Origin of the sequence: Brevundimonas sp., assembly GCF_013912065.1 — a bacterium.
Taxonomy (GTDB): Bacteria; Pseudomonadota; Alphaproteobacteria; order Caulobacterales; family Caulobacteraceae; genus Brevundimonas.
This window is the reverse complement of record NZ_JACESA010000003.1, coordinates 1-56,225: the sequence shown is the minus strand read 5'-3', so window position 1 is coordinate 56,225 and position 56,225 is coordinate 1. Positions and strand designations below refer to the sequence as shown.

55 protein-coding genes (1 of these 55 running past the window's edge) are annotated in these 56,225 nt (G+C 67.6%); 24 read left to right on the top strand and 31 right to left on the bottom strand.

Annotated features, from left to right (window positions below):
* Positions 1-232: the 5' portion of a DUF2282 domain-containing protein gene (locus tag H2037_RS03550; protein WP_292117792.1), read on the bottom strand. The gene continues 62 nt to the left of window position 1, outside the view; 232 of the gene's 294 nt are visible here — the first part of the coding sequence; it begins with the start codon at positions 230-232; the stop codon falls past the left edge of the window.
* A 164-nt stretch (positions 233-396) separates the two neighbouring features.
* Here H2037_RS03550 and H2037_RS03545 point away from each other — a divergent pair, with 164 nt between their 5' ends.
* Together H2037_RS03545 and H2037_RS03540 are read left to right on the top strand one after the other, a co-directional pair.
* Entirely contained in the window at positions 397-939 is a 543-nt protein-coding gene (locus H2037_RS03545; protein WP_292117791.1) for a sigma-70 family RNA polymerase sigma factor, read from the top strand.
* On the top strand, positions 929-1,564 hold the full coding sequence (locus H2037_RS03540) for a DUF1109 domain-containing protein (RefSeq protein ID WP_292117790.1): 636 nt from the start codon (positions 929-931) through the stop codon (positions 1,562-1,564). Before H2037_RS03545 ends, H2037_RS03540 begins: the two co-directional genes overlap by 11 nt.
* 4 nt (positions 1,565-1,568) lie before the next feature.
* On the opposite strand, the gene H2037_RS03535 is transcribed toward H2037_RS03540, so the two are convergent.
* Positions 1,569-2,447: a branched-chain amino acid aminotransferase gene (locus tag H2037_RS03535; protein WP_292117789.1), complete on the bottom strand. Its 879-nt coding sequence runs from the start codon at positions 2,445-2,447 to the stop codon at positions 1,569-1,571.
* An 82-nt stretch (positions 2,448-2,529) separates the two neighbouring features.
* Between H2037_RS03535 and H2037_RS03530 the strand changes: the two genes are divergently transcribed.
* The 3 genes from H2037_RS03530 to H2037_RS03520 are packed head-to-tail and all read left to right on the top strand — an operon-like array spanning position 2,530 to position 5,183.
* On the top strand, positions 2,530-3,267 hold the full coding sequence (locus H2037_RS03530) for a response regulator transcription factor (RefSeq protein WP_292117786.1): 738 nt from the start codon (positions 2,530-2,532) through the stop codon (positions 3,265-3,267).
* Between the two features lie 16 nt (positions 3,268-3,283).
* Positions 3,284-4,666, top strand: coding sequence for an ATP-binding protein (locus H2037_RS03525; RefSeq protein WP_292117785.1), 1,383 nt, complete (start codon positions 3,284-3,286; stop codon positions 4,664-4,666).
* Positions 4,667-4,703: 37 nt separating this feature from the next.
* Entirely contained in the window at positions 4,704-5,183 is a 480-nt protein-coding gene (locus tag H2037_RS03520) for a hypothetical protein (protein ID WP_292117784.1), read from the top strand.
* Positions 5,184-5,204: 21 nt separating this feature from the next.
* Here the strand turns inward: H2037_RS03520 and H2037_RS03515 are convergent, their stop codons facing one another.
* From H2037_RS03515 to H2037_RS03505, 3 genes are all read right to left on the bottom strand, one after another.
* The gene (locus H2037_RS03515) at positions 5,205-6,011 is read right to left on the bottom strand and encodes a pyrroline-5-carboxylate reductase dimerization domain-containing protein (RefSeq protein WP_292117779.1); all 807 of its coding nucleotides are present in this window, start codon (positions 6,009-6,011) and stop codon (positions 5,205-5,207) included.
* Complete coding sequence (locus tag H2037_RS03510; RefSeq protein WP_292117777.1) at positions 6,011-6,514, bottom strand: YbjN domain-containing protein; 504 nt, start codon at positions 6,512-6,514, stop codon at positions 6,011-6,013. The genes H2037_RS03515 and H2037_RS03510 overlap by 1 nt, the downstream gene beginning before the upstream one ends.
* Before the next feature lie 76 nt (positions 6,515-6,590).
* A complete protein-coding gene (locus H2037_RS03505) occupies positions 6,591-6,902 on the bottom strand; it encodes an accessory factor UbiK family protein (protein WP_292117774.1) in 312 nt (103 codons plus the stop codon).
* A gap of 185 nt (positions 6,903-7,087) precedes the next feature.
* Between H2037_RS03505 and lgt the strand changes: the two genes are divergently transcribed.
* Genes lgt through pgeF form a run of 3 tightly spaced genes read left to right on the top strand, consistent with a single transcriptional unit; the run spans position 7,088 to position 9,806 of the window.
* On the top strand, positions 7,088-7,957 hold the full coding sequence (gene lgt, locus H2037_RS03500) for a prolipoprotein diacylglyceryl transferase (protein ID WP_292117771.1): 870 nt from the start codon (positions 7,088-7,090) through the stop codon (positions 7,955-7,957).
* Positions 7,954-9,039, top strand: coding sequence for an SAM-dependent methyltransferase (locus tag H2037_RS03495; protein WP_292117768.1), 1,086 nt, complete (start codon positions 7,954-7,956; stop codon positions 9,037-9,039). Before lgt ends, H2037_RS03495 begins: the two co-directional genes overlap by 4 nt.
* A complete protein-coding gene (pgeF, locus tag H2037_RS03490) occupies positions 9,036-9,806 on the top strand; it encodes a peptidoglycan editing factor PgeF (RefSeq protein WP_292117765.1) in 771 nt (256 codons plus the stop codon). The genes H2037_RS03495 and pgeF overlap by 4 nt, the downstream gene beginning before the upstream one ends.
* A gap of 189 nt (positions 9,807-9,995) precedes the next feature.
* Here the strand turns inward: pgeF and lpxC are convergent, their stop codons facing one another.
* Together lpxC and ftsZ are read right to left on the bottom strand one after the other, a co-directional pair.
* Positions 9,996-10,895, bottom strand: coding sequence for a UDP-3-O-acyl-N-acetylglucosamine deacetylase (gene lpxC / locus H2037_RS03485; protein WP_292117761.1), 900 nt, complete (start codon positions 10,893-10,895; stop codon positions 9,996-9,998).
* A gap of 185 nt (positions 10,896-11,080) precedes the next feature.
* The gene (gene ftsZ / locus H2037_RS03480; RefSeq protein ID WP_292117758.1) at positions 11,081-12,694 is read right to left on the bottom strand and encodes a cell division protein FtsZ; all 1,614 of its coding nucleotides are present in this window, start codon (positions 12,692-12,694) and stop codon (positions 11,081-11,083) included.
* A 309-nt stretch (positions 12,695-13,003) separates the two neighbouring features.
* Here ftsZ and H2037_RS03475 point away from each other — a divergent pair, with 309 nt between their 5' ends.
* Entirely contained in the window at positions 13,004-15,037 is a 2,034-nt protein-coding gene (locus H2037_RS03475; RefSeq protein WP_292117755.1) for a prolyl oligopeptidase family serine peptidase, read from the top strand.
* A 67-nt stretch (positions 15,038-15,104) separates the two neighbouring features.
* Here H2037_RS03475 and ftsA read toward each other — a convergent pair whose 3' ends face one another.
* From ftsA to murC, 6 genes are all read right to left on the bottom strand, one after another.
* A complete protein-coding gene (ftsA, locus tag H2037_RS03470; RefSeq protein WP_292118194.1) occupies positions 15,105-16,397 on the bottom strand; it encodes a cell division protein FtsA in 1,293 nt (430 codons plus the stop codon).
* 60 nt (positions 16,398-16,457) lie between these two features.
* Positions 16,458-17,339 (bottom strand): cell division protein FtsQ/DivIB, encoded by an 882-nt coding sequence (locus H2037_RS03465; RefSeq protein WP_292117751.1) that lies wholly within the window; start codon positions 17,337-17,339, stop codon positions 16,458-16,460.
* Positions 17,327-18,268 carry a D-alanine--D-alanine ligase gene (locus H2037_RS03460; protein WP_292117749.1) on the bottom strand — a complete coding sequence of 314 codons (942 nt, stop codon included), beginning with the start codon at positions 18,266-18,268 and terminating at the stop codon, positions 17,327-17,329. The genes H2037_RS03465 and H2037_RS03460 overlap by 13 nt, the downstream gene beginning before the upstream one ends.
* 87 nt (positions 18,269-18,355) lie before the next feature.
* Positions 18,356-19,267: a UDP-N-acetylmuramate dehydrogenase gene (gene murB / locus H2037_RS03455; protein ID WP_292117746.1), complete on the bottom strand. Its 912-nt coding sequence runs from the start codon at positions 19,265-19,267 to the stop codon at positions 18,356-18,358.
* A complete protein-coding gene (locus H2037_RS03450; RefSeq protein WP_292117743.1) occupies positions 19,264-19,680 on the bottom strand; it encodes a DUF4375 domain-containing protein in 417 nt (138 codons plus the stop codon). Before H2037_RS03450 ends, murB begins: the two co-directional genes overlap by 4 nt.
* Positions 19,677-21,089: a UDP-N-acetylmuramate--L-alanine ligase gene (gene murC / locus H2037_RS03445; RefSeq protein WP_292117740.1), complete on the bottom strand. Its 1,413-nt coding sequence runs from the start codon at positions 21,087-21,089 to the stop codon at positions 19,677-19,679. The genes H2037_RS03450 and murC overlap by 4 nt, the downstream gene beginning before the upstream one ends.
* Before the next feature lie 190 nt (positions 21,090-21,279).
* Between murC and H2037_RS03440 the strand changes: the two genes are divergently transcribed.
* Positions 21,280-23,367, top strand: a complete 2,088-nt coding sequence (locus tag H2037_RS03440) for a carbon starvation CstA family protein (RefSeq protein ID WP_292117738.1) — start codon at positions 21,280-21,282, stop codon at positions 23,365-23,367.
* A 64-nt stretch (positions 23,368-23,431) separates the two neighbouring features.
* Positions 23,432-23,614 carry a YbdD/YjiX family protein gene (locus H2037_RS03435; RefSeq protein WP_292118191.1) on the top strand — a complete coding sequence of 61 codons (183 nt, stop codon included), beginning with the start codon at positions 23,432-23,434 and terminating at the stop codon, positions 23,612-23,614.
* 7 nt (positions 23,615-23,621) lie between these two features.
* On the opposite strand, the gene H2037_RS03430 is transcribed toward H2037_RS03435, so the two are convergent.
* On the bottom strand, positions 23,622-24,899 hold the full coding sequence (locus tag H2037_RS03430) for a S41 family peptidase (protein ID WP_292117735.1): 1,278 nt from the start codon (positions 24,897-24,899) through the stop codon (positions 23,622-23,624).
* 176 nt (positions 24,900-25,075) lie between these two features.
* Between H2037_RS03430 and H2037_RS03425 the strand changes: the two genes are divergently transcribed.
* The 5 genes from H2037_RS03425 (at position 25,076) to H2037_RS03405 (ending at position 31,570) form a co-directional block, all read left to right on the top strand.
* Positions 25,076-25,777: an HAD family hydrolase gene (locus H2037_RS03425; RefSeq protein ID WP_292117732.1), complete on the top strand. Its 702-nt coding sequence runs from the start codon at positions 25,076-25,078 to the stop codon at positions 25,775-25,777.
* 126 nt (positions 25,778-25,903) lie between these two features.
* On the top strand, positions 25,904-26,218 hold the full coding sequence (locus H2037_RS03420) for a hypothetical protein (protein WP_292117730.1): 315 nt from the start codon (positions 25,904-25,906) through the stop codon (positions 26,216-26,218).
* Between the two features lie 25 nt (positions 26,219-26,243).
* Positions 26,244-29,543, top strand: coding sequence for a carbamoyl-phosphate synthase large subunit (gene carB / locus H2037_RS03415; RefSeq protein WP_292117727.1), 3,300 nt, complete (start codon positions 26,244-26,246; stop codon positions 29,541-29,543).
* A 94-nt stretch (positions 29,544-29,637) separates the two neighbouring features.
* Positions 29,638-30,177, top strand: coding sequence for a hypothetical protein (locus H2037_RS03410; RefSeq protein WP_292117724.1), 540 nt, complete (start codon positions 29,638-29,640; stop codon positions 30,175-30,177).
* 61 nt (positions 30,178-30,238) lie between these two features.
* On the top strand, positions 30,239-31,570 hold the full coding sequence (locus H2037_RS03405; RefSeq protein ID WP_292117723.1) for an amidohydrolase: 1,332 nt from the start codon (positions 30,239-30,241) through the stop codon (positions 31,568-31,570).
* Here the strand turns inward: H2037_RS03405 and H2037_RS03400 are convergent.
* Positions 31,567-32,859, bottom strand: a complete 1,293-nt coding sequence (locus H2037_RS03400; protein ID WP_292117722.1) for a cation:dicarboxylase symporter family transporter — start codon at positions 32,857-32,859, stop codon at positions 31,567-31,569. The genes H2037_RS03405 and H2037_RS03400 overlap by 4 nt on opposite strands.
* 158 nt (positions 32,860-33,017) lie before the next feature.
* Between H2037_RS03400 and H2037_RS03395 the strand changes: the two genes are divergently transcribed.
* The 4 genes from H2037_RS03395 (at position 33,018) to H2037_RS03380 (ending at position 35,555) form a co-directional block, all read left to right on the top strand.
* A complete protein-coding gene (locus tag H2037_RS03395; RefSeq protein WP_292117720.1) occupies positions 33,018-33,683 on the top strand; it encodes a glutathione S-transferase in 666 nt (221 codons plus the stop codon).
* Between the two features lie 53 nt (positions 33,684-33,736).
* A complete protein-coding gene (locus H2037_RS03390; protein ID WP_292117718.1) occupies positions 33,737-33,937 on the top strand; it encodes a hypothetical protein in 201 nt (66 codons plus the stop codon).
* Between the two features lie 146 nt (positions 33,938-34,083).
* Positions 34,084-34,557 carry a transcription elongation factor GreA gene (gene greA / locus H2037_RS03385; protein WP_292117715.1) on the top strand — a complete coding sequence of 158 codons (474 nt, stop codon included), beginning with the start codon at positions 34,084-34,086 and terminating at the stop codon, positions 34,555-34,557.
* 5 nt (positions 34,558-34,562) lie between these two features.
* Positions 34,563-35,555 carry a mitochondrial fission ELM1 family protein gene (locus H2037_RS03380; RefSeq protein ID WP_292117713.1) on the top strand — a complete coding sequence of 331 codons (993 nt, stop codon included), beginning with the start codon at positions 34,563-34,565 and terminating at the stop codon, positions 35,553-35,555.
* Here H2037_RS03380 and H2037_RS03375 read toward each other — a convergent pair.
* Positions 35,552-35,830, bottom strand: a complete 279-nt coding sequence (locus H2037_RS03375) for a hypothetical protein (RefSeq protein ID WP_292117710.1) — start codon at positions 35,828-35,830, stop codon at positions 35,552-35,554. The genes H2037_RS03380 and H2037_RS03375 overlap by 4 nt on opposite strands.
* A 69-nt stretch (positions 35,831-35,899) precedes the next feature.
* Between H2037_RS03375 and trxB the strand changes: the two genes are divergently transcribed.
* Complete coding sequence (gene trxB / locus H2037_RS03370) at positions 35,900-36,907, top strand: thioredoxin-disulfide reductase (RefSeq protein ID WP_292117707.1); 1,008 nt, start codon at positions 35,900-35,902, stop codon at positions 36,905-36,907.
* A 43-nt stretch (positions 36,908-36,950) separates the two neighbouring features.
* On the opposite strand, the gene H2037_RS03365 is transcribed toward trxB, so the two are convergent.
* The 4 genes from H2037_RS03365 to H2037_RS03350 form a co-directional block, all read right to left on the bottom strand.
* Entirely contained in the window at positions 36,951-37,358 is a 408-nt protein-coding gene (locus H2037_RS03365) for a response regulator (RefSeq protein WP_292117704.1), read from the bottom strand.
* 70 nt (positions 37,359-37,428) lie between these two features.
* Positions 37,429-39,366, bottom strand: coding sequence for a PAS domain-containing protein (locus H2037_RS03360; protein ID WP_292117701.1), 1,938 nt, complete (start codon positions 39,364-39,366; stop codon positions 37,429-37,431).
* Between the two features lie 89 nt (positions 39,367-39,455).
* Positions 39,456-40,562: a cell wall hydrolase gene (locus H2037_RS03355; protein ID WP_292117698.1), complete on the bottom strand. Its 1,107-nt coding sequence runs from the start codon at positions 40,560-40,562 to the stop codon at positions 39,456-39,458.
* A 96-nt stretch (positions 40,563-40,658) separates the two neighbouring features.
* Positions 40,659-41,138: a DNA starvation/stationary phase protection protein gene (locus H2037_RS03350; protein ID WP_292117694.1), complete on the bottom strand. Its 480-nt coding sequence runs from the start codon at positions 41,136-41,138 to the stop codon at positions 40,659-40,661.
* A gap of 133 nt (positions 41,139-41,271) precedes the next feature.
* Here H2037_RS03350 and H2037_RS03345 point away from each other — a divergent pair, with 133 nt between their 5' ends.
* The gene (locus H2037_RS03345) at positions 41,272-44,988 is read left to right on the top strand and encodes a PAS domain S-box protein (protein ID WP_292117691.1); all 3,717 of its coding nucleotides are present in this window, start codon (positions 41,272-41,274) and stop codon (positions 44,986-44,988) included.
* An 84-nt stretch (positions 44,989-45,072) separates the two neighbouring features.
* On the opposite strand, the gene H2037_RS03340 is transcribed toward H2037_RS03345, so the two are convergent.
* Positions 45,073-45,429 (bottom strand): DUF6481 family protein, encoded by a 357-nt coding sequence (locus tag H2037_RS03340; protein ID WP_292117690.1) that lies wholly within the window; start codon positions 45,427-45,429, stop codon positions 45,073-45,075.
* Between the two features lie 241 nt (positions 45,430-45,670).
* Complete coding sequence (locus H2037_RS03335; RefSeq protein ID WP_292117688.1) at positions 45,671-45,856, bottom strand: hypothetical protein; 186 nt, start codon at positions 45,854-45,856, stop codon at positions 45,671-45,673.
* Positions 45,857-46,363: 507 nt separating this feature from the next.
* Here H2037_RS03335 and H2037_RS03330 point away from each other — a divergent pair.
* Positions 46,364-47,479, top strand: coding sequence for a cell wall hydrolase (locus H2037_RS03330; protein WP_292117686.1), 1,116 nt, complete (start codon positions 46,364-46,366; stop codon positions 47,477-47,479).
* A gap of 26 nt (positions 47,480-47,505) precedes the next feature.
* Here H2037_RS03330 and nadC read toward each other — a convergent pair whose 3' ends face one another.
* The 6 genes from nadC to H2037_RS03300 all read right to left on the bottom strand — a co-directional run bounded on the left by nadC (position 47,506) and on the right by H2037_RS03300 (position 52,908).
* A complete protein-coding gene (nadC, locus tag H2037_RS03325) occupies positions 47,506-48,366 on the bottom strand; it encodes a carboxylating nicotinate-nucleotide diphosphorylase (protein WP_292117684.1) in 861 nt (286 codons plus the stop codon).
* On the bottom strand, positions 48,363-49,877 hold the full coding sequence (locus tag H2037_RS03320; protein WP_292117682.1) for an L-aspartate oxidase: 1,515 nt from the start codon (positions 49,875-49,877) through the stop codon (positions 48,363-48,365). The genes nadC and H2037_RS03320 overlap by 4 nt, the downstream gene beginning before the upstream one ends.
* A complete protein-coding gene (locus H2037_RS03315; protein ID WP_292117680.1) occupies positions 49,874-50,740 on the bottom strand; it encodes a site-2 protease family protein in 867 nt (288 codons plus the stop codon). The genes H2037_RS03320 and H2037_RS03315 overlap by 4 nt, the downstream gene beginning before the upstream one ends.
* A gap of 58 nt (positions 50,741-50,798) precedes the next feature.
* Positions 50,799-51,878 carry a quinolinate synthase NadA gene (gene nadA, locus H2037_RS03310; protein WP_292117678.1) on the bottom strand — a complete coding sequence of 360 codons (1,080 nt, stop codon included), beginning with the start codon at positions 51,876-51,878 and terminating at the stop codon, positions 50,799-50,801.
* An 84-nt stretch (positions 51,879-51,962) separates the two neighbouring features.
* Positions 51,963-52,172, bottom strand: a complete 210-nt coding sequence (locus tag H2037_RS03305) for a helix-turn-helix domain-containing protein (RefSeq protein WP_292117676.1) — start codon at positions 52,170-52,172, stop codon at positions 51,963-51,965.
* Positions 52,165-52,908 carry a hypothetical protein gene (locus H2037_RS03300; protein ID WP_292117674.1) on the bottom strand — a complete coding sequence of 248 codons (744 nt, stop codon included), beginning with the start codon at positions 52,906-52,908 and terminating at the stop codon, positions 52,165-52,167. The genes H2037_RS03305 and H2037_RS03300 overlap by 8 nt, the downstream gene beginning before the upstream one ends.
* 432 nt (positions 52,909-53,340) lie before the next feature.
* Here H2037_RS03300 and ilvA point away from each other — a divergent pair, with 432 nt between their 5' ends.
* Positions 53,341-54,855: a threonine ammonia-lyase, biosynthetic gene (gene ilvA / locus H2037_RS03295; protein ID WP_292117672.1), complete on the top strand. Its 1,515-nt coding sequence runs from the start codon at positions 53,341-53,343 to the stop codon at positions 54,853-54,855.
* A 2-nt stretch (positions 54,856-54,857) separates the two neighbouring features.
* Here ilvA and H2037_RS03290 read toward each other — a convergent pair whose 3' ends face one another.
* The 3 genes from H2037_RS03290 to H2037_RS03280 all read right to left on the bottom strand — a co-directional run.
* Positions 54,858-55,256, bottom strand: coding sequence for a host attachment protein (locus tag H2037_RS03290; RefSeq protein WP_292117669.1), 399 nt, complete (start codon positions 55,254-55,256; stop codon positions 54,858-54,860).
* Between the two features lie 92 nt (positions 55,257-55,348).
* The gene (locus tag H2037_RS03285; protein ID WP_292117667.1) at positions 55,349-55,888 is read right to left on the bottom strand and encodes a methylated-DNA--[protein]-cysteine S-methyltransferase; all 540 of its coding nucleotides are present in this window, start codon (positions 55,886-55,888) and stop codon (positions 55,349-55,351) included.
* A partial coding sequence (locus tag H2037_RS03280) for an AlkA N-terminal domain-containing protein (RefSeq protein ID WP_292117665.1) occupies positions 55,885-56,225 on the bottom strand: 341 nt, incomplete at its 5' end. The genes H2037_RS03285 and H2037_RS03280, both read right to left, overlap by 4 nt.

Genomic DNA, 56,225 nt, shown 5'->3' with positions numbered 1-56,225 from the left:
TGCCCTTGGCGACCAGTTTCCAGGCATTGCCCTGATAGTCGCGCACCGAGGTGCCGGCGCAGGTGGTGCCGGGGCCGGCGGCGCAGTCGTTCTTACCGGCCTTGGCCACGCCATAGCATTTCTCCATGGCGTTTTCCTGCTGGGCCGTGGGATGGTTCTGCGCGGCGGCGGCGTTGGCGCCCAGGGCCAGCAGGGCGCCGGCGCCGATCATGATCTTGGCGGAGGTGTTCATGGGATCGTTTCCTGTGTGACAGCCGTCCGGGACGGACCAGCTAGACAGGAAAGGGTTCGGCCTCGGCCCCTCGAAGGTTACGCCGCCGGCTCGGAAAAAGAATTCGTCGCCGCGCGCCGCCGATCCTGTAACCTTCGCCCTGTCCGACGCGAATGGGATGGGGCGTGGTCGACAAGGAAGCCGAGCTCAAACGTCTGATGTTGCGGGGTCTCGACGGCGACCCCGTGGCCTGGCGCGCCCTGCTGTCCGAAATGCGCGGCGCCCTGACCCCTTTCTTCAAACGTCGCCTGATCGGCTGCGAGGCCGATGCGGAGGATCTCGTGCAGGACTGTCTGATCGCCATTCACGCCAAGCGCGCGACCTATGACCGGTCGCTGCCCTTCACTGCGTGGGCCTATGCGATCGCGCGCTACAAGCTGATCGATCATTTCCGCCGCCAGGGCCGCCGCCCCGACGTGCCACTGGAGGAGGCGTCGGTCCTGCTGGCCGAACATACGGTCGAGGACGGCGCCGTCCGCCGCGACCTGAAGAAGGTTCTGTCCATCCTGCCGCTGCGCCAGCGCAGGCTGATCGAGGACGTCCGCATAGGCGGCTACAGCCTGGCCGAGGCCGGCGCCCGCAATGGTTTCACCGAAGGCGCGGCCAAGGTCAGCGTCCACCGCAGCATGAAGACGCTGACCGCCAGCGTATCGCCCGATGAAGACTGACGACCTGATCGACGCCCTGTCCGCCGGGATCGAGCCCGTCCGCCCCGCGCGGCTGGATCCGGCGCTGCTGGCCTGGGCCGGCGCGGCGGCCGCAGCGGCGGTCGCCCTTCTGCTGGGGGTTCGCCCCGACCTGACCCAGGCCCTGCAGGCGCCCATACCATGGCTGAAGGGGGTCTATACCGCCGCCCTGGCCGGGACGGCGATCTGGCTGGCGACGCGGCTAGGCCGGCCCGGCGTGAATCCGCGCCCGGCGCTGTTCGCCCTGCTGGCGGTGGTCGGGATCGCCGTGGCTTGGGGCGGAATCGAGACGGCCATGACGCCCCCGGACCAACGGATGGCCGGCTGGCTGGGCCGGACCTGGGACATCTGCGGCCGCAATATCCTGCTGGTTTCGGCCTTCGCCGGGCCCCTGGTCTTCCTGTCGGCGCGCCGCCTGGCGCCGACGCGGCCGTCGGCGGCCGGCCTGGCGCTGGGCGTGGCGGCGGGCGGCGTCGCCGCCACCGCCTATGGCCTGCTGCATTGCGGCGAAGCGACCGCCGCCTTCGTCGCCACCTGGTATACGCTGGGCGTCGCGGCCGCGGGCCTGATCGGCGCCGTGATCGGCCGCTTCGCCCTGCGTTGGTGACGGCTTACAGCTGGCCGCGCACCAGCTTGCCGTAGGTTTCCATCATGTCCAACGACAGGGCGCCGGGGGTGAAGCGATAATCGCCCACCTCGGCCACCGGCGTCACCTCGACAGCGGTGCCGGTCAGGAAGCATTCGCTGAAATCGGACAGTTCTTCCGGCAGGATTTCGCGCACCACGACCTCGATCCCCTTGGAATGGGCGATCTCGATCACCGTCTGGCGGGTGATGCCGTCCAGGATATGGTCGACCTTGGGGGTGTGCAGCACGCCGTCCTTGACGAAGAAGACGTTGGCGCCGGTCGCCTCGGCCACATAGCCGCGCCAGTCCAGCATCAGGGCGTCGGCGAAGCCGTTCCGCTCGGCCGTGTTCTTGGACATGGTGCAGATCATGTACAGGCCGGCCGCCTTCGCCGTGGTCGGAGCGGTCGCGGGATCAGGCCGGCGCCACTTGGACCATTCCAGCTTAAGGCCGCGCGCCTTGACCTCGGGGTCGAAATAGCTGGGCCAGTCCCAGACGGCCACCGCCAGATGAACCTTGTTGTGCAGGGCCGAGACGCTGGTCTGTTCCGGGCCGAGATAGGCGACCGGACGCACATAACAGTCCGTCAGACCGTTCTTGGCGCAGGTTTCGTTACAGATGGCGTCGATTTCAGCGACGCTGTAAGGTATCTCGAAATCGAGCAGGTTCGCGGACCGCTTCAGGCGCTCCGAATGCGGCGTCAGCTTGAAGATTTCGCCGCCATACATACGCTCACCCTCGAATACCGACGAGCCATAGTGGAGGGCATGGGTCAGAATGTGCGTTTTCGTTTCCCGCCAGGGCACGAATTCGCCGTCAAACCAGATCCACCCATCACGATCGTCGAAAGGAACGAAGGCCATTGAAACACGTCTCCCGCAGAACTGACGGTGTTAGAGCCCCCCGAATCGCTCAGGTCAACGCCCTGATCGCGGGGAAAGTCGCATGAGCGTCACCGAATATCGTCCGCAGGGCCGCTCCGGCCCTATCGCCGGCCCCGGCGTGGGCCGGCATCTGCTGATCGTCGACGACGACGACAGGATCCGCGAACTGCTCAAGGAATATCTGGCGCGCGAAGGCTATCGCGTGACCGGCGCCGCACACGCGGCGGCCGCCAAGCGGATGATGGAGCTGATCGAATTCGACCTGGTCGTTCTGGACGTGATGATGCCGGGCGAAAGCGGCCTGGACCTGACCTCATGGGTTCGCAACAAGGCCGAACTGTCGAAGACGCCGGTCCTGCTGCTGACCGCGCGGGGCGATCCCGAGGACCGGATCGAGGGACTGTCGCGCGGCGCCGACGACTATATGGCCAAGCCGTTCGAGCCGCGTGAACTGGTGCTGCGTATCGAGGCCATCCTGCGCCGCACCGGCGGCAAGCCTATCGGCCCGCGCGAGATCAAGCTGGGCACCGCCGTCTTCGACATGGAGCGACTGGAGCTGATCCGCGACGGCGCGCCCCAGCGTCTGACCGAGGCCGAGGCCCAGCTTCTGAAGACCCTGGCCCTTCACGCCCATGCGCCCGTCGAACGGATGAGCTTGTCGCCCGACACCGCCGACATCACCGGCCGCGCCGTGGACGTCCAGGTGACGCGCCTGCGCCGCAAGCTGGAAGCCGATCCCAAGAATCCTCGTTACCTCCAGACCGTGCGGGGCGTGGGCTATATGCTCGCACCCGACTGAGCCTGCGAAGGATCCCATGCGGCTGCTGCCCGCCCCCCTGTGGCCGCGTTTCCTGAAGCGGCGCCTGCCGACCTCGCTGTGGGGGCGGTCGCTGCTGATCATCGTCCTGCCGATCCTGATCATGCAGGTGGTGGTGACGTGGATCTTCTTCGACGCCCACTGGCAGACGGTGACCGCGCGCCTGTCCGAAGGCTTGGCCGGCGACATCGCCTGGGCCGTGGAGAGCTATGAGGACGATCCCAGCCAGAGAAATCTCGACCGGCTGGCCGACCGCGCCGAACGCTCCATGTCGCTGTCCATCGTCCTTCAGGAGGGCCGCACCCTGCCGAAGGAGACGCGACGCGGTCCGATCGGCGTCGTCGACCGGGTGCTGGACCGTGCGCTGAACGCGCGGCTGGACCGGCCCTACTGGTTCGACACCACCCGATACCCCGCCTATGTCGATATCCAGGTGCAGGAGCCCGAAGGGGTGCTGCGCATCATCGCCCCGCGCGAGCGCGCCGTGGCGACCCAGGCCCATATCTTCGTCCTGTGGCTGGCCGTGGCCACCATACTGCTGATGGGGGTGGCCATATTGTTCATCCGCAACCAGGTCCGCGCCATCGAACGCCTGGCCGACGCGGCCGAAGCCTTTGGTCGAGGCGAGACCGTGCCCCGGTTCAAGCCGCACGGCGCTCGCGAGGTCCGCGCCGCCGCCGTCGCCTTCCTGGCCATGCGCGACCGCATCCAGCGCCATATCGACCAGCGCACCGTCCTGCTCGCCTCGGTCAGCCACGACCTGCGCACCCCCTTGACTCGGCTGCGGCTCGAACTGGCTCTGGCTCCGCCGTTCAAGCGTCAAGCCGCCATGCGCGGCGACCTGGACGAGATGGAGCATATGATCGACGAATATCTGGACTTCGCTCGCGGCGAGGCCGGAGAGCCGCCTCAGCCGGTGTCTATCACCGATCTGCTGAAGTCGGCCGCGGAAGACGCCAGACGCGCGGGCGCCGAGGTCGAACTGTCGGCGCCCGACGGTTTGACGGCCTCGCTGCGCGCCCTCGCTTTCAAGCGCGCCATGGTCAACCTGGCCGGCAACGCCGCCGCCCACGGCGACCGGGTGCGACTTTCGGCCCGCCCCCTGACCTCGGGCGGTCTGGAGATCGCGGTCGAGGACGACGGGCCGGGAATCCCCGAGGACATGTACGACGAGGCCTTCCGCCCCTTCTCCCGACTGGACGAGTCGCGAAACCAGAATCGAAAGGGCGTCGGCCTGGGCCTGGCCATCGCCCGCGACGTGGCGCGGGCCCACGGCGGCGACGTCACCCTGGACCGCAGCGACATGGGCGGTCTCAAGGCCATAATCCGCATTCCGGGTCAGGTTTCGATCGCCGCACCCTCTAGCGAAACGGCGCCGTAAGGCGCATCTTCCACGCCGACAGGGCATGGAGACAAATATGATGCGTAAACTCGCCTTCTTCGCCCCCCTGGCCGCGACCCTCGCCGTCGCCGCCATGGCCCAGGCGCAAAGCCCGACGGTCAATGTCACGGTCGGCCCCGAACTGCACCGCCAGGTCGAAAAACTGGGCGAGCGCGAGGTCGACGAACAGATCGTCAGACTTCAGGCCGAGGTCGGCAAGGCCCTGGACCAGCGCTATCCCGGCGCGACCGCCAATCTGATCCTGGTCGATCTGAAGCCCAACCGCCCGACGATCGAACAGGTCCGCACCAATCCCGGCCTGGACCCGATCCGCAGCGTCTCCATCGGCGGCGCGGCGATCAAGGGTGAAATCGTAACGGCGAACGGGGAAGCCCGGCCGGTCGACTTCTCCTACTTCTCGCCCAACATCCGCGACGTCTGGGGCTATGGCGTCTGGCGCGACGCCGAACGCGCGTTCGAGCGTTTCGGCGCCCAGATCGAACGCGGCGTCTACTAAGGCGCCCGGCTGCGGTGGCCGTCAGCCCATCTCGCGATTGCGTTTGACCGCCGCCGCCACCGTCTCGTTCAGCATCGCCGTCAGGCGGCCGTCCTTCGCCATGGCGTCCAGCCCGGCGCGGGTCGAGCCGCCGGGCGAGGCGATGCGACCGATCAGGGCCTCCAGCCCATCGTCGCCCATCGAGTCAGCCGCCGACCGCAGCGTCGCGCGAGCCAGAACGTCGGCCGTCGCCGCGTCCAGTCCGCTGGCCTCGCCGGCGCGGGCCAGGGCTTCTGTGAAGGCGTAGAAATAGGCCGCGCCCGATCCGGCCACCGCCGTCGCCGCGTCCATCAAGGCTTCGTCGGTCAGAACGACGGTCTCGGCCATGGGCTCGAACAGGCCCCGGCCTATGGAGCGGGCCCGGTCGTCGGCCGACCAGATCGAGGCCACGCCGCGTCCGCGCGACACGCCCGTCGTCGGCATCACCCGCACGATGGGCCAGCCGCCGATCCCCTCGGCCAGGGTCGGCGCCGTCACCCCCGCCATCACCGACAGGATCACCGCCCGATCGCCGAGGAAGGGCAGAAGCGGCGTCATCACCTCGCGCCACAGGGCCGGCTTGACCGCCAGCACGATCACCTCGGCCTCGGTCAGGGCCTCCAGAGGCGGATTGATCCGTGCGCCCTGGGCCCGCGCCACCTCGGCGGCCGGTTTTTCCGAGGGGTTGAGAATGATCAGGTCGGCGGCCGCGACGCTATCGGTCAGCAGCCAGCCTTCGAGAATGGCGGACCCCAGCCGGCCGCAGCCGACCAGCACGACCGGACCGCGAGACGGGACAGGGGCCGACATCAGGCGTTGCCGACGGTCTCGAACAGGCAGGCGTCGATCGCCTCCTGCGGATTCTTGTTGCCGCGCACCATGAAGTCGAAGGCGGGATAATAGCGGTCCGCCGCCTCGATAGCCGCGTCGATCATCGAGGCCGCCTGGGCCAAGGTCGGACGCTCGCCCATCGGCAGGGCCAGGGAATGGCGGAAGACGACTTCGCCGTCCTCGGCCCAGACCTCGAAATGACCCATCCAGGTGCGTTGGTTGATCAGGCCGACCAGTTCATGGGCGGCCTTCTTGCGGCTTTTTGCCACCTTCAGGTCCAACGCGCAGCACAGCTGAAGGCAATCCCCTTCCGGCCGCCAGGCGAACCACAGCTCGTAATCCTTCCAGTCCCCCGCCAGGGCGAAGGCCAGATCGCCGTCGTCGGTGCGGTCGAACGGCAGATTCTCGGCCGTGAGAACATGTTCCACGACTTCCAGCGGATCGAAGGGCACGTCCGTTTCCTCGGGCCGGGCGATGTCCATCAAGTCTCTCGATTCGAGCTGCGTCCGCGAGAATCGCGGCCGTTAACAGAGTGGTAAGCCTGTTCGCGGATTCGGCTCAACCGGCTGCGTCCCCGGGTTGAGTTCCATCTGTGGACGTTCCCGCCCCTGGCTTGCTCGAAGCCTTGCCGCCTGGCTTGCTTGCGGGTTTCTGGGCCGCCTTCAGCTCGGCGATCTCGGCCCGCAGCGCGGCGATCTCGTCCTTCAGAACATCAAACTCGTCGCGGCGGACCAGGTCCATCTCGGCGACGATCCGGTCGGTCTGGGCGCGCCAGGCCGTCTTGGCCTCTTCGCCGGCGGCCTGGGCCAGGCCCATCGCGCCGGTGGTCAGTTTGGCGAACTCGTCCAGGATGGGATTGCGGGTCTGCATCGAAGGCTCCGACTCAAACGTCGTTAACGAAGGTTCACCCAGTATGGTGAACGAAACCTTTCTTTCTGCTGCTTCGGGGGCGCCATCAAGGCGTCGTGATACGTCTTCACAGGCGACGCAGGCGGCGACGCTTGCTAAACGCCATCACAGACTGCCCTCTCGGACTGGCCTTACAGGAACGCCCCTTGCCCTTTCCCGAATTCGATCCGGTCCTGCTTCATCTCGGACCGCTTCCGATCCGCTGGTACGCCCTGGCCTATGTCGCCGGCATCGTCCTGGGCTGGTGGTACGCCGCCCGTCTGGTGAAGACCGAACGCCTGTGGGCGCCGGGCAAGCCGCCCATCAACACGACCCAGCTGGACGACCTGGTGCTTTGGATCGTGCTGGGCATCATCCTGGGCGGCCGTCTGGGCTACGCCCTCTTCTACAAGCCGATCATGTACGCTCAGCTGTTCACCGGTCAGACCCTGGCCGAGCGGTTCGAACTGTTCCAGCTCTGGACCGGCGGCATGAGCTTCCACGGCGGCTTCCTGGGCGTCTGCCTGGCCATCGTCCTCTATTCCCGCAGTCAGAAGATCGACATGCTGCGCCTGGGCGACGTCGTCGCGCCGGTTGTGCCCATCGGCCTGATGTTCGGGCGACTGGCGAACTTCATCAACGGCGAGCTGTGGGGCCGCGAGACGACGGTTCCCTGGGCCATACGCTTCTGCAACGCCCGCATCCAGCAGATGTACGGCTTCTGCCCCGCCGGCGACGCGCCGCGCCACCCCAGCCAGCTATACGAGGCCGGGCTGGAAGGGATCGTGCTCCTGTCCATCCTGTCGCTAGGCATCTGGAAGTTCGATCTGCTGAAGAAGCCGGGCTATATCACCGGCCTGTTCCTGGTCGGCTACGGCGTCTGCCGCGCCCTGCTGGAGAATGTGCGTGAGCCCGACTTCGGCATGCCCGACTTCCCGCTGGGCCTGACCATGGGGATGATGCTGTCGATCCCGATGATCCTGGTCGGCGCCTGGCTGATCTGGCGTGCCTGGAACCGGCCGCCCGTTGCGGCATGAGCGCGGGCGAAACCCTGAAGACCCGTCTGGCGCGCGAGATCGCCCTGACGGGACCGATGACGGTCGCCGACTATGTCACCCGCTGCCTGCATGACCCCAAGGGCGGCTACTACGCGTCACGGCCAGCTTTAGGGGAAGGCGGCGACTTCATCACCGCGCCCCTGGTCAGCCAGATGTTCGGCGAGCTGATCGGCCTGTGGGCGGTCGAGACCTGGAACCGGCTGGGCGCGCCCGAGCGGTTCCGACTGGTCGAGGTCGGCCCCGGCGACGGCACGTTGATGAGCGACGCCCTGCGTGCGGCGCGGCTGGCGCCCGGCTTCCTGGAAGCCTGCGACCTGATCCTGATCGAACCTAGCGCCCCTTTGCGCCACCTTCAGGTCAGGGCCCTGGCCGGCGCCGATCTGTCGCCGCGCTGGGTCCGGGATCTGACGCGGATCGAGACCGACGCTCCCGTCATCCTGATCGCCAACGAGGTGCTGGACTGTCTGCCCGCGCGTCAGTTCGTCCGCACCGAGGACGGCTGGGCCGAGCGGCGGATCGGCGTCACCGACGACAATGACCTGATCTTCGGCCTGACCGCCGTCTCCGGCGGTTTCGAAAAGCCCCCGTTCGAAATGACGCCGGGAGCCATCTTCGAAATCTCCGAACAGCAGGCGATCTTCGGTCGCGACCTGGCCCTGATGATCAAGGCCGCCTCGGGCGCCGCCCTGCTGGTCGACTACGGCCGCGCCCGGCCCGAGGCGGGCGACACCCTCCAGGCCCTGCGCCGCCATCAGAAGGTCGATCCCCTGGCGGCGCCCGGCGAGGCCGACCTGACCCAGTGGGCCGACTTCCCCCGTGTTCTCGAGGCCGCCGTCCGCGCCGGCGCCGACGTCACCGGCTGCCTGCCCCAGGGCGAGTTCCTGCGCCGGCTCGGGATCGAAGCTCGCGCCGAAAGGTTGAAGTCGGGGCGACCTGACGCCGCTCCGGTCATCGACCGCCAACTGAACCGCCTGACCGCCGAGGACCAGATGGGACACCTGTTCAAGGCCGCCGCGATCTTCTCGCCCCGTTCGCTGATCGTGCCGGGCTGGGACCTGTGACCGACCTCGCACCCCTCACCCATCCGCTGCTGACCGCCGCCGGGATCGACCACGGCTTCTTCACCCGCGCGGGCGGCGTCTCGACCGGAATTTATGAAGGCCTGAACGCCGGGGTGGGATCGAAGGACGATCCCGTGGCCGTGGCCGAGAACCGCCGCCGGGTCGCCGCCCATTTCGGCGCCGAGGCCGGTCATCTGAACGGCTGCTACCAGATCCATTCCGCCGTCGCCCGCGTCGCCGAGGCGCCGTGGAACGGCGACCGGCCGGAAGGCGACGCCGTCGTCTCCGCCGAGCCCGGCCTGTTGTGCTCTGTCCTGACCGCCGACTGCGCGCCTGTGCTGATGGCCGATCCCGAGACCCGGATCGTCGCCGCCGTCCACGCCGGCTGGAAGGGCGCCCTGGGTGGCGTGGTCCATTCCGCCGTCGCGGCCATGCAGGCCCTGGGCGCCGATCTCCGCCGCATCCGGGCGGTCGTCGGACCCTGTATCGCCCAGGCCAGCTATGAGGTCGGCGTCGATTTCGAGGAGCGGTTCGCCCATCACGATCCGGGCAGCCGGCGCTTCTTCCACCCCGGCGGGACCGACGACAAACGCCAGTTCGACCTGCCCGGATTCGTCCTGTGGCGGCTGCAACAGGCCGGCGTCGGCCAGGCCGTCTGGACCGGCCACGACACCTGCGCCGACGAGGACCGCTTCTACTCGAACCGCCGGGCGTTCCAGCGCGGCGAGCCGGATTTCGGGCGGTTGATTTCGGTGATCGGGGCCTGACCCGCAGCCTCACCCTTCTCCTAATCCGTCATCCTAGGCCTTGTGCCTAGGATCCATAGACTCGTTCGAAGATGGTGCGCACGCTGCCGACACCGGGAGTATGGATCCTAGGCGCAAGGCCTAGGATGACGATGTTGAAATAGCCGCGCGAGCCCTTCAGCCATTTAAAGGGCCTGCCCCGCCCGACGCCTACCCCGCCTGCGCCAGTTCCGGGACGCGCGTCACTTCGCGCCATGCATGGGGCGCCGCCAGAAGGGCGCGGACCAGCTTGTTGTTGACCGCGTGACCGGCCTTGTAGCCTTCGTACCGGCCCAGCAGGGGGGCGCCCAGGACGTAAAGGTCGCCGATGGCGTCCAGCGCCTTGTGACGCACGAACTCGCGCTCCATGCGCAGGCCGCCGGGGTTCAGGATCTCGTCGCCGTCGATGACCACGGCGTTCTCCAGCGAACCGCCGCGGGCCAGACCCGCCTGACGTAGCGCCTCGACCTCATGGGCGAAGCCGAAGGTGCGGCAGGCCATGATCTCGTCGCGGAAGGTCTGTTCGTCGACGACGAAGTCGATGACCTGGTTGCCGATCACGGCCGACGGGAAATCGATCTCGAACCGCATCTCGTAACGGTCGCACGGCAGCAGGGCCGCGTGCTTGTCGCCCTCGGTCACATGAACCGTCTCAAGGATCTCGATATAGCGCTGCGGCTGGGCCTGGGGCCGGAAGCCGGCGCGGTCCAGTAGTTTGACGAACTCCAGCGCCGAACCGTCCAGGATCGGCAGTTCCGGCCCGTCCACCTCGACCACGGCGTTCGACACGCCCAGGGCGCAGAAGGCCGCCATCAGATGTTCGATGGTCGACAGGCGAACGCCGGCGGCGTTCTCGATCATGGTGTTCAGACGGGCGTCGACGACCGCCTCGCCCGAGACCGGGATACGGTTGTCGCGGTCCGTCACGTCCGTACGCACAAAGACGATTCCCATGCCCGCGGGCGCGGGACGAACCGCCAGCCGTACGCGGCGGCCGGTGTGCACGCCGACGCCGGCGATGATGGCCGGGGCGACGATGGTGCGTTCGTGATGGTCGTTTCTGACCGGCAAACTTAAACTCGCTTCAACTCTGCGCTCCGCCCCAGGGGTGCGGATTTCGCCTACCGACCGATCTAGCGGCCAAGCCGCAAGCACGAAATGAAAGTCGGGTTTCGGATTGTTTCGTTCTGGCACGCCGCCGACGAAAACGCCCCGGAGCCTGGGCTCCGGGGCGCGACGGTCAGGATTTCAGTCGGTCAGTTGGCGAGACGACGGAGAAAAGAAGGGATCTCCAGATCGTCGTCGGCCTGACCGCCCTCGGGTTCGGGCTGGGTCTGCGGCTGGGCGGCGGACCGCATCTGCGGCTGGGTGCGGCTGTAGACCGGATCCGGCTGAGGCTGGGCGCGTTTGCCGCGACCGAACAGGCTCCAGCCGCTGCGGCGGTGGTCACGGTCGTCGTAGTCCTCGACGGCCGGCTCAGGCGAACGGCCGGCGTACAGGTCGCCCTGCGGCTCGGGGGCGCGGCTGGTCGGCGCCGGGGCCTGAGCCAGGGGCGCGCGGGTCTCATATTCCTCGACCCAGGGATCGACGATAGGATCCAGGGCGCGCGGCGCGGGTTCGGCGACACGGATCACCGGCTCGGGCCGCGGCTCAGGCGCGGCGGGGGCCTGAAAGCTGGGAACGACGGGAGCGGCTTCGACACGCGGCTCCATACGGTGATCGGGGCGCGGCTCGAGACGCGGTTCCGGGGCCCGTTCGGCGCGGACCGGTTCGCGATAGGTCTCTCGCGCGGCGGGCTCGGGCGCGCGAGACGCCTGGGCGCCATACAGGCCGCCGGCCGCCCGACGGGCGCCGTGGTCGGCCAGAGGCGCGGCGGGAGCCGAAGGCTCGGCGCGCTGGACCACGCCCTCGTCCATGCCCGTGGCGACCACGGATACGCGGATCTTGCCGTCCAGCGACGGATCGAAGGCCGCGCCGAAGATGATGTTGGCGTCGCCGTCCACCTCGGCCGAGATGGCGTTGGCGGCCTCGTCGACTTCCAGCAGGGTCATGTCCAGGCCGCCGGTGATGTTCACTAGCACGGCCTTGGCGCCCTTCAGGCTGGTCTCGTCCAGCAGCGGGTTGGCGATGGCGTTCTGGGCGGCCATCAACGCCCTGTCGTCACCCGAGGCCTCGCCCGTGCCCATCATCGCCTTGCCCATTTCGGACATGACGGCGCGAACGTCGGCGAAGTCCAGGTTGATCAGACCCGGCAGGATCATCAGGTCGGTGATCGACCGCACGCCCGAGTGCAGCACTTGGTCGGCCATGCCGAAGGCGTCGGCGAAAGTGGTGCGTTCGTTGGCGACGCGGAAAAGGTTCTGGTTCGGAATGACGATCAGGGTGTCGACATAACGCTGCAACTCGGCGACGCCCGCGTCGGCCAGGCGCATCCGGTGGCGGCCTTCGAAAGTGAAGGGCTTGGTCACGACGCCGACGGTCAGAATGCCGCGGTCGCGCGCGCATTTGGCGATGACCGGAGCCGCGCCGGTGCCGGTGCCGCCGCCCATGCCGCAGGTGATGAAGACCATGTGCGCACCCTCGAGGTGCTGATGGATCTCGTCGGCCGATTCCTCGGCGGCGTTCATGCCGACCTCGGGATGGGCGCCGGCGCCCAGGCCCTGGGTGATCGTCTCGCCCAGCTGGATGCGGCGATCGGTCTTGGCGAAGCTGAGGTGTTGAGCGTCGGTGTTGGCCACGACGAACTCGACCCCTTCGAGGCCGGCGTCGATCATATTGTTCACGGCGTTGCCGCCGGCGCCGCCGACGCCGAACACGACGATACGGGGCTTCAGTTCAGTGTGTTGCGGCTTGACCAACGAGAGCGACATTCTGTTTTTCCGACCTTCCGACCCTGGCCCCTGGCTCCAAAGCGAATACCCCGCCGAATCGCTTTGGTTATGAGCGCGTTAATGATTGCGCCCACGAGGGTTAAGAGAAGGTTACGGCGATAATGTGAGTCGGGCCTAAGTGAAGGCCCCTATCGAAGCCTTGCCGCACAAAATCGGGGAAATCTTGCCTTGAAATGATCTTTCTAGCCGCCGCCGCAGGCCTAGCGCCCTAGCTCTTGCCGTGACCGGAACGATTTGGTTCATTGTGGCGAGATTTTGGCCGGCCCGGCCGGTGTGGGGAGTATGGTTATGAAGAGAGTATCCGTCGCGGCGTTCAGCGCTGTTTTTCTACTTGGTTCGATGAGCGGTATCGCCCAAGCTTCCACGGCCGCGCCTGCACCTTCCGCCGCGCCGACGATCGAGCAGTTTGCGGCCTTCCCCCTGATGTCCAGCTTCACGGTTTCGCCCGACGGAAAACACATCGCCGCCCTTCAGGCGCGGGGAGAAGATCGGGTCATACTAGTCTGGGACGCTGAACATCTGGATCGCGCGCCGACGGTGATCGGATCGTCGCAGATGAAGCTTCAGGGCGTCAGCTTCGTGAAAAACGACGTACTGGGCGTTTCGCTATGGCAGCCCTACGACGCCGCCCAGGGCACCATCATCAAGACCTTCCTGGGCAAGTTCATGCTGACCGATCTTCAAGGTCGAAATTGGCGCGACCCCATCTCCTCGTTCCGCCCCCGCTCGCAGGACGAGGAGGAATTCCTGAAGACCCAGAGCCCTTCGGTTCTCGATTCCCTGCCCAACGACCCGGACAATATCCTGATCGAGATCAACGGCGACGTCCTGCGCCTCAACGTCCGCACCAATCGTGCTGAACGGATCCAACGCTCCAGTGAGCGGGTCATCGGCTATGATACAGATTTGAATGGAGATCTACGGGTCCGGAACATCGCCGATCGCGACGCCGAGGGCCTGTATATCGCGACCCAGTTCAAGAACGCCGACAGCGGTTGGGACGAACACTTCCGCAGCCACGTCAAGAATCGCGAGGTCTTCGCGGTTGTTGGCTTCAGCACCGACCCGAACATCGCCTATGTCATATCCAACCGCGGCCGCGACAAGGCAGCGGTCTTTGAGTACAATATCAACGCGCGACAGCTCGGCGAGGTCATTTTCGAACATCCGCTGTTCGAAGCCACCGGTATGAGCATCAACCGCATACACGGCCCCAACTTCGGCGAAGTTCGGTCCTTCAGCTACAATGGTCCGCGCGAAACCGAATTCCCGATCTCTCCAGGCTATGAAAGTCTGATCGCCGGCCTCGAGCAGGCGCTGAAAGTGGAATCTCACCCACTGCGCGTCACTGATCCGGCGACGGGGACGACCCGCACCATCGCCTACCAGACCGATCGCTACATGAATGTGACCGCCGCTTCGCAGGACTGGGGCACCGTCGTCGTCTGGTCAGGCGCTTCGAACGATCCCGGCTCCTATTCCATCTTCCGAAACGGCCAACTGACGCCGCTGGGCGAACCCTTCCCGCAGATCGATCCCGCGACGATCGGCAAGACGGAACTCGTCTATTACAAAGCTCGCGACGGCCTCGACATTCCGGCCTTCCTCAGCAAGCCGCCGGCGGAAATCTTCGGCGCCGGTCCCTATCCGACCGTCATCATGCCCCACGGCGGCCCGTGGGCGCGCGACGAGATGACCTGGGACTATTCGTCGTGGCGCGCCATGATGACCTCGCGCGGCTATGCGGTCCTGCAACCTCAGTACCGGGGCTCCGACGGCTGGGGCAAACGCCTCTGGATGGCCGGCGACAACGAGTGGGGCCAGAAGATGCAGGACGACAAGGACGACGGCGCCAAATGGCTGATCGAGCAGGGCGTCGCGCAGCAGGGCCGGATCGCCATGTTCGGCTTCTCCTACGGCGGCTACGCGGCCATGGTGGCGGGCATCCGCCCGGAGGGCCTGTACAAATGCGCCATCGCTGGGGCCGGCGTCTCGGACCTGACCAAGATCAGGTCAAGCATGTTCCAGAACCCCTATACGCGGGAAGCCCAGCGCGACACGGTCAATGGCCTCAACCCGATTAGCCGGGCGAACCAGGTCCAGATCCCGATGATGGTCTTCACCGGTGATCGCGACCGCACCGTGACCCAGGATCACTCGGATCTGTTCGTGGGCCGCGCGCGCGGCAGCGGGCAAGACATCCAATATCACCTGATCAAGGACTATGCCCACGGCCCCGCCTGGACCCGCGAGATCATGGCGGAACAGCTCGGCTATATCGACGACTACCTGCGCACCGGCTGCGGCGGCTCGGGTCTCTGACCCCGACCTTCCCGAACGCAAAAGGCCCGCTGAGAGGCGGGCCTTTATTCTTGATCAGACCTCTAGCCTAGAGGTTATCCCGCAGCCACCCGGCCACACGCCCCACCACATTCCCCCGGTGCACCCGCGGTGCATCGGCCGCCGTGATCTGGCGCTGCATCAGCTTTCTCGCCGATACCGCTTCGCGCGGACCGTAGGCGGCGCGGAGCAGGACGCCGGCGGTGGCGCAGAAGGCGGGGCCGGAGGCGGCGTCGGCCAGGTGAGGGGCGCGTTGCGGTTTGCCGAGGCGAACGGGGCGGTCGAACACGCGCACCGCCAATTCGCGCACGCCGTTCAGCTGGCTGGCGCCGCCGGTAAGGACCAGGCCCGCGCCGGGCTCAAGACCCACGCCGGCGTTCTTCAGCCGGTCGCGCAGCAGTTCGAGGGTTTCCTCGACGCGTGGGGCGATGACGGTCTTCAGCATGGCGCGCGGGACGATGACGGGGCCGGCCGAGGCGTCCTCGCCACGTGGCGGGGCCTCCAGCATTTCGCGGTCCTCGTTGGCGCTGGCCATGGCCGAGCCGTGCAGGGTCTTCAGCCGTTCGGCGCCCGCCTTGGACGTCGACAGGCCGCGCGCGATGTCGGAGGTGACATGGTCGCCGCCGACGTTCAGGCTCTCGATATGCAGCAGGGACCGGCCGCCCCAGACGGCGGCGCTGGTCGAGCCGCCGCCCATGTCGATGCAGACGGCGCCCAGGTCCATCTCGTCTTCTTCCAGCGCGGCCAGCGACGACACCACCGGCGCCGCGGCCACGCCCTGCAGGTCCAGGTGCGCCAGCTCCAGACAGTGGCTCAGCGTCGTGAAGACGTTCTCGGCCATGGAGACGACCAGCAGGTCCAGCCCCAGCGAGCCGCCGCGCATCGATCGCGGATCATGGACGCCGCGCGCCCCGTCCACCGACCAGGCGATCGGCAGGACGTGGATCGGACGACGGTTGGGCAGGCGGATCTGGGCCAGGGCCATGCCGATGGCGCGCGCCAGATCGGCGTCCCCGACCGGATTGACGCCCAGGGACACTCGGGCCTGGACGCGGTGGCTGGCCATCTGGCCGATGGCGGTGGTGACGACGACGCCGGAGACCGGGCTCTGGGCCGCGCGCTCGGCGCGTTCGACAGCGTGGCCGATGGCCTGGGCCGCCTCATCCATATTGATGATGGCCCCGCCCTTCACGCCCTTGGACTGGACGTGGCTGGCGCCGGCGACACGGATGGTGCGGTCGGCGTGACGCACGCCGTCAGGCTTCATGATGAAGCACGAGACCTTGGACTGGCCGATGTCCAGCGCGGCGATCACGGGGGCGCGGCCGGCGCGGGGGTCCATGCCCCGGCCCTGGTCGGTCGCCGATCCGCGCTGCTTTCCCGCCATGGTCTTTCCGGTCCTTTAAGCGTCGGCGGCGGGTCGCACGGCGACCTCGTCCGGCGTTCTGAGATCGACCCGGGCGAAGCCCAGGTCGAGCAGGCGTTCGCGCTGATCCAGCGCGTCGAGGCGGATCAGGGCCGCCTCCTGTTCGGTGGCGGGCAGCTGGATCAGGCTGCCGTCCTTCAGACGAAGGTCCCAGCGGCGCTCGTCCACCCGCACCAGGGCGTCGATCCGGCCCATAAGCCGCGGCCTCTGGGCCAGCAGCGGCAGTATCTCGGCGGCGGCTTGATCCGCGCCCTTGCCGACGACCAGCGGCAAGGTGGGATAGCGGCGGGCGTCGGCGCCCTTGATCACCTGGCCGCGCGCGTCGATCACCTTGATCTGGCCGGCCTCCTGCCAGACGGCCAGCCGGTCGTGCTCCTTGACCTCGATGATCAGGGTGTCGGGCAACAGGCGCACCACGCGGGCCGACTTGACCCAGCCCACGCCCTGGACCCGGTCGCGGATCGAATCCAGATCCAGGCTGGTGATCGGCTGGCCGGAATAGAGACCCAGCGACCGCTGGATCGCCGGCTCGGCCTCGGCCGAGGCGCCGGTGATATGCACCCGCTTCAGCGTCAGCCCCATGCCGGCGGTGACCCCGTCGATCCCGTGCGAGACCGACTGGCTGATCCGCTCGGCGCGCGCGCCGGTCGCCAGCACGCCGATCACCAGCAGGGCGCTGGCGCCCAGGGCGATTATGGCGGTCCGGGGAGAGATATCGACACGGCCGATGGCGGCCATCTTGCCGGGGATGGCGGACGCAGTCTTGGGCGCGCCGCCGCGCGTACGCCCCTTCTTGGACGCCGCACCGCGCGAGGAACCCGTACTCTGTCGCCGACCGCCGCGAACTACCGCGGGCATGAGGCGTCCTCCACCATCCACCGTACCAGTTCTTCGTAGCTCATTCCGGTATGGGCGGCCTGCTCGGGAGCGAGCGAGGTCGGCGTCATGCCCGGCTGAGTATTGACCTCCAACAGAACCAGATCGTCCTTAACATCGTCATAACGGAAGTCGCTTCTGGACACGCCTTTGCAACCCATGGCGGCGTGGGCGCGCTCGGCCTGACGTAGGGCGGCCTCGAACACAGGCGGCGGCAGGACCGCCGGCAAGACATGGACCGACCCGCCCGGCGCATACTTGGCCTCGTAGTCGTAGAAGCCCTTGGTCGGGGTGATGTCGGTGACGGTCAGGGCGCGCGGGCCGGTTGGTTCGCCCAGCACGGTGACGCACAGCTCCTTGCCGGCGATATAGGGCTCGACCACCACCTGTTCGCCATAGGCCCAGCCCGGCTCGCCGACCTCGGCGACGGGGCGATTGGCGCCCTCGCGCACCAGGAAGACGCCGACGGACGAGCCTTCGGCGTTCGGCTTGACCACATAGGGCGGATCGATGACGTGACGGCTGGCCACATCGTGGCGGTCATAAAGCCCGCCGCCGGGAACCTTGATCCCCGCCGCCCGCAACACCGCCTTGGACTTGTCCTTGTCCATGGCCAGGGCCGAGGCCAGGACCCCGGAATGGCTATAGGGGATGGCCAGGGTCTCCAGCACGCCCTGGACGCAGCCGTCCTCGCCCCAGGCGCCATGCAGGCAGTTCAGCACCACGTCGGGCTTGATCAGCCCCGCCAGCACATTGGCCAGATCGCGCCCCGCGTCCACGCGGCTGACGCGCACCCCCTGCCGCTCCAACGCCTTGGCGCACTGCTCGCCGGACGACAGGGAGACCTCCCGTTCGGCGGAAAGACCGCCCATCAGGACGGCGACGTGAAGGTCTTTGAAAGCGCGGGTCATGACGTCTCCGATTGCGGCCGACATGTTTAACAGGCCGTCAACCTTGTCGCCCGCGCGACGTGAAATTTGTGCGTCGAAATCCGGCGCTCAGAGGCGCCGGCCGATCCGCTTTATTTCCCAGTCCAGCTGAACGCCGGTCTTCAACAGGACATCGGCGCGCACCGCCTCGCCCAGGCCTTCGATATCGGCGGCCGTGGCCTCGCCCGGGTTGATCATGAAGTTGGAATGGAGGTCGCTGAACATGGCCCCTCCTCCGGTTTCGGCGTGCAGCTTGCCGCGCCAGCCGGCCTCGTCGACCAGTTTCCACGACGAATGGCCGGGCGGGTTCTTGAAGGTCGAGCCGCCGGTCTTTTCGCGGATCGGCTGGGTGGTTTCGCGGCGGCTGGTGATCTCGTCGATACGGGCCTGAACGGCGGCCGGTTCGTCGGGCATTCCGCGATAGACGGCCTCGACCCAGATGATGTCGGCCGGCGCCTGCGAATGGCGATAGGTGTAGCCGAAGTCGGCCAGGGCGTAATCGACCCGCTCGCCCGCCCGCGTCAGCCCCCAGGCCGACACCAGAACGTCCTTGGTCTCCGCCCCATAACAGCCCGCATTCATGGTCAGGGCGCCGCCCACGGTGCCCGGAATGCCGGCGTAGAATTCCAGTCCGGCGATCCCCGCCTTGGCGCTCGCCTTGGCGACCATGGAGTCCAGCGCGCCAGCACCGGCCGTGATCATGTCCCCGTCCGTCGTCACCTGCGCCCAGGGCCGGCCCGCCAGGCGGATGACTACGCCCTCGACCCCGCCGTCGCGCACGATCACGTTTGATCCGACTCCCAGCACGGTCACGGGCACTGCCGGGTCCAGCGCCCTCAGAAAGTCAGCCAGGTCCTCGGCGTCCGCCGGAATGAACAGCGTCTCGGCCGTCCCGCCCACCCGAAACCAGGTGAAGGGCGCCAGGGATTCGTCGCGCAGCAGCTTGCCGCGCACGGTGGGGAGGTTGTCACGCCAGGTCATTTAGAGTTCTTCATCGCGAAGCGGTCGGCTGCTTCCCAAAAGCCTCCGGCCTCGGTTTCCAACAATTCCGCAAAACGGTTTTCGATTTCTATAGGGGGTATCGCAAGTTCACGAGCGGCACGCTCCCTCGGATATGGCTCTCCGAATATCCGCATGACTTGCGCAAGTTGGGCCGAGGCTTCCGGCATTCCGAGCTCCCTGAAACCCACGACGGCCTCAGGAGCGAGAATGCCCGTGTCGTTGCCGAAGAACTGACCGAGTCCCCCATTCTGAACTTCGGATTGTGTCCAGTGGGTCGCGAACAGATGTTGGGAAGCTATCGGCAGTCTCGCGAACTGAGCCGAGAACGTCTTTGGATCATCATGTATGCGGACGTTGTCCCAGTAAGGTTTGACTAAGTCCCAATAGCTCACCCCAGCGCCTCCAACTGCGCCGGCAGGCCATAGGCCCAGCTGGTGATGTCGCCCGCGCCCAGAAGCACGACCACGTCGCCCGGCCTGGCCTCTTCCTTGATCAGGCGCGGCAGGACGGCGGCGTTCTCCAGCGCCTGAACCTGACGGTGGCCATAGCGGCGGACGCCGTCGGCCAGGGCGTGCTTGTCCACCCCCTCGATCGGCTGTTCCCCGGCCGGATAGACGTCGGCGACGATGACGCTGTCGGCGTCCGAGAAACTGGTCGAGAACTCGTCCATCAGGTCGCGCAGGCGGGTGTAGCGGTGCGGCTGGACTACGGCGATGACCCGACCCTCTGTCACCTGACGCGCGGCCTTCAGCACGGCGGCGATCTCGACCGGATGGTGGCCATAGTCGTCGACGATACGGACCCCATTGACCACGCCCGTGGTGGTGAACCGCCGCTTGACCCCGCCAAAGCCGGCCAGACCCTGACGGATCGCCTCGTCCGACACGTCCAGTTCGCGCGCCACGGCGATTGCGGCCAGGGCGTTCGACACATTGTGCCAACCGGCCATCGGCAGGTGCAGGTTCTCGATCCGGTGCGCCTCGCCGTTCTGGATCACCACGTCGAACCGGCAGCCGTCGGGCCCCATCTGGCAGTTCTCGGCCCGCACCATGGCCTGGGGATTGATCCCATAGGTGACCAGGCGCCGGTTATCGATCGAGGCGACCAGCTTCTGCACCTCCGGATGGTCCAGACAGACGGCGGCGAAACCATAGAAGGGGATGTTCTCGACGAAATCGACGAAGGCCTTCCGCACCGCATCGAAGTCGCCGTAGTGGTCCAGGTGTTCGGGGTCGATATTGGTGACGATGGCGACGGTGGACTTCAGGCGCAGGAAGCTGCCGTCGCTCTCGTCCGCCTCGACCACGATCCAGTCGCCGTCGCCGACCTTGGCGTTGGTGCCATAGGCGTTGATGATGCCGCCGTTGACCACCGTCGGATCCAGCCCCGCCGCGTCCAGCAGGGCCGCGACCATCGAGGTCGTCGTGGTCTTGCCGTGGGTGCCGCCGACCGCGATCGAGAACTGCAGCCGCATCAGCTCGGCCAGCATTTCGGCCCGGCGCACCAGGGGAATGCGGCGCGCACGGGCGGCCTTCATCTCGGGATTGTCGCCCTTGACCGCCGTCGAATAGACCACCGCCGAAACGCCGTCGCCGACATGGGCGGCGTCATGGCCGATGTGGATCCGGGCGCCCAGCTGTTCGAGCCGTTCGGTGTTGGCGCTGACCTTGGCGTCCGAGCCCTGAACCGCATAGCCGATCTTCAGCATGATCTCGGCGATGCCGCTCATGCCTATGCCGCCGATGCCGACGAAATGGACGGGACCGAGGTCAAACGGGACGGGGCGAAGGCGAGCGATCATCCGATGCGCTTAGCAAGGGATCAGGCGGAATGCACGGGGGAGTTCGAAGGCTCGGCGTGGGTTTCGAGACGCGCGTCCGAAACCGTTGTTGTGCGTTCCGCCCCAGACTTTAGTCGATTGGCCTTATGTGGGCTTGTCGTGCAAACAGGCGTCGAGGCCGCCAGTAAGGCCATCGCGTAGGAGCGCCATAGTGGGCAAGTTGAAGACCTCCCTGATTTTCGGCGCCATCGCCATATTGGGAGCCGTGTCCCTGGGCGTCATCGCCCTGCACCAGGGCGAAAGCATCAGCGCGGTCTGGATGGTCGTGGCGGCGGTCTGCACCTACGCCATCGCCTATCGCTTCTACAGTCGCTTCCTGGCGAACAAGGTGATGCAGCTGCAGCCGTCGCGCCCGACGCCGGCGGTGCGCCGCAACGACGGCCTCGACTATGTGCCGACGCCCAGGAACGTCCTGTTCGGCCACCATTTCGCCGCCATCGCCGGCGCGGGACCGCTGGTCGGGCCGGTGCTGGCCGCCCAGATGGGCTATCTGCCCGGCGTGCTGTGGATCCTGGTGGGCGCGGTGCTGGCGGGCGCGGTGCAGGACATGATGGTCCTGTTCATGTCCACGCGCCGGGACGGCAAGTCGCTGGGCGACATGGTCCGCACCGAGATGGGCAATATTCCCGGCATCATCGCCCAGATCGGCGTGCTGATGATCATGGTCATCATCCTGGCCGTGCTGGCGCTGGTCGTGGTCAAGGCCCTGGCCGAAAGCCCGTGGGGAACCTTCACCGTCGCCGCCACCATCCCCATCGCCATCTTCATGGGCCTGTACACCCGCTTCCTGCGCCCCGGCCGCGTGGGCGAGGTATCGGTCATCGGCGTCGTCCTGCTGATCCTGGCCATCATCGGCGGCGGGCATGTCGCGGCCGACCCCTTCTGGGGCCCCGCCTTCACCCTGACCGGCCCGACCCTGGCCATACTGATGATGGTCTATGGCTTCATCGCCTCGGTCATTCCGGTCTGGCTGCTGCTCGCGCCGCGCGACTATCTGTCGACCTTCCTGAAGATCGGCGCCATCCTCGCCCTGGCCGTCGGCATCCTCATCGTCCGCCCGCACCTGCAGATGCCGGCCGTCACCCCCTTCATCGACGGCACCGGTCCGGTCTTCGCCGGCGCCCTCTTCCCCTTCCTGTTCATCACCATCGCTTGCGGCGCCGTTTCGGGCTTCCACGCCCTGATCTCGTCAGGCACCACGCCCAAGCTGCTGGAGAACGAGAACCAGATCCCGCTGATCGGCTATGGCGCCATGCTGTGCGAAAGCTTCGTGGCGGTCATGGCCCTGATCGCCGCCACCGTCCTGGACCCGGCGGTCTATTTCGCCATGAACAGCCCGGTCGCCGTCATCGGCAATGACGCGGTCTCGGCCGCCGCAGCCGTGGCCCAGTGGGGCTTCCACATCACCCCCGGCGAGCTTGAACAGCTGGCCCGCGACGTCGGCGAACACTCGATCCTGTCGCGCGCGGGGGGCGCCCCGACCCTGGCGGTCGGCATGGCCCACATCCTGTCGGGGGTGATCGGCGGCAAGGCCATGATGGCCTTCTGGTATCACTTCGCCATTCTGTTCGAGGCCCTGTTCATCCTGACCACCGTCGACGCCGGCACCCGCGTCTGTCGCTTCATGATCCAGGATTTGCTGGGCGTCGCCGTGCCGAAAATGCGCGAGACCAAGTCCTGGGCCGCCAATGTCGTCGCCACGGCCCTGACCGTCTCCCTGTGGGGCTATTTCCTCTACACCGGCGTGGTCGATCCGCTGGGCGGCATCAACAGCCTGTGGCCGCTGTTCGGCATCGCCAACCAGATGCTGGCCGCCATCGCCCTGATCCTGGGCACGGTGGTTCTGTTCAAGATGAAGCGCGAGAAGTTCGCCTGGGTCATGGTCGTTCCGGCGATCTGGCTGCTGATCTGCACCCTGACCGCCGGCTTCCAGAAGCTGTTCCACCCCGAAGTCCGCATCGGCTTCCTGTCGCACGCCCGGAAATATCAGGAGGCTCTGGGCGCCGGCGACCTGATCGCCCCAGCCAAGACCGCCGGCGACATGCACCGGATCATCGTCAACGACTACGTCAACTCGAGCCTGACGGCGGGCTTCCTGTTCGTGGTGGTGACCATGGTGGTCTATGGCGTCCTGGCCTGCCTCAAGGCCTACCGCAACAACCGACCGACAGCGCGGGAATATCCCGAGGCGCACGACCTGACCCCGGCCGACGAAGCCATGGACACGGCCCGTGCCTAAGTCTGGAGCCAGGTCCGAACCCGACAATCAGGACGACCTGCTCTGCCTGTGCCGCGACGCCGCCCTGCGGTGGGGTCGCGGCGTCCGGCGGACGGCGGGGGCCATGATCGGTCAACCGGACTACGACGCCTATGTCGCCCATGCGGCGACGACCCATCCGGATCAGCCGCCGCTGGACAAGATCGCCTTCTTCCGCCTGCACGAGCAGCGCCGCTTCGGCGGTTCCGGCGCCTTCAAATGCTGCTAGCTCGAGCCTAGAGGCCGGCGGACTGGTTCTGAGCCTGAGCCTGAGCCTGAGCCTGAGCCTGAGCCTGAGCCTGGGCCGCATCCCGCGCCTGAAGCGCGGCGACGGCCGCCTCCAGCGTCGGGTCGTCGCCCGCGCGGCGCTGGGCCACGGTGCGGGGGGCCTCGACGTCCGGGGTGACGCCGTGTTTCTCCAGCCGCACGCCTCGCGCGGTGACGAAATCGGCCCGGCTCAGCGTCAGCTTTCCGCCGTCGGGCAGGTCGGTCTCCTGGGCGATCAGAACCGAGCCGATGGTCTTTTCGCCTACCACTATGCCCCGCCCCGCCTCCTGCAGGGCCGCAGGCGTCAGTTCGGCGGCGCTGCGGCTGCCCCGGTCCACCAGAACGGCGACGTCATTGACCACCGGAGCGTCGCGATCTCCGCAGTCGCCGGAGGCCGTCAGCGTCACCGGGCGTCCGGTCCGTCCCGTCTGCGTCGCCCAGACCTGGTCGCGCGGCAGGAAACAGGTCAGCACCGACTCGGCCTCCAACAGTCGACCGCCGGGATTGGCCCGCAGGTCCAGGATCACGTCGATCTCAGGCGGCAGGCCGTCCAGTTCACTGCCGATCCAGCGCCCCAGGCCCGCGTCGAACTGCTCTACCGTCAGCACCAGCACGCCGGGTCGCGTCTTGTCCGCCGTGAACGGCTCCGGCCCGTCCATCAGTCGGGGCGTCAGAATGGTCTCGCGCCGTCCGCCCGTTTCGTCCGTCAACACCAGATGCACCGGCTCGCCATCCCGCACCTCGACGTCCGGTCCCCACGGGCGGCCGTCGACGCTGTCCAGGGTCCAGCCCAGTTGCACCCCCGCCGCCTGGGCCGGCGATCCCTCGCGCACACGCTCCACGGTCCACAGGTCGGGATCCTCGCCCCGCATCAGGGTCATGCCCATGACGGCCCTCCGCTCGTACTGAGCGTCCTGGCGACGCACCGCAGCCGGCGGACTGGCCCCGGCGTGACCGTCGTCCAGCAGTTCGAGCATCGCGTTTACGACCCTGTACAGGGTGCGGTCGTCCCCCGCCGCCAGGGCCTGGGGGCGGAACCGCTGGCGCGCCGCATCCCAATCCACCCCATGCAGGTTGGGATCGTAGTAGCCGCGCCGGACCTCGCTCCAGACCTTGTCGAACACCTTCTGGTTCATCCGCGCCCGGTCACGCGACGGTTCACGGGCGGGGGCCATCTGCACCACGTCGGACAAACGCGCGCCGGTCGCTTCCTGGGGCGTCCCCCAGGCCGACCCGGTCGTCAGCATCAAGCTTAACGACAAAACACTGGAAACACTCAGAAACCGACGAACGAACATCCGGCGATCCTTGGCCGAACCCCGCTCGTCGTGCAAATCACGAAGAGTCGCGCGCGGTCTCCGCCGCCTTGCGTTCGCCGCACGCGCGGGCCAAGAGCCGCTGCGAAATCCTGCGGACCGCGCCCATGCCCATCACCACGGTCGGCCTCGATGCCGACGACACCCTCTGGCACAACGAGACGATCTTCCGTCTGACCCACGCCCGGTTCGTCGACCTGCTGGACGACCACGGCGACGCCGCGACCATCGAGGCGCGTCTGGCCGAGACGGAACAGCGCAACCTGCGTCTCTACGGCTATGGGGTGAAGGGGTTCACCCTGTCGATGATCGAGACGGCGATGGAGCTGTGCGACGGCGGCGCGCCGCCCGAGGTGGTGCGCGAGATCCTGGCCGCCGGGCGCGAGATGCTGGCCCACCCGGTCGAGACCCTGCCCGGCGTGAACGAGGTCGTCGCCGAACTGGCCGAGACCTATCGCCTGATCCTGATCACCAAGGGCGACCTGCTGGACCAGGAGCGCAAGCTGGCCGCCTCCGGCCTGGGCGAACGCTTCAGCGCCGTCGAGATCGTCTCGGAAAAGGACCGCGCCACCTACGACCGCGTCTTCGCCCGCCACGGCACCGGACCGAACGAGGCCGTCATGGCCGGCAATTCGATGAAGTCCGACGTGCTTCCGGCCATCGCCGCCGGCGCCTTCGGCGTGCACATCCCCTATCACGTCACCTGGGCCCACGAACTGGCCGACGCCCCGGTCAACGAGCCCCGCTACGTATCGCTGTCCCGGATCGGCGAACTGCCGGACTGGATCGCGGCTATGGCCGACGCATAAGGTCTTGCCCCCCCGCCCCTCCCTCTCTAAACGGGCCGCTTAACCGACAACCCGACGCGAACACCGCATGGCCGAGCCGTGCGGGGATATCTCGCGCGCGCAAAGAACGAAGGAAGCCGTCGCCCCTTGGACGCCTCGGACATCAGTCATGACGAACGCGACGCCATGGTGCGCGCGGCGCTGGCCGAACAGGGCGACAGCGGCGTGACCCCGCGGCACACGCGATTCTTCTTCTATGGCGAAGGCGACCACGGCGATCTGAACGAGGTCGCGCGGCGCGCCGGCTTCCTGACCGGCGGCGCCGACGATTCCACCACACTCGAGACCACCATGGCGGTGGACGAGGCGTCCTTCGCGGCGACCTCCGCCATGATGCAGACCTGGGCCGCGGCCTTCCAGCTGGACTATGACGGCTGGGACTGCGCGGTCGTGACCCATTAGCGTTCAATAAGAAGAAGAGCTGGCGATGCCCAAGCGCACAGACATTCAGTCCATCCTCATCATCGGCGCCGGCCCGATCGTCATCGGCCAGGCGTGCGAGTTCGACTATTCCGGCGTCCAGGCTTGCAAGGCGCTGAAGGCGGAAGGGTACCGGGTCATCCTGGTCAACTCGAACCCCGCCACCATCATGACCGACCCGGAGGTGGCCGACGCCACCTATATCGAGCCGATCACGCCCGAGATGGTCGAGAAGATCATCGCCAAGGAACGCCCCGACGCGCTTCTGCCCACCATGGGCGGCCAGACGGCGCTGAACACGGCCCTGGCCCTGGACGCCTCCGGCGCGCTGAAGAAATACGGCGTCGAGATGATCGGGGCGAAAGCCGATGTCATCGACAAGGCCGAGGATCGCCAGAAATTCCGTGACGCCATGGACAAGCTGGGCCTGGAAAGCCCCCGCTCCAAGGCCGCCCATTCGATGGAGGAAGCGCTGGACGGGCTGGAGTTCGTCGGCCTGCCCGCCGTCGTCCGCCCCAGCTTCACCCTGGCCGGCACCGGCGGCGGCATCGCCTTCAATCGCGAGGAGTTCGAGGAGATCGTCCTGCGCGGCCTCGACCTGTCGCCGACGACCGAGGTCCTGATCGAGGAATCGGTGCTGGGCTGGAAGGAATACGAGATGGAGGTCGTCCGCGACACGGCGGACAACTGCATCATCATCTGCTCGATCGAGAACATCGACCCGATGGGCGTCCATACGGGCGACAGCATCACCGTCGCCCCCGCCCTGACGCTGACGGATAAAGAATATCAGCGGATGCGCACGGGCTCGATCAACGTCCTGCGCGAGATCGGGGTCGAGACGGGCGGATCGAACGTCCAGTGGGCCATCAACCCCGCCGACGGCCGGATGGTGGTGATCGAAATGAACCCGCGCGTGTCGCGCTCTTCCGCCCTGGCGTCCAAGGCCACCGGCTTCCCCATCGCCAAGGTCGCGGCACGCCTGGCCGTCGGCTACACTCTGGACGAACTGCAGAACGACATCACCCAGGTCACGCCGGCCAGTTTCGAGCCGTCGATCGACTATGTCGTCACCAAGATCCCGCGCTTCGCCTTCGAGAAATATCCGGGTTCGGAGCCCCTGCTGGGCACCTCGATGAAGTCGGTGGGCGAGGTCATGGCCATCGGCCGCACCTTCCAGGAATCGATGCAGAAGGCCCTGCGCGGGCTTGAGACCGGCCTGTCCGGCTTCGACGAGATCGAGATCGAAGGCGTGGCCGATGTCGAGGACGCCGGCGCCGCCCGCGCCGCTGTGGTCCGCGCCCTGGGCATCCCCACCCCCGACCGCATCCGCGTCATCGCCCAGGCCTTCCGCCACGGCCTGACGGTGGAAGAGGTCAACGCCGCCTGTTCGTATGAGCCCTGGTTCCTGCGCCAGATCGCCGACATCGTGCGCGAGGAAGGCCATGTCCGCGTCAAGGGGCTGCCGACCGACCCGGTCGAGTTCCGCCGTCTGAAGGCCAAGGGCTTCGCCGACGCCCGCCTGGCCCAGCTGACCGGCGCGACCGAAAAGGCCGTCCGCGCCGCCCGTCGCAGTCTGAACGTCCGCCCCGTCTTCAAGCGCATCGACACCTGCGCGGCCGAGTTCGCGTCGGCCACCGCCTATATGTATTCGACCTATGAGACCGGCGCCCTGGGCCAGGTCCCCGAGTGCGAATCCGCGCCGTCGGACAAGAAGAAGGCCATCATCCTGGGCGGCGGTCCGAACCGGATCGGCCAGGGGATCGAGTTCGACTACTGCTGCTGCCACGCGGCCTTCGCCTTCGACGACATCGGCGTCGAGTCGATCATGGTCAACTGCAACCCCGAGACCGTCTCGACCGACTACGACACCTCCGACCGCCTGTATTTCGAGCCGCTGACGGCCGAGGACGTGCTGGAGCTGATCGAGGTCGAACGGTCCAACGGCGACCTGATCGGCTGCGTCGTTCAGTTCGGCGGCCAGACCCCGCTGAAGCTGGCCCACGCCCTGCAAGAGGATGACATCCCCGTCCTGGGCACCAGCGTCGACTCCATCGACCTGGCCGAGGACCGCGAGCGCTTCCAGCAGATGCTGGAGGCCATCGGCCTGAAACAGCCGCCCAACGGCCTGGCCCGTTCGGCCGAAGAAGCCGCGCAAAAGGCCGAAGAGGTCGGCTATCCCGTCGTGCTGCGCCCCTCCTATGTCCTGGGCGGCCGCGGCATGATGATCGTCCACGACCGCGAGCAGCTGGACCGCTATGTCCACGAGGCCATGCGCGTCTCGGGCTCGGACCCCGTCCTGATCGACCACTATCTGAACCGCGCCACCGAGGTGGACGTGGACGCCCTGTGCGACGACGAGACGGTCTTCGTCGCCGGGGTGCTGGAACATATCGAAGAGGCCGGCGTCCACTCGGGCGACAGCGCCTGCTCCATGCCGCCCTGGTCCCTGTCGGCCGAGACGGTGGCCGAGCTGAAGCGCCAGACCACCGAAATGGCCAAGGCCCTGAAGGTGCGCGGCCTGATGAACGTCCAGTTCGCCATCGAAGAACCGCACGGCGATTCGCCCAGAATCTTCGTGCTGGAGGTCAACCCGCGCGCGTCCCGCACGGCGCCCTTCGTGGCCAAGACCATCGGCCAGCCGATCGCCTCGATCGCGGCCAAGGTCATGGCCGGCGTGCCGCTGAAATCCTTCGGCCTGACCGACAAGCCCTACGACCATATCGCGGTCAAGGAAGCCGTCTTCCCCTTCGCCCGCTTCGCCGGGGTCGACACCATCCTGGGCCCGGAAATGCGTTCGACCGGCGAGGTCATGGGCCTGGACTGGAAACGTGAGGGCGAGGCCGACATGGCCCCCGCCTTCGCCCGCGCCTTCGCCAAGTCCCAGATCGGCGGCGGCACCACCCTGCCGACGGCCGGCTGCGCCTTCGTCTCGGTCAAGGAGGACGACAAGCCCTTCATCGTCGCGGCGGTTCAGACCCTGCTGTCCGAAGGCTTCTCCATCATCGCCACCGGCGGCACCCGCGACTATCTGGCGACCCAGGGGATCGAGGTCGGTCTGGTCAAGAAGGTGCTGGAGGGCCGCCCCCACATCGTCGACGCCATGAAGAACGGCGAGGTCCAGTTGGTCTTCAACACCACCTCGGGCAAACAGTCGCTGCAGGACAGCTTCTCCCTGCGCCGCACCGCCCTGATGATGAAGATCCCCTACTACACCACCACCGCCGGCGCCCTCGCCGCCGCCCAGGCCATCGGCGCCATCAAGGCCGGCGACCTGGATGTCCGACCGATCCAGGACTACGCCTGACCCACGCTCCGGGGATCATGAGCAAAGCTTAACTGGACGCGTCCCGCGGCCTCATGATCCTCTTCGTCGTCGATATCGACGAGGGGGATGGGTCATGACTGGATCGCGACGCGTCGGACCTGGCTTCTACGCCCTGCTGCTGCTCATCGCCGCCGCGACCTTCGTTGTGCACGAAGGCGCGCACTGGCTGGCCGGCGTCGCGCTCGGGCACGAGATGACAGTTACGCTGAACAGCAGCGCGCCGGTCGGCGCCGTGCCGCGCGAGCACGACCTCATGATCGCGGCCGCCGGCCCCCTGGTCACGCTGGCCGGCGGATTGATCGCCTTTGTGCTGATCCTCACCCGCGACAGCTTGACCGCCTACGGCGTCCTGTTCTTCGCCCTGTTCATGCGGTTCATGGCGGCGGTGATCAGCCTGATCAATCCGAACGACGAGGCCAGGATCAGCCTGGCGCTGGGGCTGGGCCTCTACGCCTTGCCGTTGATCATGGTGGGCGTGTTGCTGATCTTGACCGTCATCGCGAGCCGACGCCTGCGCCTGGGCTGGAAGACCAATCTCATGACCTATCTGGTCTCCACCGTCGCCGTCACCGCCATCGTCGCGGCCGACCAGTTCGTCGTTGCCCGAGGCTGACGCCCCCCTTGCCACACGACGTTCGCGGTTTAAGGTCGTCGCAGGGACATCGGGGGTCGATATGAAACGCGCTATACTAATGGCGAGCATGGCGGTGTTGCTGGCATCCGGCGCAGGCGCTGCGCAGGCCCAGACCCAGACCCAGGCCCCTGAACTGAAGGCGGCGGTGAAGGCCGACTACGACGCCAACCTCGCCGAGCTATTCGACTGGTTCCACCGCAATCCCGAACTGTCGGGGCAAGAGACCCAGACCTCGGCGCGCCTCGCCCGCGAACTGACGGCGCTCGGCTACGACGTCACCACCGGGGTCGGCGGCACGGGCGTGGTCGCCGTGTTGAAGAACGGCGCCGGCCCCACCGTCATGATCCGCGCCGACATGGACGGTCTGCCGCTGGAGGAACGTTCGGGCCTCGCCAACGCCTCCACGGCGCGCCAGATGGACTCCGACGGGGTGGAGAAGCCTGTGATGCATGCCTGCGGCCATGATGTTCACATCACCGCTCTGGTCGGGACGGCCCGCCAGATGATGGCGCGCAAGGCCAACTGGTCCGGGACCCTGGTCCTGATCGGCCAGCCGGCGGAAGAGCGGATATTCGGCGCGCGCGCCATGATCCAGGACGGCCTCTACACCCGCTTCCCCAAGCCCGACTACGCCCTGGCCTTCCACGTCTCGGCCGACACGCCGACCGGTCAGATCGAGGCGCCGCTGGGCATCGCCTATTCCAGCTCGGACAGCGTGGACATCACCGTTCGCGGCGTCGGGGCCCATGGCGCATCGCCCCATATGGGCGTCGATCCCGTGCTCGTCGCCTCCCAGATCGTGGTCTCGTTGCAGACCCTGCGCAGCCGCGAGGTCAATCCCCTGGAGGGCGCCGTGGTCACGGTCGGTTCGATCCACGGGGGCGTCAAGCACAACATCATTCCCGAAGAGGTCGAACTTCAGCTGACAGTCCGCGCCGACAGTCCCGAGGTCCGAACCAAACTGCTGGACGGCATAGACCGGGTCGCGCGCAACACCGCCCTGGCCCTGAACGTGCCCCAAGACCGGCTGCCGATCGTCGTCCGCTCCTCTGTCCAGACGACGCCGCCGACCATCAACGACGCCGAGACCGCCCAGCGAGTGCGAGACATCTTCGCCGCAACCTTCGGCCCGCAGGTGCTGCGCGACACCCCCCGTTCGGGCATGGGCGCCGAAGATTTCGCCAATTTCGTCCAGCCCGAGACGGGCGTGAAAGGGGTCTATTTCAACGTCGGCGGCACGCCCGAGGCCGAGGTGGAGACCGCCGCCGGCCACCATTCGCCCCTGTTCAAGATCACCCCCGAACCCGCCGTCACCCTGGGGGTCGAAGCCTCGGTCGCCGCCGCCGAAGGCCTGATGCCGAAGACGAACTAGGCGGGCTCGGCCGGCTCCACCGTGTCTCGTCCCTGAACGATCCGCGTCGCCGCCAGGTCGGCGGTGACGTTTCCGACGGTGCGGAAGATGTCGGGAATGACCTCGACCGCCAGCAACAGCGGCAGCACCCCCAGCGGCAGGCCCATGGCCAGGCAGATGGGGCCGATGGCGGCGAAGAAGCTGACCTGGCCCGGCAGGCCGACCGAGGCGATGGAGACGGCGATGGCTGTCAGCCCGCCCGCGACCAGGGCGCCGAGGCCCAGTTCGATCCCGTTCAGCTGGGCCACATAGAGACAGACCGCCAGATTGGCGACCGGGCTGGTGATGCGGAACACCGCCACCGCCAGCGGCAGGACCAGCCCGGCCGAGGCCTGGGGCACGCCCAGCCAGTCGCGGGCCCGTTCGATCATCACCGGCAGGCTGGCCAGGGAGGACTGGGTCGAGACCGCCACCACCTGGGCCGGCGCCACGGCGCGGGCGAAGCTGGGCAGGGATATCCGACCCCAGACGACCGCCACGACATAGATGATCAGGATCAGGCCGATCTGGCTCAGGCAGACGATGGCGACATAATGGGCCAGGGTGCCCGCCACGCCCAGTCCGGCGCGCAAGCCGACCCCCAGCGCCAGGGCGAAGACCCCGAACGGCGCGGCCAGCAGCACCCAGTGGACGATCACCACCATGGTCTCGGCCACCGCCTCGAAAAAGCCCGCCAGCGGCCGGCGCAGTTCGGTCCTGATCCGGGTCGCGGCGAAACCGAAGGCGACCGCGAACACCACCACCGCCAGCACCCCGTCGTCGGCCGCCGCCCGGATCAGATTGGACGGCGCCAGGCTGGCCAGGAAGGCGCGCAGACCGTCGGTCCGCGCCGCCTCGCCGACGGTTGCGGCCACGTCCGCGGGCACGCCCGCCAGAAGGGCCTGCCCCGCCTCCGGACTGATCGGCCACAGCGCCAGAAGACCCAGTCCCGCCAGGATCGCATAGAGGGTCGCCCCGACCAGCAGCAGGCCGAACACCATCAGCGACCGCGCCGCGATCCGCCCGGTTGCGGCCGCATCCGCGATGGAGACGATCCCCGTCACCAACAGGCTGAACACCAGGGGGATGACGGTCATCCGTAGCGCGTTCAACCAGACCTGGCCCAGGCTCTCGACCACGCCCAGAGAGCCGGTCAGCCACGGCGCGTCCGCGCCCTGGGCCAGGGCGCCGACGACCACGCCCGCGACCAGGGCCGAAACGACGACGAAGCTGAGGGAGGTGAAAAAGGCGGGAAGTCGGAATCTGCTCATCACCCACGGCTAGCATCGCTTTGACCATCGCGCGCGTCAAACCTTCTGCAGCCGGTCATCAGCGGATGTCGCCGCAGGCCAGGGCGGACGTCCCTATGGGTCTGGACTTCCGCTGCGGCGGCGCGGAATAGTCACGGCTGGTCGAACGGAGCCGCCTCATGATCAAGGTCCACCATCTGAACGACAGCCGTTCCCAGCGGGTGCTGTGGCTGCTGGAAGAACTGGGCCTGGAATACGAGGTGATCCGCTACGAGCGTGATCCCGCCAGCCGTCTGGCCCCGCCGGCGCTCGTCGCGGTCCACCCGCTGGGCAAATCGCCTGTTATCGAGGACGGCGCCGTCAAGGTGGCCGAGACCGGGGCCATCGTCGACTATCTGCTGGACACCTACGGCCAGGGTCGGCTGCGCCCCGCGGCCGGAACCGAGGACGGCCGCCGTTTCACCTACTGGCTCCACTACGCCGAAGGCTCGGCCATGCCGCCGCTGCTGCTGAAACTGGTGTTCTCCATGCTGCCGCGCCGCGCCCCGGCCCTGCTGAAACCCCTGGTCAAAAGCGTCGCCGCCAAGGCCCTGGCCGGTTTCGTCGAGCCGCAACTGCGCGCTCACATCGGTTTCTGGGAAGACGAACTGGGCCGGTCGGAATGGTTCGCCGGGGATGATTTCACGGCGGCGGACATCATGATGAGCTTCCCGGTCGAGGCCGGGGCCGATCGCGCCTTCGACGCCTCCACCAAGCCCCGCCTGAACGCCTTCCTACACCGTATCCATGACCGCCCCGCCTATCAGCGGGCCCTGCAGCGGGGCGGGCCCTACAGCTACGCCTGACGGCGATCGCGAGTTTGGAGGCAACCTCGCGCGCCCATGGCCGTTAAGGCCTCATGCAGTTTAGAACCATTCAGATCGTGGCCGGTCTGACGGCGGCCGTGGCCTTCGTCCTGGCCTTCATGGCCGCCGGCGCGGCCGTCCTGTCGACCCTGTTCATGCTGGCGGGCCTGGCCGCCGTGGGCTGGCTGGCCTACAGCTTGATCAAGGGCGTCCTGCGTCGGGATTCCAAGGCCAAGCCGCCCGCCCGCGCCTGAGCTTCGCCATGCATCGCGGCCGGGCGCTTGAAATCTCGAGCGATAACGCCTAGTATTGATGCCCGGCCGCGCCCGCCCCGCGGCCTTTTGTGTGCCTATTTCGCGTCTTTCCAGTCTCCGGGCGAACCAGAAAAATCACGACACCAATGGAAAAAGTGCCGATGACGGCCGAGGGCTATCGCGTCCTCGACGATCAACTGAAGCAATTGAAGTCGGTCGAACGGCCGAGCGTCATCGCGGCCATCTCCGAGGCCCGCGAACATGGCGATCTGTCCGAAAACGCCGAATACCACGCCGCCAAGGAGCGTCAGGGCTGGATCGAAGGCCAGATCGCCGAGATCGAGGACAAGATCAGCCGCGCCCAGGTCATCGACGTGTCGAAACTGTCGGGCAGCCAGGTCAAGTTCGGCGCCACGGTCACGGTCGTGGACGAGGACACCGAGGACGAGAGCCGCTACCAGATCGTCGGTGAACACGAAGCCGATGTGAAGAAGGGCAAGGTCTCCATCGCCTCGCCGATCGCCCGCGCCATGATCTCGAAAGAGGTCGGCGACGTGGTCGAGGTCAACACCCCCGGTGGGGTGAAGGCGTACGAGATCCTCAAGGTCGAGTGGAAATAAGTCCGATGGCGGGGGCGAACGCTCGTCCCCGCTTTTCTGACCCCCTCTCCATCTGGGTCGTCTCCGACGGCCGCGCCGGGATCGAGAACCAGGCGCTGGGCCTCGCCGAGGCCGTTCAACGCCTGACTCCGGCCGAGATCACGATCCGACATGTCCGCTGGCGGCCGGTGTTCGACCGCCTGCCGTCGGCGTTGAAGACGCCGGCGATGCTGGCTTCTGCGCGCCTGACCGCGCCCTGGCCTGACCTGTGGATCGCCGCCGGCCGCGCCACTCTTCCCCTTTCGACCCGCGTCAAATCCTGGAGCGACGGCAAGACCTTCGTCGTCCAGACTCAAGACCCGCGCTGGGCCAACCACCGCTACGACATGATCGTCGCCCCGGCCCATGACGGCCTGTCGGGCGACAACGTCTTCGAGATCACCGGCTCGCCTCACCGCATCACGCCAGATCGCGTCGCCGAAGCCGCGTCGGCCTTCGCGGCCCGGATCGATCCTCTGCCCCATCCCCGTGTCGCCGTCCTGGTCGGGGGCAAGTCGAAGGCTTTCGACCTGACCGAGGCCCACGCCGCCGATCTGGCCGACCGGATCGCCGCCGCCGTGCAGACATCCGGCGGATCGCTGATGCTGACCTTCTCGCGTCGCACGCCCGAGGCGGCCAAGGCCGTCATGATCGCGCGCCTGTCGGACCTGCCCGGCTGGATCTGGGACGGGAGCGGCGACAACCCCCTGTTCGGCTTCCTGCACTTCGCCGACCAGGTCCTGGTCACGGAAGACAGCGCCAACATGGCCGCCGAGGCCGCCTCGACCGGGAAGCCGGTCTACGTCCTGCCCATGGTCCCGCTGAAGTCCGGCGACAAGTTCACCCGTCTGCACGACGACCTGAGCGAACGCGGCGCGACGCGCCCCTTCGACGGAGCCTTGGAAAGCTGGACCTATGCCCCGCTGGCCGAAACCGAGCGCGCCGCTCGCGCGGTGCTGGAGGCTATGACGGCGCGTTAGTCGCCTCCCCCGTCTCCGCCGCCGTCGGAGTTTCCGCCGGGACCGCCCTGATCACGGGTATCCCCGTCCGGGACCACTGGGCCGCCGCCATCTGACCCGTCGTCCTTCTTTGACCTGGCTTTCTCGCTGCTCAGAGACACGCCCAGGCCGGCGCCGATGGCCACGCCCAGAGAGATGCCCAGGACCAGATTGTCCATGGCCAGGCCCAGCGCCACACCCATCGAAATCCCCGCGCCTATGCAGATCGGCAAAAAAGCCGACTTGTTCTCGCTCATCCCCGTCTCCCTTTGCTCCCAAGGCGAGACTAACATCGCGCAAACGGGAATCAGCCCCTAAATAGGCGCATGACCCAAGCTCGTACCGTCCGCGTCGCCATCATCGGTTCCGGCCCCGCCGGCTGGACCGCCGCCATCTACGCCGCCCGCGCCTCGCTGAACCCCGTCGTCATCGCCGGCCTGCAGCCCGGCGGCCAGCTGACCATCACCACCGACGTCGAGAACTATCCCGGCTTCGCCGAGACCATCCAGGGGCCTTGGCTGATGGAGCAGATGCAGGCCCAGGCCGTGCACGTTGGAACAGAAGTGATCCATGACATCGTCGTCTCCGCCGACCTGTCGCAACGCCCGTTCAAGCTGAAGCTGGACGGCGGCGACGAGATTCTGGCCGAGACCGTCATCATCTCGACCGGCGCCCAGGCCAAATGGCTGGGTCTTGAATCCGAGGCCGCCTACCAGGGCTTCGGCGTCTCGGCGTGCGCGACCTGCGACGGCTTCTTCTATCGCGGCAAGAACGTCGTCGTCGTCGGCGGCGGCAACACCGCCGTCGAAGAAGCGCTGTTCCTGACCAATTTCGCCGCCAAGGTCACGATCATCCACCGCAAGGACGAGTTCCGCGCCGAAAAGATTCTGCAGGACCGCCTGTTCGCCAATCCCAAGGTCGAAGTGATCTGGAACGTCGCCATCGAAGAGATCGTCGGCGTGGTGGACGGCATGGCCCGCAACGTCACCGGCGTGCGCCTGAAGAATGTCAAAGACGGCTCGACGACGGAGATTCCTGCGGACGGCGTCTTCATCGCCATCGGCCACGCCCCGTCGTCGGAACTGTTCAAGGGACAGTTGGAGGTCAACTCCGGCGGCTATCTGCGGGTCAAGCCGGGCACGGCCTCGACCGCCATTGAGGGCGTCTGGGCCGCCGGGGACGTGACCGACGACGTCTATCGTCAGGCCGTCACCGCCGCCGGCATGGGCTGTATGGCCGCGCTGGAAGCCAGCCGTTTCCTGGCCGAAGAGGACCATGCCAAGGCCAACCGCCCGATCAGCCACAAGGAAGCCGAGAAGATCGGGGTCTGGTGAGCCTCTGGCTCATTCGGAAGGCTGAAGGCCGGGCGCGTCTCTGTCAGGCGAAGAGCTGAAGACCGGGCGGCGCATATTGCACCGGTTCGCCATGTCGGCGGCGCAGAGCATAGTCGATCGCCGTCTGAACGGCGCGTTCGTCGGTCGGCTTGGACAGGACGCCGATCGTGCCGGCGACGCCTTCGCGCACCATGCCCGGATTGGCGGTCATGAACAGCACCGTCACCCCCATGTCCTGCCCCAGCTCGCGCCCCAGACCGATGCCGGTGGGGCCGTCGGACAGGTGGATATCGACCAGGGCCAGATCGACGTCGATCTCACGCGCCATGTCGCGCGCGACCTTGGCCGTGGCGGCGACGCCGACGACTTCGTGCCCGAGATCTTCCAGCACGAAGCGCAGCTCCATCGCTACCAGGGCTTCGTCTTCGATGATGAGGATACGCGCGTTCATTTGGGTTGGAACTTATGTTCGGGAGCGGACACAACGCAGACTATGGGGAAGAGTTTCAAACTTGGTTTAATCAGAGAGCTTTTTCAGCAGCGCGTCGGCGAGAAAGCGCCGTGGATGGCAAATCCACCACAATTTTGAGGCCTTCGGCGCGCCATTGGCGCTCCAGTCGGCCGCCCAGCTGCCCCTCGACCGACAACTGGGCCAGCGAGGATCCGAAACCCGTGGTGGTCGGCGGGCCGGACAGTGGAGGACCGCCGGTTTCGGTCCAGGTCAGGACGAACCGTTCGCCGTCGGCCCGGGTCGTCAGTTCGATCTTCCCCGCGTCGTTCGACAACGCCCCGTATTTGGCGGCATTGGTCGCCAGTTCGTGGAACAGCAGGGCCACCGAGGTCGCGGCCTGATCGTCGAACACCGCGTCGTCGCCGTCGATGGCGACCCGCGACCGGCCCGCGTCATCGGCATAGGCCTTGAACAGATCCGAAAGGAAGGCGTGCAGGGTTGTGGCGCCCACGGTCGGACGCGAGGTCTCCGTATGGGGCCGCACGAACTCGTGCGCACGGGCCAGGGCGGTGATGCGCGTGCGTAGAGAGGTCGAAAACGCCCGCGCCTCGGGATACTGCCGGGCCGACAGCGCCACCAGGGCGGTGATCACCGCGAAGATGTTCTTGATCCGGTGGCTCAGCTCCTGGCTGACCAGTTCGCGCCCCTGCTCCAGCCGTTTCAGATCGTCGATGTCCGTGCAGGTGCCGAACCACCGGGTGATCTCCCCCGCGTCATTGCGGATCGCGACCGCCCGGCCCAGGGTCCAGCGGTAGACGCCCGAGTGATGCTTGAGCCGATACTCGATCTCGTACGGCTCCCCGGTCGCGAGCGAGTGGTTCCAACGTTCCCAGGCTCGGGTCTGATCGTCCGGATGGAACATATCGTTCCAACCTTCGCCGTCGGTCGAACCGGCGGGCACGCCCGTGAACTCGTACCAGCGCGCGTTGTAGTAGTCGTGAAAACCGTCCGGGCGCGTCGACCAAACCATCTGCGGCATGGCGTCGGCCAGAACCCGGAACTGGGCTTCGCTGGCGCGGAGCCGGGCGGCGATCGCCTCCAGATCGGCGTCCGCCTGTTTGCGCTCCGTGATGTCGACGACGATGCCGGGGAAGCGGGTGGGCGCGCCGTGATCGTCAAAATAGACCTGCCCTCGAGCCGCGATCCAGCGAACGCGACCCTCGCTGCTGCGCACGCGATATTCGCTCTGGAAGGCGCCGTCGCCGGACAGGGCGGTGTCGATTTCGGCCTGGACGCGCTCCTGATCGTCCGGGTCAACCGCTCCGGTGAAGGCGATGATGGGCGCACCGGCGCGCGCCACCGCCGGATCTACGCCGAACACCGCCGCGAACCGCTCGTCGGCCACCACCCGATCGGCGACGATGTCCCAGTCCCAAGCGCCGACATAGTTCGACGCCTCCAACGCCCGGCGGATGGCGTTCTCGCTCTCGTCGCGCTGACGCAGGGCGCGCCGCAGCTCCATCTGGGACATGACCTGCCCCGCCAGGGTCTGCAGGGCCATTTCCTGCAATTCGTTCAGGCCCTCGGGCCGGGGTTCGGTGTCCAGCACGCAAAGAGTGCCCAGCGGCAGTCCGTCACGGGTCTTCAGCAGCCGACCGGCGTAGAAGCGCAGATGCGCCTCTCCGGTCACCAGAGGATTGCCGTCGAACCGAGGATCCACCGAGGCGTCGGGGACGACCATGCCGTCCTCCTGCAGCAGGGCGTGCGCGCAGAAGGAGGTCTCCAGCGGCGTTTCGCGTACGCCCAGCCCCACCTCGGCCTTGAACCACTGGCGGTCGGCGTCGATCAGATTGACCACGGCGATCGGGGTTTCGCAGATGCGGGCGACCAGGGCCGCCAGATCGTCGAACGCGGCTTCCCGCTCGCTGTCCAGGATTCCGTAATCTCTAAGGGCCGCCAGACGTTCGGACTCATCCCACTGCGGACATTCAGCATCGGGGTAGGTCAAACAGGCGTCCTCTCTGGGCCGGTCGGCCCGGTCGTCGTCATAAATGCCCGGATCCTTCGAAGCGTTGCAATCAGCATGTGCGCCCGGACCTAATTCGAAGGCCGACCGACTTCTTCAACCGGCATCGACACGACGCCCTCCGGCGCGGTTTCGGTCGCGAGCGATGTGGGCTTGGCCGGCTCCAACGCCTGAAGGCGAGCGTTGATGGCGGCCACCTCGTCATGGGTGGGCAGGCGGCGTCCGCCCAGGCTGGCGACGCCGACGACGCGTGTCTGTCCGTCGATCTCGACCGTCTTGAGCGGCGTGGCGTCCGCGATCTCGACCGCCGCGTCGGGATCCGCGCCTCCGGTCGCCTGACCAGGCTGGACGCCCGGACGGGGCCTCGAGAAGCGCGCCTCGTCTATCCGGGGCTCGTGGCCCTTGTAGACGGCGCGGAAGGCGGCGGTTTCGCCATAGATCCCCTTCCAGCGATAGAAGACGTGGGCGCCGATCTTGGTCACCCTGGCCACCGTTGGCGACCACCAGGGGTTCACATAGTCGGCGTGATAGTGGGTGGCGGTCCCCACGTCGCGCGCCACCTCGCCGTTCAGCGCCTTCTCGGCGACCTTGCGCGCGCGCTCCCACGCCCAGGCGACCGGCGCCTGGGACAACGATCCGTCGCAGGTGAAGCTGAACTGGCAGCCGGTGATCCGTTCCGCCCCCTCGAACACCACCCCGCACACGGTGTCGGCGTAGTTGGGATCGCGGACGCGGTTCAGCACCACCTGGGCTACGGCCGCCTGGCCGGCGTCCGGCTCCAGCGCCGCCTCGAAATAGACGGCCTGGGTCAGGCAGCGCAGGGCGCGACGACGATCTTCGGCGGTTCCCTGGAACACGAAAGGCCGCGCCGGTCGCAGGGCGCCCGCCGTCATGATCGGCGCATCCTTGGTGAACATCGCCTGTTTCAGCAGGCTGGGATCATGGCGTTGCGCCAGGGCCAGTTGCGACGGCGTCAGACGGCGCTGGATCGCGTCCATCCCATCAGCGCTCAGGTCGCCGCCGGTCGCCCGCGCCACGGCCTCGGCGGTGCGATCCACATCGGGCCGCACGCTCGACCCGGCCGCCATGGCCACGCCCAGCACCGCGCCGGCCGCGGGCAGAGCCGCCGCCGTGCGCTTCAGCGCCGTCCAGATCGTCTTCCAGTGGGTGAGCGTCATTCAAATCCAAGAAGGCGACGCTCCGAACATCGGAACGTCGCCTTGTAAGGAACATGTCTGAACTTCGGGGCGGTTTTCAGGCGCCGGAGAACCGCGTTACCGGCCACCCAGGGTCGAACGCAACATCCAGGCGAACTTCTCGTGCGCGCCGAGGCGTTGGGTCAGCAGATCGACGGTGACGTCGTCGCCGTCGCTGTCCGCGACATCGAGTGCCGACCGCATTGTAGCGATCAGGGTCTCGTGGTCGCGCATCAGTTCGCGCAACATTTCCGGCGCCTCCTTTTCAGGATCCCCGTCTCGTATGCTGGTGAGATTGGCGAAGGTGCCATAGCCTTGAGGCGCGAATTCTCCCAGGGCCCGGATGCGCTCGGCGATGTCGTCCAGCGCCTCCCACTGATCGCGATATTGCTGCTCCAGCAGATTGTGCAGGGCGAAGAATTCCGGGCCGCGCACGTTCCAGTGATAGCCGTGGGTCTTCAAATAGACGGCGTAAGCGTCCGCCAGGACACGTGTCAATTGTTCGGCGACGTCGCCGCGCTCGGCTTGAGACAGGCCGGTGTCGATCGTTGCGGTCATGCTTCGCTCCATCAGTGAATGTCTTTACGTCGAACGGGCCCCGTCCGAGTATGGCAGGAAGGAACGCGAATCACGCACAAGCGTTGCATCACCAAGCGCTGCATTAGATTGGCGTGGCGAGGGCCGGGGCAGCATGAACGCAGTTGCGTTCTTCAGACGATTTCTGGATGCCGACGGCGGCCTGTTGGCGCTCGCCCGGCTGAAGTCGGAAACGCTTCGGAGCCGGCTCCTCATCGGCGTGATCGGCGCGGGCGCCGCCCTGCTGCTGCGCGCTGCCGGCGCCGCCTTCTACGGCGAGATCACCGGCTTCATGATCCTGTTGCCAGGCGTCATCCTCGCGGCCCTGGCCGGCGGCAGGTTGTCCGGCGCCGTGGCCGTCGCGACCGCGCTGATCGGCGGCTGGTGTCTGGTCATGCTCAGCAGCGGGCCGGACTCCCCGATGGTCCCCGGCCTCAACGCCGTCGCCACCGTGAATTTCGTCATCGTCGGCCTGTTTTGCACCTGGGTCGGCGCGTCGCTACGCCGGACCCTGGCGCGACTGGATTCGGTCGTCTCGGCCCTGTCCCTGTCTAACGCGCGGGTCGACGAGACCGAGGGGCGGCTGCAGATCATCAGCGAACTGGCCCCCGTCATGCTCTGGATGACCGATGAGACGGGCGCCGTCGTTCACCTGAACAACGACCAGCGCCTGTTCTGGGGCGGGCTGGTCGACCTTCAGGATTTCTCCGTCGAAACCGTTCTTCATCCCGAAGACCGCGAGCGGGTCATCAAGGTCAAGCAGAAGGCCGACAGGGAGGGCGTCGCCTATGAGGTCGAGGGACGCCACCGGCGCCACGACGGCGAATGGCGCGTGCTGCGCACCGAGGCCCGCCCGCGTCTGAACGCCGAGGGGCGGTTCATGGGCATGATCGGCGTCAATATCGACGTGACAGAAGCGCGGGCCGCGGAAGCCGCCCTGCGCGACAGCGAGACCCGTTTCCGCCTTCTGGCGGACACCGCCCCCTCTCCCATCTGGCTGACCGATGTCGACGGCGCGGTCGAGTTCGCCAACATCGCCCTGACCGACTTCTACGGGGCGAACGCCGAGGTCCTGTCGGGACACGGGTGGAAACAGACGATCCATCCCGATGATCATGCCCTGGTTGAAGCCGCCCAGGCCGAGGCCCGACCCGCACGCCGCCCCTATGGGTTCGAGGCTCGGTTCCGACGTCACGACGGGACTTGGCGGTGGATGCGCGTCGCCGTCGAGCCGCGTTTCGACAGAACCGGAGACTTCCTCGGCTACGCCGGCATTTCCTTCGACGTCACCGAAAACCGCGAGGCGGTGGAAGCCGCCGCCAGGGCCGAACGTCAACAGGCCTTCCTGCTCAGCCTCAGCGACCGGTTGCGCGACCTTTCGGACCCCGAGCGCATCATGGTCGAGGTCGAGTCTTCCCTCGGTCGCCTGATCCAGGCTGACCGCGTGGGCTATGGTGAAGTCGATCCGGACACGGGCCTGGTTTTCGTGACCCAGGAGTGGACCGTCGCCGGCGCCGACGCCCGAAAACAAATCGGCCTGGAGTCCTTCGGCGAAGGGCTGATCGCAGATCTCGCTCAAGGGCGCACCATCCGGATCGACGACGTGCGGGACGATCCTCGCACCGCCGACTTCACCGAGGCCTTCGATACGATCCACACCCGCGCCCTGATTCGCGCGCCCTTGATCCGCGCGGGCCGATTACGCGCCTTCCTCTATGTCCATGCTTCGGCGCCGCGCCATTGGACCGAGGCCGAGGCCCGGCTGATCGAAGGGGTCGCCGCCCGAACCTGGACCGAGGTGGAACGCGCCCGCGCCGAGATAGAGACCCGCGAAAGCGAGGAGAGGTTCCGCGCCATCGCCGACACCGCCCCGGTGCTGATCTGGGTCACGCGCCAGGACCGCGAACGCGCCTTCGTCAACCAATCCTACGTCGAGTTCTTCGGGGCAGACTACGAGGCCGCCCGGTCCGCGGACTGGCGCTCGGCCCTGCACCCCGATGACCACGACCGCATTCTGCGGGAATCCCTGGCCGGCGAGGCCACGGGCGAACCCTTCTCGCTGGAAGCTCGCTATCGTCGCCATGACGGCGAATGGCGCTGGCTGAAGTCCTTTTCCCGCCCTCGCCTGACCGGGTCCGAGGTCGTGGGTTTCGTCGGGGTCGCCTTCGACGTCACCGACATGCGCGAGGCCCAGGCCCGCCTGACGGAATCGGAGGTTCGCTTCCGCACCGTCGCCGACAGCGCCCCGGCCCTGATCTGGATGACCGACGCCACGGCCCGGATGGTCTTCGCCAACAGGCGCTATCGCATCTTCTGCGGCATCCGTTCGAACCGCGAGCTGGCCGACGCCTGGCGCAGGCTGATCCATCCCGACGACGAAACCGTGTTCGACGCCGCCTTCATGCGCGCCTTCGAGGCGCGTGATCGGTTTGAGGCCCTGACCCGGGTCAATCATCCGACGCTGGGCCTGCGCTGGATCCGCACCGAGGGCGTGCCCCGTTTCGACGCCGCCGGCGCCTTCCAGGGCTATGTCGGCGCCAGCCTCGACGTCACCGACGCCAAGCGGGCGGAAGACGATCTCAAACGCATCAACGAACTGCTCGAAGAACGGGTCGCCGAGGCCCTGACCGAAAAAGACGCCGCCGAGGCCCATCTGATGCACGCCCAGCGGATGGAGGCCGTCGGCCGCCTGACCGGCGGGGTGGCGCACGACTTCAACAACCTGCTCACCGTCGTCATTGGGGCCCTGGACATCATCCTGCGCTCGGACGATCCCGCCAAGAAGAAGAAGCTGGGCGAGGCCGCCCTGGCCGCCGCCCGTCGGGGCGAGAGCCTGACCCACCAGTTGCTGGCCTTCTCCCGTCGTCAGGCCCTGCGGCCCGAGGCCATCGACCTGAACGGACTGATCCGCGAGGGCCTGCCCCTTCTGCGCCGCGCCGTCGGCGAGGCCGTCGATTTCAAGGTCAAGCTGAAGCGCGGCGGCGCGCGCGTGAACGTCGACGCCGCCCAGTTCGAAGCCGCTCTGTTGAATCTGGTCGTCAACGCCCGAGACGCCTTGGGCGACGTCACCGCCGGGTCATCCAGGGTTCTCGACGGGCAGGTCCGCGAGGGCGCCCGGATCACGGTCCAGACCATGGCCTGTTCGGTGGAGCCGGGACAGGTTCCCGAGCTCACGCCCGGCGACTATGTCTGCGTCACCGTGTCGGACAACGGCTCGGGCATGCCGCCGGATGTGATCGACCGTGTCTTCGAACCCTTCTTCACGACAAAGGCGATCGGCAAGGGCACCGGTCTGGGCCTCAGTCAGGTCTATGGCTTCGCGCGCCAATCCGGCGGCGGCGTTCATATCGCCTCGACGGTCGGACGTGGATCCGAGATCCGCCTCTATCTGCCGCCGCTCGCCGCCCAGGAGGCGACCGTCGCCGCGGCCCCGCCGGCGGCGGCCGATATTCCATTCGCCAAGGGCAGCCGCATGCTGCTGGTCGAAGACGACGCCAGCGTCGCGGCCGTGGCTCTCGACATCCTGACGGGTTTCGGCCTGGAGGTGGAGCTGGCCGAGAGCGGACCCGACGCCCTGAAGGCGCTGCGGGCCGCCCGCTTCGACGTGATGCTGACCGATGTCGTCATGCCGGGCGGCATGAGCGGTGTGGAACTGGCTCGCGAGGCGGCCAAGACCTGGCCGGACATGCGTATCGCGCTCACCTCGGGCTATGTCGGCGACGACGTGGACCAGGTTCTGGCCGACACGCCCTGGCCCTTCCTGCGCAAACCCTATTCGACGGAACAGCTGCGCGGCGTCATCGACGGACGGTCCGCCCTTCCTGCTGAATAGTCCCTGGCAGCCGGGACAGGACCAGACAAAGAAAAGCGCGCCGCGGAGACCGCGACGCGCCAATCTCGATGAAGGGCTTGCCGCTTAGCGGCGCGCCTTGCGGGCGGCGTAGCGGGCGTCCCGCTTGGCCTTCTGCTCTTCCTTGGTCAATTGCTTGCGCGCCTTGCGATCGGCGCGCTTCTCGGCGTCGATCTCTTCCTGGGCGGCCAGGTCGGCGGCCATGCGGGCGGCCTCCTTCTCGGCCTTCTCACGGCGCTGTTCGGCCTTGGCCAGCTCATGTTGCTGACGCAGGGCTTCCTTTTCGGCGGCGCGCTTTTCGGCAAGGCGTTCGAATTCGGGGTCGGGGGCGGCGGCCTTCGGCTTGAATTTGGCGAGCAGGGCCTTTTTGGCGTCCTGCTGGGCGGTCAGGCGGTCGGTAAATCCGGTCTTCAGATCTTTCATGCGAAAGCGTCAGGGTTCCTTGTGATCGGCCAGGGGCGGCCATCGGGGGTCGGGCGGCGACGAAAAAGCACGTCCCGAAGCGGGGGGCACAAAGCCGATAAGCGCGCCAAAAGCAAGGTTCAGCGCGGCGAAATCGGGCAGACCGTGAGTTTGGCGTGCTGATTGCACGCATCGTCCGGCCAGTGATGCAGATAGGTCGCGCCCTCGCTGGTGCAAGGGCGCTGGCTTGCCTAGGCCGGGCCTAGTTCGGTTTCTGAGCCTGGCCGACGGCGGTTCCGGCGGCTCCGCCCACTGCGGCGCCCACAGGTCCGCCGACCACGGCCCCGGCGACCGCGCCGCTGGCGGCCTTCTGTTCGATAGTGGTTCCGCAGGCGGCCAGGGCCAGGGCTCCAGCGACCGCAAACGTCGTGACGATGATGCGCGACATGTGACTTCCTCCAAAGGTGGAGCTTGAACGCTGCGTCGCCCTTCAGGTTCCCTATCGTCAGCCAAGTTGCGAATACGCGCCGAGGCTGCCCCGTAAACAGACGCCGCCCTGCCGTTTAGCTGATGTCCTGGATTGTGACAGCCGACAATTAAGATATGATGCAACTGAATACAGTATTCCCGTCATAGACTTTCCGGCATCCCGTCGGATTGTCACGGCCGCCCTGCGTTACAGCAAAAATACCTAATCCTTTCGAACCCTTAACCGCCCGCTTGCGAATCAGCCACATTCGGGTCACAAACTTCGCTATACAGCCCCCTCGTCGATGTCAGGGCTGAATGAGCCGTGCGTCGATCGCAGGCCGGAACGCGACCGTCAGAGTCGCCCCGCAGGCGAAACTACCCGGGGGCAGCGTTTCTCGCCCTGCTGAACAGGACTAACTCGTTGTCGCATTCCTCGCAGACGCGCGCCGTTTCGCGCGCCGATCGTGTGGCTAAAATCAAGCCCATGACGGCCGCAGCGGCCTTTGGCGGTCTGGTGGGACTGGCGATCGGCGGCGCCTATCTGGGCGGGACCATGGCGCGCGCGACGACGCTGCACGCCCAGGCCGAACGGATTCAGGGTGCCACCGCCGCCGGTTTCACCGAAGAAGCCCTCTCGGCCGCCGCCGGCGGCCTGGACGCCAGCGCCCTGTCGATCGCTCGCCGACACGATCCCTATACCAGCGCCGGGTCCGCTCAGCGCGACCGCCAGGCCGAACTCCTGGCCGCCCGTCTGGACCAGTTGAGCGACAACCGCGATCCCAACCTGCGTCGCGCCAATCTGACCACGCCCGTCGGCGCCAAGCCGTTCCGCATGGATCACGCGCTCGACGCCAGCCGCGATCTCGATTGCCTGACCCAGGTCGTCTATTACGAAGCCCGCGGCGAAGGCCGGTCCGGCATGCAGGCCGTGGCCCAGGTGGTGCTGAACCGCGTCCGTCACCCGGCCTTCCCCAAGACCATCTGCGGCGTCGTCTATCAGGGCGCCGCCCGCCGCACCGGCTGCCAGTTCTCGTTCACTTGCAACGGCGCGATGCGCGGCCGGGTGAACCAGGCCGCCTGGAACCGCGCCCGGACCATCGCATCGGGCGCCCTGTCGGGCTCGGTCTATGCCGGCGTCGGCAACGCCACCCATTTCCACACGACCGGCGTATCGCCCACCTGGCGCAACTCGCTGATCCGCGTGAATCAGGTCGGCAGCCACCTCTTCTACCGCTTCGGCGGTCGTTCGGGCTCCAGCGCATCCTTCACCTACGCCGCCAGCCCCTCGACGGCCAATGATCAGCCGCGCCTGATCCAGGCGGGCCTGAACCCGGTCGAGGCTGCACGGCAGGCGGGACAGGCCGTGGCCTATTCGCTGGTCCTGGCCCAGGAAGGCCTGTCGGCTCCGGAAGCCCCCGCCCCGGCCCAGCCCGAGGCGACCGCGCCCCGCGCTCCGGCTGCGATCCAGTCGACCGCTCGCCCGGCCGCCCGGCCGGTCGAGGCCCCGGTCCGCACCGCGCGCCCGGTCACGACCGCCGACGCCGCCTCGGCCGCCATCTCCGGCAAGCCCGAAGCCGCGGACGCCGCCAAACCGGCCTGATCAGAACCGATCAGACATCGGCCCGGTCACAGCGCATCCAGGCCGATGTCCAGCACTGGGGCCGAATGGGTCAGGGCGCCGACCGAGATCACATCGACCCCGGTCCCGGCTATGCCGCGCACCGTCGTCAGATCGACCCCGCCCGAGGCCTCCAGCGTGATCCGCCCGGCGACGCGCGCGACGGCGGCGCGCAGGTCGTCCAGGCTGAAATTGTCCAGCATGACCACGTCCGGCGCCACCCCCTCGTCGATCAGGGCCAGGACGTCGTCCAGCTGATCCAGCCCATCGACCTCGACCTCGACCTTCATCAGATGGGGGGCGAAGGCCCTGGCGCGACGCACGGCCTCGGCGACCCCGCCGCAGACGGCGACGTGGTTGTCCTTGATCAGGATGGCGTCATCCAGGCCGAAGCGATGGTTCATCCCGCCCCCGCACGCCACCGCATGTTTCTCCAGCGCCCGCAGGCCCGGCGTGGTCTTGCGGGTATCGGCGATGCGCGCCTTCGTCCCGGCGACCGCCTCGACATAGGCCCGCGTCAGGGTCGCCACGCCGCTCAGCCGCCCGACCAGGTTCAACGCCGTCCGCTCGGCCGACAGGAAGGCGCGGGCGTCGGCCTCGACCACCGCCAGCACGGCCCCTGCCTCGAAGGCGGCGCCATCGCTCAGCCGCAGATCGACCGAGGCCTTCGGGTCCAGGGCCAGCACCGCCAGCCGCACGCAATCGATCCCCGCCAGCACGCCCGGCTTCCTTGCGACAAAGGCCGCCTTCATCCGCGCCCCCTCAGGGATACAGGCCTGGGCCGTCACGTCTCCGGCCCGGCCCAGATCCTCGGCCAGGGCCAGGCGCACGACCGGCTCGATCAGCAGATCGGGCAAGGTCCGGCTCATTCCGCCGCCTCCAGCGTCGCCGGCTGGGCTAGCCGGATGCGCGTATGCTCCGCCGCGGTATCCGTCTGGGGATAGTCGGCGCGATAATGGCCGCCCCGGCTCTCGCGCCGATCCAGCGCCGCCTGGGCGATCAGCCGCGCCGCCAGCAGCGACGCCGTCGCCCCGTGCCGGCTCTCGAGTTGGTCGATCAGGGCGATCAGGTTCAACAGGCCGTTCGCATCGCGCACCACCCCCGCATGGGCCGTCATCGCCGTCCTCAGGTCGGCCATGGCCGCTTCGGGCAGGTCCGGCGACACGACGACGGGCAGAGGTCGTCCGCCCCCCGTCTCGCCCGCCACGGCCGCCCCCGCGCGCCGGCCGAAGGTCGCCGCCTCGAGCAGGGAGTTGGACGCCAGTCGGTTGGCCCCGTGCACCCCAGTCGCCGCGCATTCGCCGACGGCATAGAGGCCCGCGACCGTCGTGCGCCCGTCCGCGTCAGCGGCGATCCCGCCCATGTGATAATGACAGGCCGCCATCACCGGTATGGGGCTGACGCGCGGGTCCAGACCGCTGCGCATACAGGCGGCGAAGACGGCGGGAAACTCGTGCGGAAACGCCTCGCCTATGGCCGTGCGCGCATCCAGATAGGCGCCACGGCCGTCGCTCCTCGCCGCATGGACCGCCCGCGCCACGACGTCGCGCGGCTTCAGGTCGGCGTCGTCCTCGGCGCCCAGCAGGAACTGGCCCGCCCCGTCGATCAGGCGCGCGCCCTCGCCCCGCAGCGCCTCGGTCGCCAGGGGCGCGGGGTCCAGGCCCACATCAATCGCCGTGGGGTGAAACTGCACGAACTCGGGATCCAGAATCTCCGCCCCCGCCCGCGCCGCCAGGGCCAGGCCTTCGCCCTTCAGCGCCGCCGGCGTCGTCGTCGCTGCAAACAGTCCGCCGGCCCCGCCGGTCGCCAGCACCACCGCCGTGGCCGTGATCTCGACCAGCCGGTCGCCGCGCGCGACCACCGCCCCGACCACCCGGCCGTCCTCGTCCTGCGCCAGGCCCTTCAGCCGCGCATCGTCCCAGACCTCGATCAGCTTCTCGGCCCGCACCGCCGCGACCACCGCCGACAGGATGGCCCGTCCGGCGCCGTCGCCGCCCACCCGGGCCACCCGCGCCACCGAATGGGCCGCCTCCAGGCTGACGACGAAGCCGCCCTCGGCGTCCCGGTCGAACGGCGCGCCCAGGGCCGCCAGCCATTCCACCGTCTCGCGCCCGGCCGCCGTCAGGGCCCGCGTCGCGTCCGGCTTGACCAGACCCGCCCCGGCCGCCTCGGTGTCCTTCGCATGCAACTCCGCTGAATCCGCCGCCGTCAGGGCCGCCGCCATCCCGCCCTGCGCCCAGGCCGACGAACAGGCGTTCAACAGCGGCTCGGGCGTCACCACCAGAACCTTCGCCCCGGCCCGCGCCGCCTCCAGCGCCGCCGACAGGCCTGCCAGGCCTCCGCCGACGATCAGGGGGCCGTCATGCCGCGTTCGGTTCATCGACCTACTCCCAGATAGTTCAGGCCCAGCCGCACCGCCCCGACCGGGTCGCCCTCGGTCATCGGCGTCAGCGCGCCCACGGCCGCCGCCGCGCAAAGGGCCAGGGTCAACAGATAGAGGGCCAGGCTCTTGCCCGCCTCGGGCCAGCTCAGCGTCCCCCAGGCCGCGCGCCAGACGCCGCGCTTCAGGTGGCTGAACACCGACAGAGCCAGAAACACGGCCAGGATGAACCGCCCCGTGGACAGACCCCACCAGACCACGGCCACGCCGATCGCCAGCAGCACGATCTGCTCCAGCCGAGGATGCACCCGCGTCAGCACCGGCCCCAGGGCTTTTGATCCGTCCAGCGGCGGCGCGGGAACCAGATTCACCAGGTTCAGCATGGCGATGAAGAAGGCGCCCATCAGCCACTCCCCCTGCCCGGTCACGGCCCAGACCCCGACGAAGGGGATCATGGCCAGCAGACCGAAGGCCGGTCCGGCCAGCGACACCAGCACCCCGTCCCACTCGCTGCGCGGCGCGCGCTGCGCCTTGGCTAGGCCGCCCAGGAAGGGAATGATATAGACGCGCGCCGGCCCCATCCCCAACCTGTTCATCGCCAGGGCGTGACCCGCCTCGTGCACGAACAGGCCGATCAGCACCGCCCCCGCTACGATGGCGCTGCCCGTGATCCACCACAGGAAGCCGCCCATCAGGGCCGTGGACAGCAGGACCCAGATCAGGCTCTGGCCCTTTTCGACGGGCGTATCGACCTCGGCCGCCTGGACCTGAGCCGCCTCGCGCGCGGCGGCCTCCTCGGGCTTGATGTCCCAGGGGCCGGGGGCGTGACCGGGCGTGCGGGCGGGTGTGTCTGTATTGCTCATGGGGTTCAGATGGGCGCCGTCGACCGTCCCGTCGCCGGGACCGATCGCCGCGTCACGCTCAGATCAGCTCCACATCGACGTGATGCCGGGCCTTGACCAGGTCATAACGGGCGGGAACAGCGGGCGGCGGCAGGTCGATCATCCGCTGCACGGCCATCCGCCCGCGATCGATCATCTCGGCCGGAACCGTCACCTCGAACTGCATGTGCAACAGGCAGTCGCGGATATTCTCCAGCGTGATCCGCTTCATATGCGGGCACAGGTTGCACGGGCCGATGAACTGGACCCCCGGCACGTCGCCGGCCACGTTCGAGGCCATCGAACATTCGGTGATCATCACCACCTGTTTGGGCCGCCGCGCCTCGACATAGTCGGTCATGGCCGCCGTCGATCCGGCGAAATCCGCCGCCGCCAGCACGTCTTCCGGGCATTCGGGGTGGGCCAGGATCTCGGCCCCCGGATAGGCGGCGCGCATCTCGGCGATGTCGTCCACCGTGAACCGCTCGTGCACCTCGCACCGGCCCTTCCAGGCGATGATGCCGACCGTCGTCTGGGCCGCGACATTACGCGCCAGATATTCGTCGGGGATCAGGATGACCCGGTCCACGCCCCATTCCTTCGCTGCCCATTCCACCACCTGAACGGCGTTGGCGCTGGTGCAGCAGATGTCGGTCTCGGCCTTCACATCGGCCGTGGTGTTTACATAGGTCACGACCGGCAGGCCCGGATAGCGTTGCTTGATCAGCCGTACATCCGCCCCCGTGATCGACGAGGCCAGCGAGCATCCCGCCCGCAGATCGGGGATCAGCACCGTCTTTTCCGGGCTCAGGATCTTCGAGGTCTCGGCCATGAAGTGCACGCCCGCCTGGACGATCACCTTCGCATCCGACCGCGCGGCCTCCTTGGCCAGGCCCAGGCTGTCGCCGACATAGTCGCCGACCCCGTGGAAGATCTCGGGCGTCATATAGTTGTGGGCCAGGATCACGGCGTCGCGCTCGCGCTTCAGCCGGTTGATCTCGCTGATCAACGCCGCCTGCCGGGGCCACTCCAGAGGCGTGACATGGTCCTTGACCTTCGCCCACACTCCGGCGGTCTCCCGCTCCAATTCCTTCGTCAGACCAAAGGCGCCGTCAGCCATGACCTTCTCCTATCGACCTTATGCTCAAAGTTAGCATAAGCACATCCAATGTAGGCCGATGGGAGCCGGGCGCAAGGGGATTGTTCAGTCGATCAGTTCGAACAGATCGCCCAAGGGCACATCCAGGGCCCGCGCCAGCGTCAGGGCCACCACCACCGAGGGGGTGAAGACCCGGTTTTCGATGGTGTTCACCGTCTTGCGCGACAGCCTGGCCCGGTCCGCCAGTTCCTGCTGCGTCAGGCCGGCGGCCGTCCGAACCTCCTTCAGCCGCACGGCCAGCCGGGGCTCAGCCACGCGACGCCTGCCGATCCAGCCACCAGTAGCGCAGCGCGGCGGTCAGGGCGGCGACCTCGAACACAGCAGGCATCCCCGCGACCGTCAGGGGCGCCTGAAAGAGACCGGCGATGTAGAGGGCGGCGACCGACGCCAGCGACACCCGGAAGGCCCAAGCCGTCGCGCTTCCGCGGAAATGGATCGTGAGTTCGTCCGCAGCCTCGGGCTTGGCCCCGGCGCGCCTTCGCCACACCTTGCCCCCTAACATCACGCTCATGACGGCGAGAGGCATCGCCAGGGACGCCACCGCCGGCTTCCAGTCGTCGAAATCGCCCACGCCGGACGCGATCCGCCTGGCCGCTTCCACCCCGAAGGCCGTATAAAGCAGACCAAGCGCTGACAAACAGACCAGGTTCAACGCCTCCGCGCTTTGAACCTTGTCCCTGTCCAACCCGCCCGCTGCGGTCTCGAGATCCGCTTCGCGTCGCCCCCAAAGATCGAACGCTAAAACCAGTGTCAGACCCAGGACGGCGAGACCGAGCCCGACTCCCGCCATCGACAAGAGCGCGGACGCCCTCATCGTCGCCGCCACGATCATCAACCCGAAGGCGGCCACGGCCAGGCCGACCAGAAAGAATCCCTCGCGCTTTATGCGCTTCAACCGCGCCCGCGCTCTCGACTTCGATAGAGCGACCCGCTCCGCATTCCAGTCCGCCTCACCCACGGTCGGCCCTTCTCGTCTTTCCTGATCGTCCATCACCGCCTCGCGTCACCTACAGGTGACATATAACCCGCAGGTTACACGGCGCGTCAAGAGCGCTTGGCGCCCCCGCTTCTGATGCGATCGTCTATGAGAGGTTCAACCGCCCATCGCCCACAATGTCGCTGGTCTCCGCCTCGTGATTTCAACGCCTTGCGGAATTGTTCAGGCGCGTTTCCAGCCTGAGCGCGGACCACCCTTATGATAGACGCGATGAAAACCGCGTCTTCCAGTTCCGCGCCTGATCGCCTTCATCGGGAGCCGTCCCTTGGGGGAGGTTTGGCAGGTTTGGCGCCTTTGGCGCTTTGTCACCATGTTTTTGCGCCAAACGCCGCCGCCGCAGACAGCAAGAACCGTTCCCAAACTCCACAGGTTCGCCTAGACAACGGCCGACTTCATTCCGCAGAATGCCGACTTCCCGATATTTTCATGCAAGACACCATCCGCCGCATCCTCACCGCCCGCGTCTATGACGTGGCCGAGGAAACGCCTCTTGATCCGCTGCGTCGCCTGTCGGCTCGGCTCGACCGGCCCGTGCTGCTGAAGCGCGAGGATCTGCAGCCGGTGTTTTCGTTCAAGATTCGCGGCGCCTACAACAAGATCGCCGGCCTGACCCAGGCGGAACTGTCCAGGGGGGTGATCTGCGCCTCGGCCGGCAATCACGCCCAGGGCGTGGCCCTGGCCGCCGCGCGCCGCGCCATTCCCGCCGTCATCGTCATGCCGACCACCACACCCGGCATCAAGGTGGCGGCCGTCCGCGCCCTGGGCGGCGAAGTGGTCCTGTACGGCGACAGTTTCGACGAGGCCTACGCCCACGCCCGCCATCTGGAAGGCCAGACCGGCGCCGCCTTCATCCACCCGTTCGACGACCCCGATGTGATCGCCGGCCAGGGCACGGTGGGTCTTGAGATCGCGCGCCAGCACGCCGACCCCATCGACGCCGTCTTCGTCCCCATCGGCGGGGGGGGCTTGGCCGCCGGCGTCGCCGCGATCGTCAAGTTCCTGCGCCCCGACACCCGCGTCATCGGCGTGGAGCCGGTCGACGCCCCCACCATGAAGGCCGCCATCGACGCCGGCGAGGTCGTGACCCTGAACGAGGTCGGCCTGTTCGCCGACGGGGTCGCCGTGCGCCGCGCCGGCGATCACACCTTCCGCCTGTGCAAGGACCTGCTGGACGAGATCGTCCTGGTCGACACCGACGCCATCTGCGCCGCCATCAAGGACATCTTCGACGACAGCCGCGCCATCGCCGAACCCTCGGGCGCGGTCGCCCTGGCCGGGCTCAAGGCCTGGGCCGCCGCCCATCCGGGCGCCGGGCCCCTGGTCGCCGTCAACTCGGGCGCCAATCTGAACTTCGACCGGCTGCGTCACGTCGCCGAACGGGCCGAGATCGGCGAGGGCGCCGAGGCCCTGCTGGCCGTGGCGATGAAGGACGACCGCGATGACTACCGCCGCTTCCTCGACAGCCTGGACGGCCGCTCGGTGACCGAATTCAACTATCGCTGGTCCGGCGACGGCGCGGCCCAGATCTTCGTCGGCGTCGCCCTGCGCAACGGCCCGCACGAGCGCGACGACCTGATCGCCGCCCTTCGCTCCGGCGGCTACGCCGTCGAGGACATGAGCGACAACGAGACCGCCAAGCTGCACGTCCGCTACATGGTCGGTGGCCGCACCGTCGGCCTGCCCCACGAGCGCATCCTGCGTTTCCAGTTCCCCGAACGCCCCGGCGCCTTCCTGCGCTTCCTCAACAGCCTCCAGCCCGCCTGGGCCCTGACCCTGTTCCACTACCGCAATCACGGCGACGACGTCGGCCGGGTGCTGGCCGGCGTCAGCGTCCCGCCGCAAGAACAGGCCCAACTCACCGCCGCCCTCGCCGACCTGGGCTACCCCTACGTCGACGAAACCGCCAATCCCGCCTGCCGCCTGTTCCTGGACGGGGGTTGAGCTCAAGCCTTGTCGATGGCCGCCGCGATCTGGTCGCTGTTGTGGCCGGTCAGGTCCTTGGCGATCTCGCCGACCAGTCGCCCCTGCAGCTCCTTGTGCCAGTGTTTGCGCAGCTCCCCCAGGGTCCGGGGCGCGGCGATCACCAGCAGTTCGTCGATCTTGTTGGTGACCGACCATTTGTTCAGCACCCCGGCCACGCCCATGGCGAACCCGTCCTCCGCCTGGGTGTCGTTGTCAGGATTGGCCTCGCTGGAGCGTCGACCCGCCGAGCCCGAAACCCGGTCCTCGATCTCGGGAACATCAAGCGGCGACAGGCGGATTTCGCTGCCGTTGGTGTTCTTGAACAGGGCCAGCTTCTCGCCGTCGACCACCGCCACGAGGGCGCCGTTGGATAGTTTCATCGTCGATACTCTCTCAGACTATGGCCTTGGGTAACGGTCCCGAGGCCAGGCCGTTGCCCCCTGTTTCCAAGGTCTCGACTCGGCCGTCCCGATCAGAGCAGCTTGCCGCCCGCCTCGTGGGCCAGCAGCCAGCGTTTGCGTTCCAGCCCGCCCGCATAGCCCGTCAGGGTCCCGTTCGCCCCGATCACTCGGTGGCAGGGCACGATGATGGCGACTGGATTGGCGCCGTTCGCCAGCCCCGCCGCCCGCATCGCCTTCGGCGATCCGATCGCCGTCGCCAGCCGCCCGTAGGTCCAGGTCTCGCCGGCCGGAATGGTTCGCAGCGCCGCCCAGACCATTTTTTGGAAAGCCGTGCCGCCGGTCTTCACCTCGATCCGGTCGAAGGCTGTCAGGTCGCCCTCGAACCAGGCCGCCACCGCCGCACGCACCGCCTCCGGCGCCCGCCCCTCCGTCAGGGCCACCTCGCCATAGTGGCGACGCAGCAGCCGGCGCATCCGGTCTTCGTAATCATGAAAGTCCAGCGCCCGCACGGCCCCGTCCGCATCCGTCGCCACCAGCATCTCGCCCACCGGCGAGGCGATCCGGTCCAGGGTCAGCGCCAGGGGCGTCGATTTGGTCTTGGTCTCGATCATCGTCCCGTCTCCTCGATCAGGTTCCAGTACAGCGCCCCATAGGCGCGCCACGGTCGCCAGCGCTCGGCGCGCGCCAGCAGGGCGGCGTCTTCCGTCTTCAGCCGGTCGCTGGGGGCGTCCTCTCCCGCGTCCAGCCAGTCGCCCGGCGGCCGCAATCCCGGCCGCGCGGCGAGCGCGACCCGCAAGGCCGGATCGGACGACAGGTCGCGCGTGATCGCTTCGGGGTCGGCGGCGAGATCGAACACCCGCCGAACCCGCGCCAGCACGACCGGCAGGGCCTTCAACTCGTCCACCCGCGCCTCGACGTCGGCCTTGCCGCCCGCCCCGCCTCCCGCCC

Coding starts and splice junctions, on each gene's coding strand:
- H2037_RS03300 (WP_292117674.1), bottom strand. CDS start 52,908: ATGGACGATCAGGAAAGACGAGAAGGGCCGACCGTGGGTGAGGCGGAC.
- nadA (WP_292117678.1), bottom strand. CDS start 51,878: ATGGCTGACGGCGCCTTTGGTCTGACGAAGGAATTGGAGCGGGAGACC.
- H2037_RS03430 (WP_292117735.1), bottom strand. CDS start 24,899: ATGCTGACGACCGGGTCGGCCTGGGGGACGCCCCAGGAAGCGACCGGC.
- ftsZ (WP_292117758.1), bottom strand. CDS start 12,694: ATGTCGCTCTCGTTGGTCAAGCCGCAACACACTGAACTGAAGCCCCGT.
- H2037_RS03365 (WP_292117704.1), bottom strand. CDS start 37,358: ATGAACGCGCGTATCCTCATCATCGAAGACGAAGCCCTGGTAGCGATG.
- H2037_RS03495 (WP_292117768.1), top strand. CDS start 7,954: ATGAGCGCGGGCGAAACCCTGAAGACCCGTCTGGCGCGCGAGATCGCC.
- H2037_RS03405 (WP_292117723.1), top strand. CDS start 30,239: ATGAAACGCGCTATACTAATGGCGAGCATGGCGGTGTTGCTGGCATCC.
- H2037_RS03515 (WP_292117779.1), bottom strand. CDS start 6,011: ATGTCGGCCCCTGTCCCGTCTCGCGGTCCGGTCGTGCTGGTCGGCTGC.
- H2037_RS03345 (WP_292117691.1), top strand. CDS start 41,272: ATGAACGCAGTTGCGTTCTTCAGACGATTTCTGGATGCCGACGGCGGC.
- H2037_RS03425 (WP_292117732.1), top strand. CDS start 25,076: ATGCCCATCACCACGGTCGGCCTCGATGCCGACGACACCCTCTGGCAC.
- H2037_RS03400 (WP_292117722.1), bottom strand. CDS start 32,859: ATGAGCAGATTCCGACTTCCCGCCTTTTTCACCTCCCTCAGCTTCGTC.
- ftsA (WP_292118194.1), bottom strand. CDS start 16,397: ATGGACCCCCGCGCCGGCCGCGCCCCCGTGATCGCCGCGCTGGACATC.
- H2037_RS03320 (WP_292117682.1), bottom strand. CDS start 49,877: ATGAACCGAACGCGGCATGACGGCCCCCTGATCGTCGGCGGAGGCCTG.
- H2037_RS03375 (WP_292117710.1), bottom strand. CDS start 35,830: ATGAGCGAGAACAAGTCGGCTTTTTTGCCGATCTGCATAGGCGCGGGG.
- H2037_RS03535 (WP_292117789.1), bottom strand. CDS start 2,447: ATGGCCTTCGTTCCTTTCGACGATCGTGATGGGTGGATCTGGTTTGAC.
- trxB (WP_292117707.1), top strand. CDS start 35,900: ATGACCCAAGCTCGTACCGTCCGCGTCGCCATCATCGGTTCCGGCCCC.
- H2037_RS03350 (WP_292117694.1), bottom strand. CDS start 41,138: ATGACCGCAACGATCGACACCGGCCTGTCTCAAGCCGAGCGCGGCGAC.
- H2037_RS03540 (WP_292117790.1), top strand. CDS start 929: ATGAAGACTGACGACCTGATCGACGCCCTGTCCGCCGGGATCGAGCCC.
- H2037_RS03330 (WP_292117686.1), top strand. CDS start 46,364: ATGACGGCCGCAGCGGCCTTTGGCGGTCTGGTGGGACTGGCGATCGGC.
- H2037_RS03335 (WP_292117688.1), bottom strand. CDS start 45,856: ATGTCGCGCATCATCGTCACGACGTTTGCGGTCGCTGGAGCCCTGGCC.
- nadC (WP_292117684.1), bottom strand. CDS start 48,366: ATGAGCCGGACCTTGCCCGATCTGCTGATCGAGCCGGTCGTGCGCCTG.
- H2037_RS03395 (WP_292117720.1), top strand. CDS start 33,018: ATGATCAAGGTCCACCATCTGAACGACAGCCGTTCCCAGCGGGTGCTG.
- H2037_RS03315 (WP_292117680.1), bottom strand. CDS start 50,740: ATGAGCAATACAGACACACCCGCCCGCACGCCCGGTCACGCCCCCGGC.
- H2037_RS03410 (WP_292117724.1), top strand. CDS start 29,638: ATGACTGGATCGCGACGCGTCGGACCTGGCTTCTACGCCCTGCTGCTG.
- murB (WP_292117746.1), bottom strand. CDS start 19,267: ATGACCTGGCGTGACAACCTCCCCACCGTGCGCGGCAAGCTGCTGCGC.
- ilvA (WP_292117672.1), top strand. CDS start 53,341: ATGCAAGACACCATCCGCCGCATCCTCACCGCCCGCGTCTATGACGTG.
- H2037_RS03475 (WP_292117755.1), top strand. CDS start 13,004: ATGAAGAGAGTATCCGTCGCGGCGTTCAGCGCTGTTTTTCTACTTGGT.
- H2037_RS03460 (WP_292117749.1), bottom strand. CDS start 18,268: ATGACCCGCGCTTTCAAAGACCTTCACGTCGCCGTCCTGATGGGCGGT.
- H2037_RS03505 (WP_292117774.1), bottom strand. CDS start 6,902: ATGCAGACCCGCAATCCCATCCTGGACGAGTTCGCCAAACTGACCACC.
- carB (WP_292117727.1), top strand. CDS start 26,244: ATGCCCAAGCGCACAGACATTCAGTCCATCCTCATCATCGGCGCCGGC.
- H2037_RS03510 (WP_292117777.1), bottom strand. CDS start 6,514: ATGGACATCGCCCGGCCCGAGGAAACGGACGTGCCCTTCGATCCGCTG.
- greA (WP_292117715.1), top strand. CDS start 34,084: ATGGAAAAAGTGCCGATGACGGCCGAGGGCTATCGCGTCCTCGACGAT.
- H2037_RS03465 (WP_292117751.1), bottom strand. CDS start 17,339: ATGCCCGCGGTAGTTCGCGGCGGTCGGCGACAGAGTACGGGTTCCTCG.
- H2037_RS03340 (WP_292117690.1), bottom strand. CDS start 45,429: ATGAAAGATCTGAAGACCGGATTTACCGACCGCCTGACCGCCCAGCAG.
- H2037_RS03390 (WP_292117718.1), top strand. CDS start 33,737: ATGCAGTTTAGAACCATTCAGATCGTGGCCGGTCTGACGGCGGCCGTG.
- H2037_RS03530 (WP_292117786.1), top strand. CDS start 2,530: ATGAGCGTCACCGAATATCGTCCGCAGGGCCGCTCCGGCCCTATCGCC.
- H2037_RS03520 (WP_292117784.1), top strand. CDS start 4,704: ATGATGCGTAAACTCGCCTTCTTCGCCCCCCTGGCCGCGACCCTCGCC.
- H2037_RS03355 (WP_292117698.1), bottom strand. CDS start 40,562: ATGACGCTCACCCACTGGAAGACGATCTGGACGGCGCTGAAGCGCACG.
- H2037_RS03380 (WP_292117713.1), top strand. CDS start 34,563: ATGGCGGGGGCGAACGCTCGTCCCCGCTTTTCTGACCCCCTCTCCATC.
- H2037_RS03525 (WP_292117785.1), top strand. CDS start 3,284: ATGCGGCTGCTGCCCGCCCCCCTGTGGCCGCGTTTCCTGAAGCGGCGC.
- murC (WP_292117740.1), bottom strand. CDS start 21,089: ATGATCGCTCGCCTTCGCCCCGTCCCGTTTGACCTCGGTCCCGTCCAT.
- H2037_RS03290 (WP_292117669.1), bottom strand. CDS start 55,256: ATGAAACTATCCAACGGCGCCCTCGTGGCGGTGGTCGACGGCGAGAAG.
- H2037_RS03285 (WP_292117667.1), bottom strand. CDS start 55,888: ATGATCGAGACCAAGACCAAATCGACGCCCCTGGCGCTGACCCTGGAC.